Source organism: Derxia lacustris (genome assembly GCF_002105195.1).
GTDB lineage: Bacteria > Pseudomonadota > Gammaproteobacteria > Burkholderiales > Burkholderiaceae_E > Derxia > Derxia lacustris.
In genome coordinates this window covers 1-42,252 of the sequence record NZ_MUHU01000012.1, presented here as the reverse complement: position 1 = coordinate 42,252, position 42,252 = coordinate 1, and the positions used below count along the sequence as shown (strand labels likewise).

Here is a 42,252-nt window from a genome sequence, read left to right as displayed (position 1 = left end):
GCGGCGCTGGGGGTCAGTCGAGTTGCGGTTCGGCCGGTCGAGGTCACCGACGCGGATGGGTTCGAACAACGAGTGCATGGCTTCTCCTTGGAATGCCGCCGGGCGGGTGCGCGGGCGGGTGAATCGGGGTTTGATGCTGCGTGCTGCGTGCTGCGTGCTGCGTGCTGCGTGCTGCGTGCTGCGTGCTGCGTGCTGCGTCGTGGCGGAGGCGGAGGCGGTCTTGCGCTTCGAGCGCGCCGGCTCAGGCGTTGGCGGTGGCCGGCGCATGTGCCGGCAACTGCGGCGCCAGCCGCGATGCGCCGAGCGCGATCAGCGCCGCCACGGCCGCGACCACCGGCACCGCGTTCAGCCCGAGGCCAAGCGCAATCGTCTGCCCGCCGATCCAGGCGCCGATGGCGTTGCCGAGGTTGAACGCGCCGATGTTCAGCGTCGCCACCAGGTTGGGCGCGCGATGGCCGTGGTTCACCACATTGAGTTGCAGCGCCGGGCCGCTGGCAAAGCTGGCCGTCGCCCACAGGAACACCGTGATCTCGGCCAGCACGAAGGAATGCGCGGTCCAGGCGAATGCGGCCGCCACCAGCGCGGTCGCGCCGAAGGCCTGGGCCATCGCGCGCCGGATGCCGCGATCGGCCAGCCGGCCGCCGAGCAGATTGCCGACCGTGGCGCCGGCGCCGGCCACCAGCAGCGAGCCGGTCACGCCTTCCGGCGACAGCTGCGTGATGTCGAGCAGCAGCGGCGCGATGTAGGTGAACAGCGCAAACATCGACGTGCTCGCCAGCACCGACAGCCCGAGCGCGCAGGCGAGGCCCCGGTCGAGCAGCGCGCGCAGTTCATGGCCGATGCCGGCACTGCGCGGCGCGGGCTGACTCGGCAGCAGCGCGAGCAGCGAAACAAAGGCGATCACGCCCAGCCCGCTCACCGCCCAGAAGGTCATGCGCCAGCCCTGGGCCTGGCCGAGCGCCGTGCCGAGCGGCACGCCGACGATGTTGGAAATGGTCAGCCCGGCGAACACCAGCGCCACCGCCGACGCACGCCGCTCGGGCGCGGCCAGCGTGGCCGCCACCACCGAGCCGATGCCGAAGAAGGCGCCGTGGCACAGCGAGGTGACCACGCGCGCCGCCATCAGCAGCCAGTAGCTGTCGGCCAGCGCGCACATCACGTTGCCGGCGATGAAGATGGCCATCAGCAGCAGCAGCGTGGCCTTGCGCTGCAGGTTGAGCGTGGCGATGGCCATGAGCGGCGCGCCGAAGGCCACGCCGAGCGCATAGCCGCCCACCAGCCAGCCGGCCGTGGGGATGGACACGGCAAGGTCGCGCGCCACTTCGGGCAGCAGACCCATCACCACGAACTCGGTCGTGCCGATGGCGAAGGTGCTGATTGCAAGCGCTAGCAGGGCGAGAGGCATGGGCGGGGAGGAGAGTGATTGGCGCGGCCTCGTGCGGGCCGCTTCGCGCCGGAGTGAGGGTCAGAGATCGGACTTCATGGCTTGCAGAAAGGCGGCGATGGCCGCCTCGTCGCGCTTGTAGAGCACCCATTGGCCGGCGCGCTGCGAGGTGACGAGACCGGCGCGTTCGAGCACCGCCATGTGCGTCGACACGGTCGATTGCGACAGCCCGGCGCGCTCGTAGATGCGGCCGACGCAGACGCCTTCTTCCCAGGCGTGGTTCTGCTCGGTGAAGTGGGTTTGCGGGTCTTTCAGCCAGCCGAGGATTTCGCGGCGGATGGGGTTGGCGAGGGCCTTGAGGATTTCGTCGATGTCCATGGTGGGTGGGGCTTATCGGTTGATCGGGATATTGGCATATCGGGAAAAGACGATGCAAGTGGATTGCATCGGGATGTGTCGTGATGAGTCTTGCGGTGTCGCCGGCCGACGCTCATCCGTGAAAGTAAAAATGACGATTGAATTTGCTCACTACATGCGAATATCAGAAAAATTTTCAACGGAGACCGCCATGCTGCTCGAATTCCGGGTGCGCAATTTCGGCTCGATCCGCGATGAACAGTGCCTGAGCTTCGTCGCCTCGGCCGACCGCGAACTGGCCGCCAGCCATACCGGCGCCACCGGCCTCAAGTCGCCCGCGCAGGCGGTGCGCAGCGCCGTCATCTACGGCCCCAATGCCAGTGGCAAGACCACGCTGCTCAAGGCGCTCGACTACATGCGCGCCGTGGTGGCCGAATCGGCGACCGTCATCCAGCCGGGCCAGACCTACAACGTGCAGCCGTTCCGGCTCGATCCGGCCCGGGCCGCCGAGCCCACTGCCTTCGAGCTGAGCTTCGTTCACGCCGGCTTGCGGCACCAGTACGCCTTCGAGATGACCGCGCAGCGCATCGTCAGCGAGTCGCTGGTGGTTTGGCACAGCGCCAAGCCCACGCAATGGTTCAGCCGTCGTTTCGATGGCGAGCGCGATGTTTACGAGTTCAGCGCCTATCTCAAGGGCGCACGCAAGCTCTGGCAGGACAGCACGCGGGCCAATGCGCTTTTTCTGTCGATGGCCGCGCAGCTCAATGCCGACCAGATGGTTCCGGTGTATCGGGCCATCGTCGATTGCCTCGTCTACCTGCCGGCGCATGCGTCGCTCAATCACGAACTCACCACGCACCTGCTCGCCAGCGCAGCGGGGCGCCTGGCCGTGCGCGATTTCCTGTCGACTGCCGACATCAGCATTGCCGAGGTGAAAACCACCGCCATGCGAGGCGTCACCGACAACTTCGCTTTCGGCGCCGATGGCGTGGTGCACATGGGCAAGGAAGAGAGCGAAATCCTCGTCCCGCTGTTCGAGCACAGCACTTCCGCCGGCAAGGCCAGCTTCGAACTGCACGAGGAATCCGAAGGCACGCAGCGCCTCTACTGCCTTGTCGCGCCGGTGCTCGACGTGCTGCGCGATGGCCGCGCTCTCGTGGTGGACGAACTCGACAGCAGCCTGCACACGTTGCTGGTGCGCCGGCTGGTCGCCATGTTTCACGACCCGGCGCTCAATCCGCGCGGCGCCCAGCTGGTGTTCACCACGCACGACACCTCGCTGCTCGATCAGGGCCTGTTCCGGCGCGACCAGATCTGGTTTACCGAGAAGGACGCCGACCAGGCCACGCGGCTTTATCCGCTCAGCGACTTCAGTCCGCGCAAGCACGAGGCACTGGAACGCGGCTATCTGGCCGGGCGCTACGGCGCGGTGCCGGTGCTGCGCAGCCTGCCCGCCATCGCCCTGCCGCCCGGCCCGCGTGGCGCCACGCGCGGTGGTGCGCAGCGTTCGTCCACCGGCGCCTGAGCGCATGGGCCGCGACAACCAGCCGCGCCACCGTCAGGCAGCCAGAGCGTTGGGCCGCCAGAAGGCAACGCGGCAACCCGTCGAGCGTTTGCTGATCGTCTGCGAAGGCAAGAAGACCGAACCCAACTACATCGAAGAAATCCGGCAGGACTTGCGGTTGCCCACTGCCAACGTGCAGGTGCTGCACAGCGATTGGGGGACGTCGCCAATCCAGATCGTCGACTACGCCGAGCACCTGCTGCTGAATGGCGACGCGCGGCTTGGCCTGCGCCCGCGCGAATTCGACCGCGTGTGCTGCGTGTTCGACCGCGACGACCACGCCACCTACCATGCCGCCCTCGCCAAGGCGGCGGCGCTGGACGGCAGGCACCGCAACGACGAGAAGCGGCCCGTGCCCTTCGAGGCGATCGCCTCGGTGCCCTGCTTTGAACTCTGGCTGCTGCTGCACTTCGAGGATGTGAACGCGCCGCTGCACCGCGACGACGCGCTGCGCCGCCTGCAAGCTCACTTGCCCGGCTATGCGAAGGGGCAGGGCGGGCACTGGGCCGCCAGCAAGGCATTGCTCGATACCGCCACGCGCCGGGCTCAGGCGCGCGCCGCCGTCACCACCGCCCACGACGGGCAAGCCCCCTATACCGGCATGCACACGCTGGTACACCGGCTTGTGCATTTGAAGACTGAGCGTGTAGACGATTGACGATTGACGACTGAAGCCCCTCTGTTGGCAAACGGTGGGAGCGTTGTCGCGTTCGACTTGGCGTGATTCGTCATTGCGCCAAACAGGCGGGGCGTCGAGCCTTTGGCGTCAGGTTCAATTCGCGCCCGTCTCATGTCTTCCAAGCTTTCGGATTTGCTTGTCCCCTTTGCCCGTCGGCGCGAGGACGGGCGGGTCGTCGGTCCTCTCGATGTTCCCTCCGGCCGGGACGCAGACTGCATTTGCCTTGAGTGCCAAGGCTCCGTTCTGGCCAAGCACTCTCGTGGTGGCGGACGGCGCCCACATTTCGCGCATGACCAAGCTGTCGCCTGTGGGCGCGCAGGGGTTGAGTCAGCGCTGCATGCGGCGACCAAGGCTGCGCTGCTTGCGCTGGGCGAATTGCATGTGCCAGAACTCGCCGCAGAAATCTGGGACGGTGCGCTGCGACGCTGTCAGTCCGTCGTCCCCGCAGGTTTGACCCCGCTTGGAAATCCACGTCTGGAGCACGCCGTACTCGGTTATCGGGCGGACGTTCTCGCCACGGTGCAAGGAACAGAAACTGCGATTGAAGTGGTTGTCACTGCCGATGTGTCCGACGACAAGGCAATGGCCTTGCTCCAAGCGGGGTTTGCGTGCCTGGAAATCCGGGTAGACCGTGCCCGGGTCTGGCTGACGATGGCGGAATTGCAAGATGCCTTGCGAACAGGGGCTCTGCCAATGCGCTGGCTGGTCCATCCCGACCTTGCCCGGACTCAGTCGGAACTGCGGGCGGAGTGGAAGGCACAAAAACTTGCACGGCAGCAGGCGACCGCGAGGCAGCTCATGAGCCGACCTCAGGGGCGTCACATACCGGCATCGCATGGCCCGAGATATTTGGAAGTCGAGGTTGATCGTCGGCTGTATCGGGAGTGGCTGGCCAGCCGTTCGCCGAACCGGCTGGAATCCCAGGAAGAGCAGGACGAATTCGTGTGGCCCGATTCGTTTTCCCTGTCCGGTCCTTTGCTGAGCGAAGACTTCTGCCGGAGGGATATTCGCGAGCATTTGCGTGACTCACGATGGCATTGGTGTCTGCCGCTACCCGATCATCCCGAGATTTATGGCCGACTTGCATCGATTCCGGTGGTGGCGGCGCTGCCGTCAGGAACGCTTGCCCGGCTTGAGCGCTATCTCACTTCGGATGTCATGACGCGCTGGCCATGCCGGTGGTTTGCCGAAGGTTTCGAGACGCTGACCGGCATGGCCGAAAACACATGGCTGCGCAGTTTTTTCGAAGCTGGATTGGCGTATGCCGAAAGTTCGCCTTTGCGGCACCCGGACTGAGGCGGCCTCGGATCTGAGCCAAGCTGTCGACTTGTCGGCTCAGCCCTGAGCCGCCGCCAGCGTCTTGCGGAACCGCATCAGCGCGCCGGCAAAGAACACCGCGCCAATCGCGATCACCGCCGCAAAGCTCTTCCACACCACATCGAGCCCGCCGCCGCGAAACAGGATCGCCGCCGCGAAGTCGACGTAATGCCGCGTCGGCGACACCAGCATCGCGTTCTGGAGCCACGTCGGCATGCTGTCGAGCGGCGTCATCGCGCCCGACAGCAGGTTGAGCACGATGAAGGTCGGGAAGGCGAGCAGCCCGAACTGCGGCATCGAGCGCGCGACCGTGGCCAGGAAGATGCCGAGCGACGTCATGCTGAACATGTAGAGCGCCGTGCCCAGCATGAACAGCGGCACCGAGCCGGCGATGGGCACATCGAGCGCCCATTGCACCGCCAGCTTGAGCGACAGCGTGGACACCGCCACGATGACCAGCGCGCTCGACCAGACCTTGGCCAGCATGATTTCGCTCGGCCGCAGCGGCATGACCAGCAAGTGCTCCAGCGTGCCGTGCTCGCGCTCGCGCACCACCGCCGCGCCCGACAGGATGATCGCCAGCATCGTGATGTTGGAAATGATCTGCGAGATGCCCATGAACCACGCTTCCTCCAGATTGGGGTTGAAGCGCGAGCGCGTGACCAGCGCCACCGGCGTGCTGCTGGCGTGGCCGGTGAAGCTGGTCACCTCCTGGCTTGCAATGGTTTGCACATAGGCGCTGCCGCGTCCGGCCTGCGACATGGCGGTGGCGTCGATATGCAGTTGTAGCGTGGGCGCGCGGCCGGCTTCCACGTCGGCCTGGAAGCGCGGCGGGATGTCGAGCACGAAGGTGGTGCTGCTGGCGTCGAGCGCGCTGTCGATGTCGCGCGCACTGAGCGTGGTGGCGGGCAGAAAGTAGGGCGGCAGCAGCGCATCGGCAATGCGCGCCGAGAGCGGCGAGCGGTCTTCGTCGACCACCGCGATGGACGCGTCGCGCAACTCCATGCGCGCGCCCTTGGCCGGGCCGATCACGGCGTAGCTGAAGGCGTAGACGATGAGCCCGACCATCGCGGCGTCGCGCGCGAGGCTGATGATTTCCTTCCAGCCGAGCCAGAGGATGGCGCGCATGGTCACTTGTCCTGGGTGCGCAGCGCGAGCCGCGCGGCGGTGATGTAGGCCACGGCGGTCAGCGCCAGCATGGCCAGATCGAACATCAGCGCACCGGGCGGCAGCGCCTTGGTGAAGCTGCCCACGCTGATGTGCTGGAACCAGGTGCTGGGGAAGGCGCGGCCGATGAGCTTGCCGTCGAGCGACAGCGAGGCCACCGGCATCATGAAGCCGGAGAACTGCACGGTGGGCATGACGGCCAGGATGGCGGTGGCAAAGATGGCGGCGATCTGGCTGCCGACGAAGCAGCTGACGAACAGCCCGAAGGCGGTGCTCGCCGCCACATAGAGCAGGCCGCCGGCGGCAAAGGTGAGCGCATCGCCCTTGAACGGCACCTGAAACAGAAACAGCGCCAGCCCGGTCAGGCTCGCGAAATTGAGCAGCGCGAGCCCGATGTAGGGCAGCTGCTTGCCGAGCAGGAATTCGATGCCGGTGGTGGGCGTGACATAGAAGTTGATGATCGAGCCCAGCTCCTTTTCGCGCACCACGCCGAGCGCCGTCATCATCGGCGGGATGAGCATGAGCAGCAGCATGAGCACGCCCGGCACCATCGCGTAGACGCTGCGGAAGTCCTGGTTGTAGCGGTAGCGCTCCTCCACGGTGAAGGGCTGGGCGATGGACACGCCGTTGTCGGCGGCGATGCGCGCGATGAAGGCGTGATGCACGCCCTCGATGTAGCCGCGGCTGGTCTCGGCGCGAAAGGGCATCGAGCCGTCGATGCCGACCATCACCTCGGGCACGCGGCCCTGGCGCAGGTCGCGGCCAAAGCCGGGCGGAATCTCCACCGTGAACTTGACGTCGCCGCGCTTGAGCGCGGTGTCGAGCGCGGCCGGATCGGTGACCGCGCCCAGGTTGCGGAAGTAGCGCGAGCTGGCGAAGCCTTCGAGATAGAGCCGGCTTTCCGGCGAGCCGTCGCGGTCGAGCGCGAGATAGCTCAGCCCTTCCACGTCGAAGGTGATGCCGTAGCCGAACACGGTCATGAGCAGCAGCGGGCCGAGCAGCGCGAACACCAGGCGGATGGTGTCGCGGCGCAGCTCGGTGGCTTCGCGCCGGGCATAGGCCCAGAGCCGGCGCGGGCTGAAGGCGGCCGGGCGGGCGTGGACGGCGGGTGCGGGCGCGGCGGCGGGCGCCAGGTCGGGCGGCGCGGCCGAGTCGGCGAGTGCCGCCGCCACGGTCCTGCCGTCGGCCGGCATCGGCGGCGCCACCTCGGCGGCTTCAGCTGGCGCGGCCGGCGCCGGCGGGCTGCCCGCCGCCGCTTCCAGCGCGGCGATGAACGCGTCCTCCAGCGTGGCCTTGCCGCTCGCCTGCACGATCTCGGCCGGGCTGCCCTGCGTGAGCACGCGACCCGCATGCATCAGCGAGATGCGGTCGCAGCGCTCGGCCTCGTTCATGAAGTGGGTCGAGATGAAGATGGTCGTGCCCTTGTTGCGCGACAGGTCCACGAGCAGCGCCCAGAACTGGTCGCGCGCCACCGGGTCCACGCCCGACGTGGGCTCGTCCAGGATGAGCAGCTCGGGCTCGTGGATGACCGCGACCGCCAGCGACAGCCGCTGGCGCACGCCGAGCGGCAGGCTGTCGGCGACCTGATCCATCCAGGCATCCAGGCCAAAGGTCTCGGCCAGCTCGGCCAGACGCGGCGCGATGCGCGCGCGCGGCAGCTGGAACAGCCGCGCATGCAGCGCCAGGTTCTGCCGCACGCTCAGCTCGCTGTAGAGCGAGAAGGCCTGCGACATGAAACCCACGCGCTTGCGGGTCGCAAGGTCGTTGGCATCGACCTCCTTGCCGAAGAGTTTTGCGCTGCCTTCGGTCGCGGGCAGCAGGCCGGTGAGCATCTTCATCGTGGTGGTCTTGCCGCAGCCGTTGGAGCCGAGGAAGCCGAAGATCTCGCCGCGCGGAATGCGGAAGCTCACGCCGTCCACCGCCGTGAAATCGCCGAAGCGGCGCGTGAGGCCGGTGGCCTCGATGGCGATCTGCTCGGCGCCGTCGGCCACGCTGCGCGGCGGCACGGTGAACACGCCGCCCGTGCCGCGTCGCTCGGGCGGCAGCAGCTGGACGAAGGCCTGTTCGAGCGTGGTCGCGCCGGTACTCGCCTTGAGCGCGGCCGGCGTCTGCTGCGCCAGCACGCGGCCGCTGTCCATCGCGACCAGTTCGTCGAAGCGCTCGGCCTCGTCGAAATAGGCGGTGGCGACCAGCACGCTCATGCCCGGCCGGCGCGCGCGCATGCGCTCGATCAGCTCCCAGAACTGGCGCCGCGACAGCGGATCGACGCCGGTCGTGGGCTCGTCGAGGATGAGCAGATCGGGGTCGTGGATGAGCGCGCAGCACAGCGCCAGCTTCTGCTTCATGCCGCCCGAAAGCTTGCCGGCCGGCCGGTCGGGGAAGGGCGTGAGGCCGGTGGCGTCGAGCAGCTCGGCGATCTTGGCGTCGCGGCTCGCGGCATCGAGGCCGAACAGCCGGGCGAAGAAGTCGAGGTTCTCGCGCACCGACAGCGTCGGGTAGAGATTCTTGCCGAGTCCCTGCGGCATGTAGGCGATGCGCGGGCAGACGCTGGCGCGATGCTCGGCATCGGCAATGCTGCCGCCCAGCACCTCGACGCTGCCTTGCTGCAACTTGCGCGCGCCGGCCACCAGCGCCAGCAGCGTCGACTTGCCCACGCCGTCCGGCCCGATGAAGCCGACCGTGCGCCGCGCCGGAATCGCCAGATCGACGCCGGCAAGCGCCACGGTCTTGCCGTAGCGGTGTTCGGCGCCCGCGAGCCGCGCGACGCTGTCCTGCGGCGGAAGATTCATTCTGCGGGCAGCTTCACGGCGAGCTTGTCGGGCCAGGGCGTGGCTTCATCGACGCGCACATAGGCCAGCCCCGGCACGCCGGCCTTCACGCGGGTCTGGTACTTGCGCAGCAGCTCGGGCGCGATGGCCAGCTTGACGCGGAACACCAGCTTCTGGCGCTCCTGGCTGGTCTCGACCGTCTTGGGCGTGAACTGGGCCTCGGCCGCCACAAAGCTCACGCGCGCCGGCACCACGTACTCGGGCGCGGCATCAAAGATCAGCCGTGCCTCGGCGCCGATGGCCGCGCGTCCGGCCGAGCCCTCGGGCACGAACACCGTCATGTACACATCGGCCAGATCGAGCAGGCTCACCACCTTGCCGCCGGCCGCCAGCACCTCGCCCGGCTCGGCCAGCCGGTATTGCACGCGGCCGGCGCGCGGCGCCTTCAGCACCGTGTCGGCCAGATCGCTGCGCACCCGGTCGACCGCCGCCTGCGCCGCCTTGACGGCCGAGCCGGCGCCCACCGCCTGCGCCTTCGATGCCGCCACCGCCGCGCGCGCGGTGAGCATCGACGAGCGATCCACATCGAGCTTTTGCGGGCTGATGAAGCCGCGCGCCACCAAGTCTTCGGAGCGCGAGAAATTGTTCTGCGCCAGCGTCAGCTCGCCGTTGCGCTGATCGACCACCGCCTGCGCCGCCGCGACCGAGTCGCGCGCCTGCGCCACCTGGGCCTGGGCCTGCGCCAGCTGGGCATCGAGCGCGGCGGTGTCCATCTTCGCGATCACCTGCCCGGCCTCGACCAGATCGCCTTCGCGCACCAGCACCTCGGCCACGCGGCCGGCCAGCTTGGTCGCCACGTCGATCTGCACCGCCTCGACCCGACCGTTGGTCTGCACGATGCCGGCCGGCAGCGGCACCGGCCGCGAGCGCCACCAATACCAGCCGCCGCCCGCCGCCAGCGCCAGAAGAACGAGCAGTACCAGCGCGCGGCGCAGTACGGGATGGGAGGTTGTCATGGTGGTCGTCAGCGCCTTGTAGTCGGTGGAGAAATCATTGCGCGGCGCCGCGACTGTGGCCTTGCATCAGGTCAACGGCACGGTCGTGCACAGCTTGTTGCAGACTTCGGCGCAGTGCAGCAATCAGGCTGCAAGGTTTTGCTTTTGCCGTTGGAGCTTCGCGTGCTGGCCGCTTTTTTCGAACGTCTTGTCGATCCCTATCCCGCGCCCGAGCCGGTCACGCCGCCGCGCGGCCTGTTCCGCTTCCTCTGGGCCGGCACCGAGGGCATGCGGCCCTTCATCCTCGGCATGTCGGCGCTGACCGCCTTTGTGGGCGTGTTCGAGGCGGTGCTGTTCGCCATCATGGGCAAGCTCGTGGACTGGACCACCGACACCACGCCGGCCGCCTTTGTGGCCGCGCACGGCGCCACGCTGGCCTGGCTGGGCGCGCTGCTGCTGTTCAGCATCGGCGCGGTGGCGCTGCAATCGGCGTTCAAGCATCAGACGCTGGCCGGCAACTTTCCGATGCGGCTGCGCTGGAACTTTCACCGGCTGATGCTCGGCCAGAGCATGGGCTTCTATCAGGATGAATTTGCCGGCCGGGTCTCGGCCAAGGTGATGCAGACCGCGCTCGCGGTGCGCGAGGTGGTGTTCATCCTCACCGACATCCTGGTGTTCGCGGTCATCTACTTCGCCACCATTTCGGCGGTGGCGGCCGGCTTCGACTGGTGGCTGCTGCTGCCCTTTGCGCTGTGGGCGGCGGGCTATGTGGGCTCGATGTTCTTCTTCATCCCGCGACTCGCGCGCACGTCCGAGGCGCAGGCCGATGCACGCTCGCTCATGACCGGCCGCATCACCGACGCCTACACCAACATCGCCACGGTCAAGCTGTTCTCGCACGGCCGGCGCGAGGCGTCATATGCGCGCGGCGCGATGCGCGAATTCATGGCCACGGTGCATGGCCAGATGCGGCTCGTGACCGGCGTGGAGGTGGTGAACCATGCGCTCAGCGTGCTGCTGGTCGGTGGCACGGCGGGTCTGGCGCTGTGGCTGTGGAGCCGGGGCCAGATCGGCCCGGGCGCGCTGGCGGCGGCCACGGCGATGGCGCTGCGGCTCAACGGCATCTCGCACTGGGTGATGTGGGAAATGACCTCGCTGTTCGAGCAGATCGGCACGGTGCAGGACGGCATCGCCACGCTGGCGCGGCCGCATGCGGTCGTCGACCAGCCCGACGCAAAGCCGCTCAAGGTCACGCGCGGCGAGGTGCGCTTCGAGCGGGTGCGCTTTGGCTATGGCGGCGCGCGCCAGGTGATCGACGGGCTCGATCTGGCGATACGGCCGGGCGAGAAGATCGGGCTGGTCGGCCGCTCGGGCGCGGGCAAAAGCACCATCGTGAATCTGCTGCTGCGCTTCTACGACGCCGAGGGCGGCCGGGTGCTGATCGACGGCCAGGACGTGAGCGCGGTCACGCAGGAAAGCCTGCGCGCGCAGATCGGCATGGTCACGCAGGACACCTCGCTGCTGCACCGCTCGGTGCGCGACAACATCCTGTACGGCCGGCCCGACGCCGGCGACGCCGACATGCTGGCCGCCGCGCGCCGCGCCGAGGCCGACGAGTTCATCGCGCAACTGGCCGATGCCAAGGGCCGCAGCGGCTACGACGCGCATGTGGGCGAACGCGGCGTGAAGCTGTCGGGCGGCCAGCGCCAGCGCATCGCCATCGCCCGCGTGATGCTGAAGGACGCGCCGATATTGCTGCTCGACGAAGCCACCAGCGCGCTCGACAGCGAGGTGGAGGCGGCGATCCAGGCCAGTCTTTATTCGCTGATGGAGGGGAAGACGGTGGTGGCGATCGCGCACCGGCTATCGACGATTGCGGCGATGGATAGGCTGGTGGTGCTGGAGCACGGAAGGATTGTGGAGGAGGGGAGTCACTCGGAGCTGCTGGCCAAGGGTGGGTTGTATGCGCGGTTGTGGGCGCATCAGAGTGGGGGGTTTCTGGGGGAGGAGGTGGAGGCGGCTTGATTTCGCTCTGCGAATCAGTCGTCAGTTCTCAGTTCACTAACAACCTCAAGAAATGCCTTCACGTCGCTGTCGCTCCATTCCCATTCCGTTGAGTCAGGTTCGACCAGCGCGGTCCGAATTTCGAGTAGCCGCGTGGTCAGCAATAAGTAGTAGCCGTTGACTGGTTCCAACGGCCTCTTCTCCGCAAGCCCAGCGAGATAAAAGGAGTCGGCATGCGGGGCCGATAGGAAGCGTGCAACGTCGTCTCGCACTCGCACCTCCTTCGGCTTAATCAGGTAGAGCGCCGATAACCCGACAACGGAGGTTTCAGAAACACTCGGTGTCGCGCTGAGGTCCTCTAGGAGGGCGGGCATCAGTCGGCTGACAACGCTCTCCGCCAGCGTCTGCCGCCGATACACCGGCAGATTCAGCCGCACGCTCACATAACGGCTCAGGTTGAGAAAGCGCTTGAGTTCGCGCGGCGCGCGCAGCCGGTCTTCAACCATGAAGAGCGACTGCCAGACCTTCACCGCTTCGGCATAGCGGCGATCCGCCGCCGCGCGCGGTGACTCGTTCCAGATGCGCCAGCCGCGCCAGCCCGCAAGCGTGATCAGCACCGCGACCGGAAGCCACACCAGCGACGGACCGCTGTCGTCATCGACCGGCGCAGGCTCGCCCGACGCCGCCGGCACATCCCGCAGCGGGGCCGGCTCGCGCGGCTGGGTCGACACATTGGGCGCGCTGACCGACTTCCGGCCCGCTTCCAGGTGCAGCGCATAAGCCTCGTCCTTGCCGATCCAGTCGAGCGTTTCGCGCAGGAAGACGGTGGTCTGGGCTTCCCTCTCCGCAAACAGGCCGTGCTGGGATTGGTCGGCCGCAGCCGAGAGTCGGTCGAGCTGCTCGTCCACCTTCTTCAGTCGGCGCTCGGCCTCGCTGATGCGTGCGGCGTTGTTCTCCTTGGCCAAGGCGGCGAGTTCGCCGGCCAGCTTTGCGTCGCCTGGCTTGGGCGTGACTGGCGCCGGGCTGCGCTTGAGCCATTCGACATAGGCGATGAGCTTCGGCCGCTCGGTGCTTTCGTGTGCCATCAGCGTGTTGCGTGTTTCGGTCTGGCGGCTGGCTTCCTGCTTTTTCAGCTGGCCGAGCCAAGGGTCGGCGTTGATCCAGATCCAGCCGACAAGCCAGCCGACCACGGCGGCGCGAGCGACCCAGCGAAATCCGGCGAAACCAAGGTCAAGCCGATGCACCCATCGCTCGGCCCTTGCGCAGCGCTGCGCCTGCTGCCGCGCTCGAAGCCGCACATGCGCGTCGTGCAGGCCGTGGCTGGCTTCCTCCGCACCATCGTCCTCGTCGGAGCGCAGCAGCGCGGCGCCAGCCTCGGCCGACAGCGCCGGCACCGGAATCTCGATCTGCACCAGCTTGCGCAGATAGGCCTGGGCATAGGCGAGCTGGCGCGCGGCTGGCGTGCTGTCCGGCGCGGGCGGTGAGTCGGCGGCGGGCACTTCGCCGCGCCGCGCGCTTTCCAGCTCGGGCAGCAGCGTCGCGAGGTCGGTGAAGTGCTTGCCGAGCTGGGCCTCGACGATCTCGCGCGCGACGCCCAACACGACAAAGCAGTTGCCCGAAGTGACGAGGAAGTTCACCGCCTCCAGCACCTCGGCGCAGGTGTCGGGCGAGCAGCGGTCCAGGTCGTCGATGAAGACGGTGAGCGTGCCCGGGCGCAGCGCCTCGCACACGTCGGCAAAGTGCTCGCGGAAGCGGGCGCGGAAGGTGGTCTGCTCGTCGGCCACGCGGGTGCTGAAGTCCTTGCCGAGCGTGGCGAGCAGCACGCCCGGCCGGTCCGGAAAACTGCGCAGCAGGTAGAGCAGCAGATAGGCGACCGACACCACCACGACGAGGCAGGCGGCAAGCGGCCCCAGCACGCGCGACGGCTCGCTGCCGAGCAGGCCCAGGCTGGCCTTGAAGAAGCCGGCCCAGTTGCCGGCAAACAGCTGCTCGACCGCCGGATGGCTGGGCAGGGCTTGCGCCAGCGCGGTGACCTGGCCGGCCAGCCATTTGAAGCTGCCGGTGCGGTCGAGCACCGACCCGCCGATGACGGCCAGCGGCCCGAACAGCAGCACCAGGGCCATCAATGCGGGCAGGGCAGTGAGGAAGGGCGCGCGGCGCCAGCGCCGCACCACCAGCCAGAACCGGAAGCGCAGCCCGGCGAGGCTGAACCACGGCGGCGGCGCCTCGCGCTGTAGCACGCCGAGCAGGGCGGCGAGCGCGACCGCGTCCTTCTGGTGATGCCAGGCGTTGAACCAGACGGTGCGCCCGCCGAGCCGGTCGAGCCGCTGCCTGAGCATGGCCATCATCGAACTCTTGCCGCGACCCCAGGGCGCGGTGATTGCGATGGCGAGCGGCGGGCGGGTGGCGTCATGACGCAGAAAGCTCGCGAGCGCCTCGACGATGGGGGTGAAGCGCAGGCGGTCGTGGCGGCTGTCGTCGATGGGGCCGTCGGCGACGGGGTGGGCGAGGATGAGACCGGCGAGGTCGCGGCGCCAGCCGGCGGGCAGGGTGGCGCGGGCGAAGACCAGTAGCAGCGCGACGCTGGCGAGGTAGAACCAGGGGGCGGGGCTGCGGGAGTAGGTGGCGGCCTGGTGCCAGGTTTTGCCGCCGTTGGTGGTGGCGAGAATGGTGCTGTCGTCGCCGACGATCCAGCCGCGCAGGTTGTCGCTGGCGAAGGTCACGCTGGTGAGCCTGGCCGTTGTATCGCTGGTCTGGACGGCCCAGGAGCGTCCGCCGTTGTCGGTGGCGAGGACGGTTCCCGCATCGCTGACCGCCCACCCGCGCAAGCCGTCGCTGGCGAAGGTCACGCTGGTGAGCCAAGACTTTGAATTGTTGGTCTGTAGGGCCCAGGAGCGCCCGCCGTTGTCGGTGGCGAGGATGGTGCCGCCATCTCCCACGGACCAACCGCGCAGGCCGTCGCGGGCAAAGGTCACCCCGGTAAGCATGGACTTTGAATTGCTGGCCTGGCCAGTCCAGGCGAGTCCGCCGTTGTCAGTGGCGAGGATGTTCCCGTCGGAGCCGACGGCCCACCCGCGCAGGCCGTCGCTGGCGAAGGTCACGCTGGCGAGGACAGACTTTGAATTGTTTGTCTGGACAGCCCATGAGCGCCCGCCGTTGTCGGTGGCAAGGATGGCGCCGCTCATTCCGACGGCCCATCCGCGCAGGCCGTCGCTGGCGAAGGTCACGCTGTTGAGCCAAGACTTTGAATTGTTGGTCTGTAGGGCCCAGGAGCGTCCGCCGTTGTCGGTGGCGAGGACGGTGCCGTCGTTTCCGACGACCCATCCGCGCAAGCCGTCGCTGGCGAAAGTCACGCAGTTGAGCCAAGACCTTGAATCCCTGGCCTGGACAGCCCATGAGCGCCCGCCGTTGTCGGTGGCGAGGATGGTGCCGCCGTCTCCGACGGCCCATCCGCGCAAGCCGTCACTGGCGAAATGCACGCTTTTGAGATTGGGTACCTCCGACACTCCAGCAACATCCCGCAAGCTCGGCACCGGCCGCAAAAACCGATTCGTCTCGCGCGGCGCAAGCAGCCATTCAAGCGGCTGCTCCATCAACTCCGGCGCCGGCTCATACCGACTTCCCAGCGCCGCCTGCTTCTGCTGCGCAAACCAGTACAGCCCCACGATCAGCGCCAGCAGCAGCGCCGTCGCCGCCGCCAGCCAGCCCAGCCGTCGCGTCCGCTCGCGCCCGACACTTGCCGCCAAGTCCTGCGTCGCCATCCGTCATCCCGCGTTTGTCGTTGTGACCGGACGGTCGCCAAGCGCGGGCGCAAAGGCAAGCAGACAAATCCGGCCCGGCGCCGGATGTTGCGCGGCATCGTCAGCAGCCTGCTGGAGGAAGCGCCGATGTCGCTGCTGGCCGGCGTGGTCGAGCAGCTGCATGCCGAGACCGGGCTTGAGCGCGCGGCAGGCTGGCGCCGGCTGCGCGCGCTGGCGCATGAGCTGAAGACGACGCGCGAGGTATGGCAATGAGCGCGCCCTCATCAAACCCTTTGCTCAGCCCTTGAGCGCCGCCGCCACCGCCGCCTTCACCGTCACCGTCGCCTTCCCCGTCAGCGCCCCGATCCCCTTCCCGCCATCGAACAGCGCCCCCTTGGCCGCGCCCGCATCCGAATCCGCCAGCAGCGCGGCAAAGCCTTCCGGCAGCCCCACGCTCACCAGCACATCCTTGTAGGCCGCCTCGGGCAGGTTGTTGTAGACCACCGGCTTGCCCGCCTGCGCGGCAATCTCCGCCGCCAGTTCGGCCAGCGAGTAGGACTCGTCGCCAGCCAGCTCATGCACGCGCCCGGCCTGATCCTCGGCGCTGGTGAGCACGGCCGCAGCGGCCGCCGCGTAGTCCGCGCGGCTCGCGGCCGAGATGCGGCCTTCGCCCGCCGCGCCCAGCAGCGCGCCGTGTTCCAGCGCGGTCGGCAGCGCCAGCAGATAGTTCTCCACATACCAGCCATTGCGCAGCAGCACATGCGGCAGGCCCGAGGCCTTGAGCGCCTGCTCGGTCGCCACATGCTCGGCGGCGAGCGCGAGCGGCGAGGTGTCGGCATGCAGCAGGCTGGTGTAGGCCAGCAGCTTCACGCCGGCGGCCTTGGCGGCGTCGATCACGGCGGTGTGCTGGGCCGTGCGCTGGCCCACTTCGCTCGACGAGATGAGCAGCAGTTTGTCCACCCCGGCAAATGCGCCGGCGAGCGTCTCGGGCTTGGAGTAGTCGGCTTCGCGCACCGCGATGCCCTTGGCGGCCAGGTCGGCGGCCTTGGCCGGGTTGCGCACGGCGGCGACGATCTGGCTGGCGGGCACGCTGGCGAGCAGCGCGTCGATGACGAGGCGGCCGAGCTGGCCGGTGGCGCCGGTGATGGCAATCATGGGTGACTCCAGTGCTGTCGTTGAGGTGCCGCGCAGCTTAGACTTGGCACTAACGAAACGTAAGTACGCACAAAAAGGTAAGTGTCATGGCAACGGTCAAGAGCAGGCGCGCCAGGCCGGCGGCGGCAGTGAATCCGGCAGTGATGGCCGAGCCGCGCGTCGGCTTGTCCGAGGCGCTGCGGCGCGGCGAGCTGATGGCGGCGGCCTGTCCGTCGCGCGCGGTGCTCCAGCATGTGACGAGCCGCTGGGGCGTGCTGGTGCTGGTCGCGCTTGCACAGGGCGTGCATCGCTTCAGCGAGCTGCGGCGCAAGGTCGGCGGCGTGAGCGAAAAGATGCTGGCGCAGACGCTGCAAGGGCTGGAGGGCGACGGCTTCGTCGAGCGCACCGCCTATCCCGAGGTGCCGCCGCGCGTCGAATACCGGCTCACGCCGCTGGGCGAGGAGGTGGCGGCGCGGGTCGGCGCGCTGGCCGACTGGATCGAGCTGAATCTGGGCCGGGTGATGGCGGCGCGCGCCGGCCAGTGAGGCGCCGCCGGCCGTGCCTTACCGATGGATATGCACCCCGTTGGGCTGGGTGCTGCACAGCGTCACCAGATGGATGTCGGCATAGCGGTAGCCGGCCACCGCCGCCGGCAGCAGCGCGGCGAACAGCAGGCTGCTGAGCGCCGCCGTCGCCAGCACGCCATGCCGGCCGCGCACCTGCATCCGCTCGGCGATCGGGTTGCGGTTCCAGGTCAGCGCGAACAGCGCCGCCAGAAACAGCGCATGGCCGACGAAGTCCATCCAGCCGAACAGCAGGATCGCCGCCGACATCAGGCAGAACAGCAGCGCCGAGCCGGCCTTGCCCGACAGCCGGCCGAACAGCACCAGATAGGCGAGCGCGAATTCGACCATGCCGGCGCCGGCCATGTAGAACTCCAGATCGGTCATGCCAAAGCGCAGCACCGGGTAGTCGTGCAGCAGCTCGAAGCTCCAGTTCGGATAGCCGAACTTCTCGGCCGCGCCGACCATCAGCGTGAGCGCGGTGGCGATGCGCAGGATGGCCAGCGCGCGCACATGCAGCTCGGGCCGCAGCGACATCAGCAGCAGATAGGCGGCCGCGCCCAGGAAGGCCGGGTAGTCGAGCATGTGGAACAGGCCGAGGCATTCGATGCCCATGCCGTAGAGCAGCACGATGCCGGTGGCCGCGATCCAGCCGGTGGCCGGCAGCAGCGCGGTGGCCGCGATCAGGTATTGCAGATTGGCCACCCACCAGGCCGAGGTGGTCGATTCGGGCGTGAGCAGCACGCTGTGCTCGCTGCCCAGGATGGCGAAGAACACCGCCACCAGCACGCGCAGGAACAGATAGGTGCGGCCCTCGAAGCTGCGGTCGACGCGGGCCAGCCGCTGCGCGATGCCGGTGTTGCGGCCGACCAGATACGAGTCGAGCAGCGACGCGGCGAACAGCACCGCGATCGCGGCGGCAAAGATCCAGGCGAAGGGCGTGAGCGCCACGACCTCGTCGAGGCCGCGCGGCGGAATCATCAGGTTGATCTTGCTGTTGAACCACTTGATGTGGGCCGAGGCCGGGGCGGCGTACATCAGCAGCAGGCAGGGGAGGAGGGCGGCGCGGCGGAGGATTGGGCTGGGCATGGAGGCGGCGGTCGGTGGGAGGTGCCGAGCCGGGTTGAGGCCCGGGGCGCGTCATGCGCTCTGGGCTCGGCCGAGCAAATCTGCCGAGCGTAGCGGGCGCTTGCAAGGGACTGCCGCCGCACGGCGCCGCCAACCCTGGCGAGCGGAGGGATTTGCGCACAGGCGGCGGCGTTCAGCCGCCGGGCGCGTCTGCCGCAGCCAGCGCCACCGCATCGGCCACGCTGAAGGTCATGCGCGCCTGCCGGCCCACGCCGTCGGGGTCGCAGCGCGCCAGCAGTTCGCGCACGCGGTCCTTGGCGCGCGCCAGCAGCAGGGTCTGGCCGTTGCGCTCCAGCCGGCGCGACAGCTCCATCAGGCACTCCACCGCGGTGCTGTCGAGGTCGGAGCTTTCTTCCAGGCTGAGCACCACGGCGCGCAGGCCGCGGCGTTGGCCGGCGCGCTCGATCACCTCATGCACCACGCGCTCGGCGCTGGCAAAGAACAGCGGCTCCTCGGGCCGCAGCACGATCAGGCCGGGCAGCGCCAGCGCATCGGGATGGGCATCGGTCACCACGAAATTGCGCGTGCTGCCGAGCCGCCCCAGCTCATGCACCACCGGCTGGCTGAAGCGCCGCAGCGCCGCCACCAGCGACAGCCCGACCGCCGCGAGCATGCCGTGCAGCACGCCAAAGCCCAGCACCGCCGCGACCGCGCCGAGCAGCAGCACCCGGTCGCGCCGCATGCGCCACACCGCCAGCAGCGGCGCCGGCGACAGCGAGTGCCAGAGCGCCGCGATCACCGCCACCGCCAGCACCGGGCGCGGCAGCAGCGCCAGCGCCGGCAGGCCAAACGCCAGCACCGCGCCGATGGCCGCAAACGCCATCAGTCCGGCGCGCCGGCTTTGCGCGCCGGCCGCCGCATTGGCCTGACTGGCCGAAAACCCCGCGCCCACCGGCAGCCCCTGCAACAGCGCCGACGCCAGATTGCACAGGCCCAGCGCGCGCAGCTCGCGGTCGGCGTCGATGCTGTCGCCATGCGCCAGCGCCAGCCCGCGGATGCTGCCCCACGATTCGGCGAACACCAGCACCACCACGCCGAAGGCCAGCTCGGCCGCGCGCAGCCACTGGTCGAGCGGCAGCAGCGGCAAGGCGGGCGCAAACGCCGGCGCGGCGATGCGGCCGACCGTGGCCACGCCGCGCGCCTCCAGCCCGAGCGCCTGCGACGCCGCGACCGCCGCCAGCATCGCGATGAGAAAGCCCGGCAGCGCCGGCCAGCGCCGCAGCAGCGCAATCAGCGCGCCGGTGGCCAGCGCCACCAGCAGGCTGGCGCGATGCCAGTCGGCGGCATGGCGCGCGGTGTAGATCAGCACATGCAGCGGATCGGCGCCGGCGTCGTGCGGCAGTGGCAGGCCGAGCGCATCGGGCAGCTGGCGCAGCACGATCGACAGCGCCAGCGCAAAGCCGAAGCCGCGCAGCACCGGCCGCGACACCAGCCCCGACAGCTGGCCTTGCCGCGCCACGCCCAGCAGCGCCAGCGCCGCACCGGCCAGCAGCACCAGCGCTGCAAGGGCTTGCAGAAACGCGCCCGGATCGGCACCGGTGGCCGGCAGCGCCAGCACCGCCGCCGCCGCCAGCGTGGCGGTGGACGAGGTCGGCGACACCACGGCAAACCGGCTGCCGCCGAGCAGGCCGTAGACCAGCAGCCCGGCCAGCGCGGCCGCGAGCGCATGGCCGGCCGGCACGCGCGCCAGCCCGGCATAGGCGACGGCTTCCGGAATCAGCAGGCCGGCCACGCAGAGGCCGGCGGCGGCATCGCGCCAGCCGGGCACGGCGGTTTGCGCTGCGTCAGGCATGCAGGCTGCCGTCGGCACAGGCGGCGTCGAAGGCGGCCGAATCGGCGCGCGTCCGGGCCGCCAGCGCTTCGGTGGCGGCCAGCAGCTCGGGCGGCCAGTGCGGGTCGCCGGCCCAGGCGATCAGCGCATCGGCATTGGCCGAGCCCTGCCGGCCGCTGCTGCGCAATTGCGCCCAGGCCAGCAGCCGGCCCAGCGTCTCGATGGTGGCGCGCAGCTCGGCCAGCGACTGCGCCTTGCGCTCCAGCGTCACGCGGTCTTCCGACGGTTGCAGGCCGCGCAGCACGAAGGGCTGGCCGCCAAAGTCCACCGCGTGCAGGAAGGCCATCGACGCCGCCTGCATGCGCCGTTGCAGCAGCACGATGCGGTCGGCGTCGCTCACCCACGCGGGCTGCGCGAGCGCCACCTTGGGCGCCAGCGTGGACGGCAGCGCGCGCTTGAGGTCGAGCAGGTAATGGCCTTCGAGGCCGTCGCCCTTGCCGCGCACCAGCAGCACATAGCGCTCCACGCCCAGGCTGCCGGTGCCGGCGATGCGGCGCGCCACGTCGATGAGCTTGTAGAAGCGCGGCTCGGGCTGGCTGGCGGCGAAGCGGTCGAGGAAGGCGGCCACGGCGCCGCGCTGCTCCGGACTGGCCGGCAGCGCCTTGCCGTTGTCGGTGCGCAGGCGCAGATGCCCGTCGCGCGTCTCGGTGCGCTTGCCGATGTAGTCGGCGCGCTTGCGGTTGCGCAGGTCGGCGAGCAGGTCGCCGATCTGGCCGTCGGCGGTGTCGCGGTCGATCCAGCCGGCCTTGCCGTCGGCCAGCGCGGCGCGGTAGGCGGCGAGCTGGGCGCGGCAGAGCACATCGGTCTCGGCGGCGGAAATGCCGAGGCCAGAGGCACCGACGCGCAGGCTGGTCAGTAGCCGCGCCAGATCCCAGCTGGCGGGCGCGAGCGCGGCTTCGTCGAAGTCGTTGATGTCGAACTGCACCTGGCGGCTGTCGGCCTTGTAGCTGCCGAAGTTCTCCAGATGCAGGTCGCCGCAGGCCCAGGCGGCGGGGGCGCTGGCAAACACGCCGCCCTGCGGCATGCGGTCGTGGAACAGGTGGCAGCTGCCGCGCAGGAACACGAAGGGGTCGCCGCGCATCTTTGCGTACTTGAGCGCGAGGCGTTCGGGATCGCGGCCGGCGTTGTAGTCGGCGATGGCGCGGACGATGTCCATGGAGGCTTTCGGAGGCGTGGGCAGAAGTCCCCCGATTGTGCTGCGCCCGGCCCGCGCCGGCGCCGGTTACGGCAGCGCGAACACCACGATCGCCGACGTGCCCGTGCCGCCGAAGAAGCCCGACACCACGCCACTCGTGGTGGCCACGTACTGCTTGCCGCCGAGCGCATAGCTGATGACGCCGCCGCCCACCGAGCCGCCGGTGTTGAACGAGTAGAGCGTCTTGCCGCTGGCCGCGTCGAGCGCGAGGAAGTTGTTGTCGAGGTCGCCGGTGAACAGCACGCCGCCGCTGGTGGCGGTGATCGCGGCCACGAGCGGCGTGGACCATTGCCGTTTCCACTTCACCTTGCCGGTGGTCGCGTCGAGCGCCTGGATCCAGCCCTTCTTCCTGTCCTCGGGGTCGGGCGACACGGCGCCGCCGTAGTAGTGCGAGTTGTCCACGAAGGCCGGCGGCGTGGCGCTGCGCGTGAAGGTGCCGCACCAGTCGATGCTGGACACGTAGAGCGCGCGCGCCTGCGGGCTGTAGGCCGGACCGTTCCATTCCAGCCCGCCGAGCAGGCCGGGGCAGGAATGCACGCCCTCGGGCGTGGGCGAGGCGTCGAAGTCGGTGCGGCTGGTGATCTCGGCCTGCCAGAGCTGCTCGTGGCTGTTGCGGTCGAGCACGCGCAGCAGCCCGTCCTTGCCGCCGATGGCGATCAGGTCGCGCGGCTTGCCGCCGCCGCTGGCCACGCTGAACAGCGGGCTGGTCTGGCTCAGGTCGCGGTCGTGCTCGTCGGCCGGGCCGAACTGGCGATACCAGAGCAGCTTGCCGGTGTCGATGTCGAGCGCGACGGCCGAGTTGGTGTACAGGTTCGCGCCCACGCGGGCGTCGCGGTAGAAGTCGGGCGCCGGGTTGCCGACCGGCACCCAGAGCACGCCCTTGGCGGCGTCGAGCGTGAACGGCGTCCACAGGCTGCCGCCGCCGTGCTGGCGCGCCTGGGCGCTGGGCCAGCTGTCGGCGCCGGGCTCGTTGTCGTCGGGGATCACGTTGAAGCGCCAGCGCGGTTCGCCGGTTTTCAGGTCGAAGGCGCCGACCCAGTTCTTGGCGCCCCAGTCTGCGCCGGCGGGCCCGTAGACGATGCTGTCGCCGTAGATGAGCGGCGGCATGCTCAGGTACTGGCTGTTCTTCGCGTCGGCGATCTTGCGGCTCCAGATTTCGGAGCCGTCGGCCATGTTGAGTTCGAGCAGATAGCCGTCGGGCGTGCCGCGCACCAGCCGGCCGTCCTTGATGGCGACGCCGCGGTTGCTCTTCGACAGCGCGGCGTCCTTCATGGCCCAGCGATGGGTCCAGCGCGGCCGGCAGGTCGCGGCGTCGATGGCGACCGTGCTCTCGTCGATGGTGAAGTACATGACGCCGTCGAACACGAGCGGATTGGTCTGCGTGGAGCCGGCCGTGTTGGAGCGGTAGATGCAGGTCGCGCGCAGCTGGCCCGCGTTGGCCGGCGTGATCTGCCTGAGGTCGACGTAATGCTGGCCCGACCAGTCCTTGCTGGCGTAGAGCCAGTTGGCGCGGTCGGCGGCGGCGTTCATCAGCTGGGCCTGCGTGGGGCCGCCGGCGATGGGCGTGGGCGCCCTGGGCGGCGCGGCGCTGGCGGCATCGGGCGCGCCGAGCGTCTTGAGATAGGCGACCACGTCGGCGCGCGCCTTGGGATCGGCGACGGCCACGGCCATCGCGGTGCCGGGCAGCTTGGCGGTCGACGAGGCGATGAAGGATTCGATCTCCGCCTCGTTCCACGTCAGGCCCGAGTGCGCCATCGCGTCGGTGTACTTGTAGTCGCGCAGGCTGCCGGCGTGCCGGCCGACCACGCCCGCGAGCGACGGGCCAAAGCCGTTCTTGCCCGGCATGACGGTGTGGCAGGACGCGCACTGGTTCTGGAACACGGTCTTGCCGGCGTCGGCATTGCCGCCGGCCTTGTCGGCCGCGACGGCGTTGGGCGTGCCCGCTTCGGGCGTGCCGTCGGCATGGGCCGGGGCGAGGGCAAGCAGCAGCGGCGCCGCCAGTGCAACGAGGAGCAGCGGGCGCGTGCCGGGAGGAAGGCGGGTCATGGATCGGGCTCCGATGCCCGGCGCCATGCCGGAGAAGGAGCGGGCGCCGGAAACAAGGCTCGCCGGCGCGGCGCCGGACGGGGCGCGCGCAACCGGTGCGGCCCCTGTGGCCGCTGGCCAATGGAGCCGCAGTCTTCGCCGTGAAGGTCGCGGCCGCCGTCGGCGAATCGAAGCGTTACGCGGCGGGCAAGGGTGTTGCGACCGGCGGTCGCCGCAAACCGTCACGCGCCTGTCAGCCCCGCTTCACGCACACGTCACCCCGCGCGCCGACGATCCGGGCGATTCGGGCCATGGCGCCTGCGGAGGGGCGATGTCCAACGACAGCAACGCAATCGAAGTGACGGGCTTGAGCAAGCGCTTCGGCGGCCAGCCGGCGCTGCGCGGTGTGTCGCTGAGCGTGCGGCGCGGCGAGATGGTCGCGCTGCTCGGCGCCTCGGGCTCGGGCAAGAGCACGCTGCTGCGTCATCTCAACGGGCTGCATCGCGCCGATGCGGGCAGCCAGTCGGTGGTGCGGCTGTTTGGCCGCGAAGTGCAGTCCGGCGGCCGGCTCGCGCGCGATGTGCGGGCCCAGCGCGCCGACGTGGCCTGCGTGTTCCAGCAGTTCAATCTGGTCGAGCGGCTGCCGGTGCTGACCAATGTGCTGGTCGGCGCGCTGCACCGGCTGCCGTTGTGGCGCGGCCTACTCGGGCGGTTTCCGTTGGCGGAGCGCGAACGCGCGCTCGATGCGCTGCGCCGGGTCGGCATCGAAGGCTGCGCCTGGCAGCGCGCCTCGACGCTGTCGGGCGGCCAGCAGCAGCGCGCCGCCATCTCGCGCGCGCTGGTGCAGGGCGCGCGCCTGATCCTGGCCGATGAGCCGATCGCCTCGCTCGACCCCGAATCCTCGCGCCGCGTGATGGCGCTGCTGGCCGAACTCAACCGCGAGCTGGGCGTGACCGTGCTGGTGTCGCTGCATCAGGTCGATTACGCATTTGCCTTCTGCCCGCGCACGGTCGCGCTGCGCGCCGGCGCGGTGGTGTTCGACGGCCCGACGCAAGACCTCACGCCGGCGCGGCTGCGCGACCTGTACGGCACCCAGACCGACGAGCTGCTGGCCGCGCCGGCCGCCGCCCGGCCCGAGTCCGCTCCCGATTTCTTCGCGCTGCCGCAACCGGCCTGACGCGCCTCTCCTCCCGCCTCAAGGAAATCCGCCATGAACCGTCGCCAGGCCATCGCGCGTCTTGCGCTTGCCGCCGCCGCCACGCTGCCGCTCGCCAACGCCGCCCAAGCGCAGAGCAACGAGATCGCCTTCGGCTTCATCTCGACCGAGTCGTCGTCCAACCTCAAGAGCGCCTGGCAGCCGGTGCTCGACGATCTGGCCCGCGCCACCGGTCTGACGGTCAAGCCCTTCTTCGCGACCGACTACGCCGGCGTGATCGAGGCCATGCGCTTCAACAAGGTGCAGGTCGGCTGGTTTGGCAACAAGTCGGCCATCGAGGCGGTGGACCGGGCCCAGGGCGAGGTGTTTGCCAAGGTGGTCGGCAAGGACGGCAACGAGGGCTATTACTCGCTGCTCATCGTGCAGAAGGACAGCCCGCTCAAGTCGCTCGACGATGTGGTCAAGCAGCGCGCCGGCCTCACGCTCGGCTATGGCGATCCCAACTCCACGAGCGGCACGGTGATCCCGGGCTATTTCGCGTTCGGCATGGCCGGCGTCGATCCGCTCAAGGACTTCAAGCGCACGGTGCGCGCCAATCACGAGACCAATCTGCTGGCGGTGGTCAACAGGCAAGTGGACGTGGCCACCAACAACACCGAGAACTGGGACCGCTTCGCGCTCACGCATCCGGAGCAGATGAAGTCGGTGCGCGAGATCTGGCGCTCGCCGATGATCCCGAGCGATCCGCTGGTCTGGCGCCGCGACCTGGACGACGCCACCAAGAAGAAGCTGCGCGACTTCTTCCTGGCCTACGGCAAGCAGCCGCGCGAGGCCGAGAACCTGGCCGCCGTGGGCTATAGCGGCTTCCGCGCGTCGAGCGATCTGCAACTGGTCGCGATCCGCCAGATTGAGCTGGCGAAGAAGCGCAGCACGGTCGAGCAGGACGCGGCGCTTTCCGCCGACGAGCGCGCCAGGCAGCTGCGCGACATCGACGCCAAGCTGGCCGAGCTGAACAAGCAGATCGCGTCGAAGTAAGGCGGCGGCATGCATCCCTTGCCCGAAAGCGGCGCGGGCGTGGCGGCGCTGGCGGCGCGCCCGCCCGGCCCGCCGCGCGCCAGCGGCCTCGCGCTGTTCGGCTGGGGCCTGCTGCTGGCGCTGCTCGCGCTGTCGTGGAAGGGCGCCGACATGCGCCCGGCCGACCTGTTCCGCGACGCCGGCAACATGGCCGAGTACGCGCGCGGCTTCTTCCCGCCCGATTTCGGCGACTGGCGCGGCGACCTCGCCGAGCTGCTGGTCACCTTCCAGATCGCGCTCTGGGGCACGGCGCTGGCCATCGTCGGCGCAGTGCCGCTCGGGCTGCTGGCGGCCGAGAACATCGCGCCGTGGTGGCTGCATCAGCCGGTGCGCCGCGTGCTCGACGCCTGCCGCTCGATCAACGAGATGGTGTTCGCGCTGCTGTTCGTGGTGGCCGTGGGGCTGGGGCCGTTTGCCGGCGTGCTGGCGCTGTGGGTCCACACCACCGGCGTGCTGGCCAAGCTGTTCAGCGAGGCGGTCGAGGCCATCGATCCGCAGCCGGTCGAGGGCATTCGCGCCACCGGCGCGCATCCGCTGGCCGAGATCGTCTACGGCGTGATTCCGCAGGTGCTGCCGCTGTGGCTGTCGTATGCGCTCTACCGCTTCGAGTCGAATGTGCGTTCGGCGTCGGTGGTGGGCATGGTCGGCGCGGGCGGCATCGGCATGGTGCTGTGGGAGCTGATCCGCGGCTTTGAATACGCGCGCACGGCCGCCGTGCTGCTGCTGCTGGTGCTGAGCGTGTCGGTCATCGACCTGGGCTCGGCCTGGCTGCGCAAGCGCCTGGTCTGACGCACCTCCCCAACCAAAAAGAAGCCCGCCATGACCATCGACCTGAATCCCGCCCTGCTCGACGCGCGCCAGATGCAGACCGTCGGCCGCATCGCCGTGCTGTTTGCCGGCCACGGCCATCGCCCCTACGAAGGCGCGCGGCGCGAGAGCGTGACCGCGCTCGAACATGCGCTGCAATGCGCCGATCTGGCCGAGCGCGCCCGGGCCACGCCGGCGCTGATCGTGGCGGCGCTGCTGCACGACATCGGCCATTTTCATGCGACCGAGGACGACGCCACCGACGACGCGCACGAGCTGCGCGCGATGGCGCTGCTCGGCGATGCCTTCGGCTCCGACGTGCTGGCGCCGATCCGGCTGCATGTGGATGCCAAGCGCTATCTGGTGGCGGCGCATGCCGACTACGCGGCCATGCTGTCGCCGGCGTCGCTGCATTCGCTGGAGTTGCAGGGCGGGCCGATGACGCGCGCCGAGGTCGCCGCCTTCGATGCGCTGCCGTTCTCGGCCGATGCGCTGCGGCTGCGCTGCTGGGACGATCTGGCCAAGCTTCCGGGCCAGCCGACGCCGCCGCTCGATCACTTTCTGGCGATGATTCCGGGCGTGATGATGGGCTGAGGCTCAGGCCACGCGCCGCCCCGCGACCCAGGTCTCGACCGCGACCGGCAGCCCGCCCACCTCGCGCACGCGGACCAGATCGGCGCGCAGCCCCGGCGCCAGCGCGCCGCGATCCGGCAGCCGGCAGGCCAGCGCCGGCGCCCGCGTCACGCAGCGCACCGCCGCCGGCAGCGCCAGGCCGGCATCGCCGACCAGCCGCCACGCCGCCTGCAACAGGCTGCCCGGCACATAGTCCGACGACAGCGCATCGAGCACGCCGGCGCGCGCAAGCTCGGCCGCCGCGACATTGCCCGAGTGCGAGCCGCCGCGCACGACATTGGGCGCGCCGGCCACCGTCGCCATGCCCAGGCCGTGGGCGCGCTGCGCCGCCGCCAGCGTGGTCGGGAATTCGCTCATGCCGGCGCCGAGGGCATGCGCCTCGTCGACATGCGCCACGGTCGTGTCGTCGTGCGTGGCGAGCGCCACGTCGTGCTCGCGCGCGAAGTCGGCAAACCAGGTGCGGTTGGGCGCGGCATGCAGCCGCTGGCGCTCGGGCGCGATGGCCACTTCCTCGGCAAACCGGGCGTCGGTCCAGCCCTTCTTGCCGGTGTAGTAGACGCGGGCATGCTCGATCTCGGTCCACTGGCGCTGGCCCGGCGTGTGGTCCATCAGCGAGATGAGGCGCAGCCGGCGGTGATGCGCAAACGGCGCGAACAGCTCGCGCGCATTGCTGGCCGGCAGCTCGCAGCGCACATGGATGTGATGGTCGGCGCGCAGGGCGCCGGCGGCGTCGAGCGCATCGAGCACCGCGAGCAGCGCGCTCTGGTCATGGGCGCGAAAGCCGTCGCCATACGGATCGCCGACGCCGATCGCGTCGAGCACGGTGGTGATGCCGGCGGCGGCAATCTCGGCGTCGTGCGATTGCATCGCGCTCTGCATCGGGAACAGCACCTTGGGCCGCGGCATCACATGGCGTTCGAGATTGTCGGTATGCACCTCGACCAGGCCGGGCAGCAGCAGGTCGCCGCCCAGGTCGAGCGCGCCGGGCAGGCCGCTGCGGCCTTCGCAGACGGCGGCGATGCGGCCGTCGCGCAGCAGCAGATGGCCGTCGACGATTTCGTCGGCGAGAACGAGGCGGGCGTGGTCGAGGAGCAGCTCGGTCATGGCGGGTCCGGGGCGGGTCAGGGCAGGGCGTCGAAGTCGAGTTCGCGGCTGGCGACGGCGCGCCGCACTTCCTCGTCGTGAAAGATACCGAGCACGGCGGCGCCGGCGGCACAGGCTTCGCGGATCAGCTCGATGACGACGCGGCGGTTGGCGGCGTCGAGCGAGGCGGTCGGCTCGTCGAGCAGCAGCAGCCGCGCCGGCTGGACAAAGCCGCGCGCGATGTTCACCCGCTGCTGCTCGCCGCCCGAGAAGGTGGCCGGCGGCAGCTGCCACAGGCTGGCCGGCAGATTGAGCCGGGCGAGCAGGCTGGCAGCGCGCTCGCGGGCCTGGGCGAGGCGGGCGGCGTGCAGATCGGCGGCGCGGGCGCTGCCAGCGTCGGCTGCCGTGTCGGCATCGAGCGCTTCGAGCGCGCGCTCGGCCACCACGTCGAGCGCGGGCAGGCGCGGCAGCGCGCGCAGGAACTGGCTCACATAGCCGATCTCGCGCCGGCGCAGCGCAATCGTTTCGCGCGGCGTGGCACTCAGCAGCTCGGTGCTGCTGCCGTCGGCGTGATGCAGCACCGCGCTGCCGGCGTCGGCGCCATAGCTGCCGTGCAGGCATTTCATGAGCGTGGACTTGCCGCGCCCCGAGGCGCCGACCAGCGCCAGGCATTCGCCGGCATGCAGGTCGAAGGAGATGGCGTCGAGCACCGGCAGCGTGATGCCGCCGCGCAGATGCAGGGTGAAGGTCTTGGCCAGGCCGCGCACGCTCAGCACCGGCGCGGCCGGCTCGTTGGCGGCGGGCAGCGGCGCGCCCAGGTGGCGCGGCTGGCCGTCGGCGGGATGCAGCAGCGCATTCATGGCGTCACCACCGAGGCGACCAGCAATTGCGTGTAGGGATGGCGCGGATCGTCGAGCACGCGGTCGGTCAGCCCCTGCTCGACGATGCGGCCGGCCTGCATCACCACCGTGCGATGCGCGAGCAGCCGCGCCACGCCCAGATCGTGGGTCACGATCAGCGCCGACAGCCGCAGCCGCGCCACCAGCACGCGGATGAGATCGAGCAGCCGCGCCTGCACCGACACGTCGAGGCCGGAGGTCGGCTCGTCCATCAGCACCAGCCGCGGATGCGTGACCAGATTGCGCGCGATCTGCAAGCGCTGGCGCATGCCGCCCGAGAAGGCGCGCGGGCTGTCGTCGATGCGCGCCGGATCGAGTTCGACCCGCTGCATCCAGTCGGCGCCGGCGGCGCGCAGCGTGTCGTAGCGGCGCTCGCCAAGCGCCATCAGCCGCTCGCCGATGTTGGCGCCGGCGCTGGTGTTCATGCGCAGGCCGTCGGCCGGGTTCTGCTCGACAAAGCCCCATTCGGTGCGCGCCAGCCGGCGCCGTTCGGCCTCGGGCAGCGCATGCAGATCGGCGCCGCGATAGTCCACGCGCCCGGTGCGCGGCGCGAGCCGGCCGGCCAGCAGATTGAGCAGCGTGCTCTTGCCCGAGCCCGATTCGCCGACGATGGCGACCACCTCGCCGGCATGCAGGTCGAGGTCGATGTCGCGCAGCGCCCAGGCACCGGCAGCGCCCGGATGCGCAAAGCCGAGCGCGCGGGCGCTGAGCAGCGGCGTGTCGTGAAGATTCATTCGCCGTGCTCCTCTCGCCGTTCGCGGCAGAAGTCGGTATCGGAGCAGCTCCACAGGCTGCCGCCGTCGTCGAGCGGCACTTCATCGAGCCAGGTGTCGGTGCTGCCGCAGAACTCGCAGGCATGGCCCTGCGGCTCGACGCGGAACGGGTGATCGTCGAAGTCGAGACTGCGCACGTCGGTATAGGGCGGCACCGCGTAGAGCCGCTTCTCGCGCCCGGCGCCGAACAGTTGCAGCGCCGGCATGCGATGCAGCTTGGGATTGTCGAAGCTCGGGATCGGCGACGGCGCCATCACATGCCGGCCATTCACCAGCACCGGATGGTCGTAGCTCGCATCGATGCGGCCCCACTGCGCGATGTCCTCGTAGAGCTTGACGTTCATCAGCCCGTACTCGGCAAACGCATGCAGCCGCGTGGCCTCGGCGCGGCGCGGCTCCAGCTTGTAGAGCGGCTCGGGCTGCGGCACCTGATAGACCAGCACCTGGGCCTCGGTCAGCGGCGCCTCGGGGATGCGATGGCGGGTCTGGATCAGCGTGGCCTCGCGCGTGCGCTCGGTCGTCGCCACGCCGGTCACGCGCGCGAAAAAGCGGCGGATGTTGACCGCGTTGGTCGTGTCGTCCGAGCCCTGGTCGATGACCTTGAGCACATCGTCGCGGCCGATGACGGCGGCCGTGAGCTGGATGCCGCCGGTGCCCCAGCCGTAGGCCAGCGGCATTTCGCGCGAGCCGAACGGCACCTGATGGCCGGGCACGGCCACCGCCTTGAGCAGGGCGCGGCGGATCATCCGCTTGGTGTTTTCGTCGAGGTAGCCGAAGTTGTAGCCGGCCGCCGGCAGGGTGAAGTCGAGCTGCGGTGCGTTCATGCGGCGGCTCCCTGCGCGGCGCCGCGCAGCTCGCGCAGCAGCTTCAGCTCCGACTCGAAGGTGACGTAGTGCGGCAGCTTGAGGTGCTGGACGAAGCCGGACGCCTCGACGTTGTCGCTGTGGGCCAGCGCGAATTCCTGCTGCTGGGCCGGGCTGGTCAGTTCGTCGCCGAACTCGTCGGCGCGCAGCACGCGGTCGGCCAGCGCCATCGCCATCGCCTTGCGTTCGCCGGCGCCAAACACCAGCCCGTAGCCGCGCGTGAATTGCGGCGGCGTGGCGGCGCTGCCGACGAATTGCGTGAGCATCTGGCACTCGGTCACGTCGACCTCGCCGAGCTCGATGGCAAAGCCCAACTCGTCGGGCTGGAACTCGACCGTCACCGCGCCGGCGCGCAGCTCGCCGGCAAACGGATGGGTGAAGGCATAGCCGCGCTGCGATGAATAGCCGAGGCCGAGCACCCAGCCCTCGTCGGCGCGCGCGAGCATTTGCAGGCGCGCGGCGCGGTTCATGGGATAGGCCGGCGGGTCGCGCGTGATGTCGGGCGGCTCGGGATCGCCGGGCGAGGGCAGGCAGGGCTCGATCAGCTGCTCGGCGACCAGGCGGGCCAGCGCCGGCGGCGCGGTGTCGGCATCGACCTGGGCATCGTTGCAGGCGCCGGTAGCGGCCGGGCCAGCGACCGGCGTGCCGGCGGGCGGCGGCGCCAGCGGCGTGGCGAGCAATTCGCCTTCGGCCGCCTCGGCGCCGGCCAGCGCAAAGTCGAGCAGGCGCTGGGTGTAGTCGAAGCTGGCGCCGAGCAGCTGGCCGCCCGGCAAGTCCTTGAACACCGAGGACACGCGGCGCCGCAGCCGCATGCGCGCGGTGTCGAGCGGCTCGGCATGGCCAAAGCGCGGCAGCGTGGTGCGGAAGGCGCGCAGCAGGAACACCGCCTCGATCGCATCGCCGCGCGCCTGCTTGAGCGCGAGCGCAGCCAGCTCGGGATCGTGCAGCGCGGCTTCGGCCATGACGCGATCGACCAGCAGCCCGAGCTGCTCGCGGATCTGCGCCACCTCGATGGCGCGCAGCGCCGGATCGCCGCGCCGGGCCTCGGCCAGCAGCCGCTCGGCGGCAGCGATGGCGGCCGCGCCGCCCTTGACCGCGATGTACATGCTCAGTCCTCCAGCGCAATGCGGGTCGAGCGCGGAACGGCGGCGAGCCGCGTGCCGCACATCAGCAGCAGATCGGCGCCGCGCGGATAGCCGGCCTGGTCGGCGATGCGCGCCAGCCAGAACTCGCGCGGCAGGCCGGCGACGGCAAGCCGCTGCTCATCGGCAATGCCCGGGCCGGTCAGGCGCAGGCCGAGGGCGCCCGGCGCGGCGTCGAGCGCCGGCACTTCGACCACCAGCGTGGCGCTGTCCTGCGGCGCGGCGTCGCTGCCGGCGGAGAGCGTTTGCCAGAGCGCGGCATCGACCGCGTCGGCCGGCGCGAATGCGAAATCGGCGCCGCCGGCATCGGCCGCGATCCGCGCGCCGGTGTGAAAGCGGCACCAGTCGGCGGCGTCGGCCAGCGCGGGCGCAAGCCAGAGCCGGGTCTGGCCATCGAGCAGGGTGAGCGCGGTGGCGGCCAGCGCCGGGCCCGCGCCCGCCGGCCGGCCGAGCCGGCGCTCGACCGTTGCCGGCAGCGTCTGCACCCGGCCCGGCCGCGCCGTCGCATCGAGCAGGCGGCGGAACACGGCCTGCGCGTCATGCACCGGATCGGCAAAGCCGGGCGCGAGCCGGGCCAGATCGAGCGTGGCGGCGTTCATCGCGCGACCTCGGCCTGCAGTTCGTGGAAGCGCACCCGGCTTGGCGCCAGCCGGGCCTGCTCGGCGGCGCGCGCGGCGGCCAGATCGGCGCGCAGCGGCTCGACCGTGCTGGCCATCAGAGCACCGTGCAGCGCCGGCTGCTGGAGCAGGGCGTCGAGCGCGGCAATCCATTCGGCGCGCTGCTCGTCGCGGCCCAGCACATGGCCCAGGCCCACGGTGACGGCGCCGCCATGCTCGCAGCGCAGCGCGCAGCGGGTGACGCTGGCTTCGCCCAGGTTGAAGCGGTCGCCGCTGTTGCCGATGCGTCCGCGCAGCATCACCAGCCCGATCTCGGGCCGGCGCAGCCATGCAAACGCATGACCGGCGACGGCGGCCGGCGCCAGCCGCGCGAGGCTGGCGCGCGGCGCCTGCGCCAGCACGGCGAGCCAGTCGCGGCGGGCCTGCTGGGTGGCATTGGCGGGCGGCGGGCGGGTGGCGGCAGCGTCGCTGCGGGCTTGGTCGGGCGGTGGCATGGCGGCGCGGGCTCCGGGCAGGGCGGCGTCGGCGCGGGCCGCAGCGGGTCGCGCATCACGCCGATGTCATCTAGATGACTATACTTTGCACCAAGTATCGGCCGTCGGCCGTGACAACTTGTTGACCATGCCCAGAACCACGCTCGCGCCCGCTTCGTCCACCGTGCCGCCGGCCGCGCCGGTCGAGACGCCGGCCGCGCCGCGCCGCTGGGAGGCCATTGCCGCCGCGCTGCGCGACGACATCGCCGCCGGCCGCTTTGCCCCCGGCGCGCGCCTGCCCAACGAAAGCGCGCTGGCCGAGCGCTTCGGCGTCAACCGCCACACGCTGCGCCAGGCCATGCAGGCGCTCGCGCGCGAGGGCTTCGTCAAGGTGCTGCACGGCAGCGGCACCTATGTGCGCGAGCTGGTGCTCGACTACGCGCTGCGCCGCCGCACCCGGCTGACCGACAGCCTCGCCGGCATCGGCGAACGGGCCCGGCGCGAGCTGCTCGACTGCGCCATCGAGCCGGCCGGCGACTGGGCCCGGGCGCTCGGCGTGGGCGCGCGCACCACGGTGGAGATATTGCGCACCCGTGCCTCGGTGCGCGGCCGGCCGATCGGCATCAGTACCGCCGCGTTTCCCTGCCCGCGTCTGGCCGGCATGGCCGAGGCATTCGCCGCCGCCGGCAGCATCACCGGCGCGCTGGCCCGGCTTGGCGTGGCCGACTACACGCGCCAGCGCAGCAGCATCGCCTGCCGCCTGCCCACGCAGGCCGAGGCCGATGCGCTCGCGCGCCCGGCGGCCCAGCCGGTACTGGTGGTCAGCTACACCAATGTCGATGCGGCCGGCGTGGCGGTGGAGGCCGGCATCACGCTGTTCGCCGCCGATGCGGTCCAGCTCACCGTCGAGGCCGACGCGCCCGACGCCGACGCCGCATGAGCGCGCCGCCGCTGCGCCATGCGCTGTATTTCGCGCCGGCCGAGGCGCATCCGCTCTGGCGCGCCGGCTGCGACTGGCTCGGGCGCGACTGCGCCGCCGAGGCTGCCGCCGGCGCGCTTGCGGATGCCGCCACCGCGCCCGCCGCCCCGCCGCCGCATGCGCGCGATCCCTGGCGCTACGGCTTCCACGCCACGCTCAAGCCGCCGTTCGCGCTGCGCGCCGACCACAGCCCGGCCGAGCTGCTGCAAGCCGTGCGCGCACTCGCCGCGCGCCATGCGCCGTTCGCGCTGCCGCCGCTCGCGGTCGCCGAGCTGGATGGCTTTCTCGCGCTGCGCCCCCAGCCCGGCACCCGCTGCGCCGAGCTGCATGCGCTGGCCGACGACTGCGTGCGCGCGCTCGACGGATTTCGCGCCGCGCCCGGCGCCGGCGAGCTGGCACGCCGCCTGCGTCAGCCGCTCGATGATGAACAGCGCCAACTGCTCGACCGCTGGGGCTATCCGCATGTGCTCGGGCGCTGGCGTTTCCACCTCACGCTCACCGACCGCCTGCCGGCCGACGATCCCCACACGCGCCAGCGCCTGCTGGCCGCCGCGCAGGCGCATTTCGCGGCCGCGCTCGCCGTCCCGCTCGCCTGCGATGCGGTCTGCGTCTTTGTCGAGCCGGCGCCGGGCGCGCCGTTCCGGCTCGCGCAGCGCATCGCGCTCGGCTGAAGTCGCAGCCAATTCGCGCCACCGGGCACACATCCGGTCGCAACTTCGGGTAACACGTCGCGGCAAGCCTGTTACCCTGCACCATCGCATTGCGACATCGACCGCTTCACTCCCCCACTGTGGAGCCCGGCTTCCGCGTCGAAGCCGCGAGTCGAACCCGGCATTCGCAAGCCAGCCGCCCGCCGCAATGGCAGGCCCGGCCGGCAAGCAAACCCTCTTCCCTTCATGTCTCCCTCGCACCCAAACGGCGCGAACCGGCCCGCGCGCGGCATCACCGCGCCGGCCGCAGGGCATGGATGGCACCGGTGGCCAGCGGGTAGCCACCTTTTCGCTTGAGTCGCCAAAGCGGCGACAGAATTGTTCTCAGTGACTTCGCAACATCATCAGTTTTCCATCGGCCCGTTCTCGCTGCGCTCGCTGTCCCAGCGCATGGAAGACGGCCGCTATCGCGCCAGCGTCGCCATCCGCAGCGGCCAGGGCAGCGCCACCACCGGCCGTCTCATCCGCTTCGACGAACGCTTCGACTCCGACCATGCCGCGCACGACTATGCGCGCGACCAGGGCCTCGACTGGGCCCGCGCCGGCTGCCGTCCCGACGCCTTCAGCTGCTAAGGAAGCCGATGGTCAATCTGCGCTACACGGTCGATCTCGACTACGACGTGCTCGCCCCGGGCGCCGACTTCATCCTCGGCATCCATGCCGCGCGCACGCCGCGTCAGCGCCTGAGCGACGAATCGCTCGTCATCAGCCAGCCGGTCTCGCCGCGCGTGCATGAGCATCCGCTGACCCGCACCCGGGTGATGCAGCTGCATGCCGATGCCGGCCAGCTGTCGATCCGCTATGCCGCCACGGTGGCGATCGCGCATCACGTCGAGTCGCCCGAGCGGCTGTCCGAGGTGCCGATCGATGCGCTGCCGGCCAATGTGCTCACCTATCTGTACCCGAGCCGCTATTGCGAATCGGATGTGCTGCATCAGCTCGGCGTGCAGGAATTCGGCACGCTGCCGCGTGGCTATGGCCGTGTGGCCGCGATCCGCGACTGGGTCACCAAGCGCGTGACCTTCCGCTCGGCCAGCTCGCTCAGCACCACCACCGCCTGCGACACGGCACGCACCCGCGTGGGCGTGTGCCGCGATTTCGCGCATCTGATGATTGCGCTGTGCCGCGCGGTCAACATCCCGGCGCGGTTTGCGACCGGGCTCGACTACGGCGCCGATCCGGTGCTCGGCCCGCCCGACTTCCACGCCTATGTGGAGGTCTATCTGAGCCATCGCTGGTATCTGTTCGATCCGTCGGGCACGGCGATGCCGATGGGCTTTGTGCGCATCGCCACCGGCCGCGATGCCGCCGATGCGGCATTCGCCACCATCTTCGGCGCGATCCGCTCGGGCCCGCCGGTGGTGCGCATCCGCGCGGTGGCCGGCGACGACGGCGATGCCATCGTGCCGCTGCCGAGCGATCGGGCGCTGTCGACCGACGACGGCGGCGGTCTGGCGTTCGCGCAGGCCTGAGGCGGCGCCGGGTTCGGCCCGGCGAATCCCTGAATCCATTCGGTTGTCGCTGCATCTGAAGGGCCGGCTAGACTCGCCGCCCATGACAGATCACGTTCCGCCCGTTGTGCGCAGCGCCATCATGGCCGCTGTACATCCGCAGAATTCCGGGCCGGAACTTGCTGTGCGAAAACGCCTTCATGCACTTGGCTACCGTTATCGCCTGCACGCTGCCAAATTGCCCGGTCGACCCGACATCGTTTTTCCCGGTCGCAAGAAAGTCGTTTTTGTTCATGGGTGTTTCTGGCATCGACATGAAAATTGCCGATTCGCGACGATGCCCAAGACACGAACGCAATTCTGGCGCGACAAGTTCGCTCGCAATTTGGCGCGTGACGAGCGCGACATTGCAGACCTTGAAGCTGCCGGATGGAAGTGCCACATCGTGTGGCAATGTGAATTGAAAGATATCGAACGAGCGATCGGCGATGTCGTGAGGTTTTTGGAGGAGCAATGACGGCGACAGCAGTTCAACGACCGATCGCGATCGATCTTTTTGCCGGTGCAGGTGGACTCAGTCTCGGAATGGAGCAGGCGGGTTTCGATATCGCCGCAGCGGTCGAGATCGACCCGATTCATTGCGGGGTTCATCATTACAATTTCCCGCATGCAGCCACGATTTGCCAAAGCGTGGTCGAATTGACCGGCGAAAGTATTCGAGCGCTGGCGCAACTGGGCGAACGAGATATCGATCTTGTGTGCGGCGGTGCACCCTGTCAGGGGTTTTCGACGATCGGCAAGCGGGCATTGGACGATGAGCGCAACAAGCTCGTCTATCACTACTGCCGCATCGTTGGCGAGCTTCGTCCGAAATACGCAGTGTTCGAGAATGTGCGCGGGCTGACATTCGGTGCGCACAAGAAATTTCTTTCTGAAATCATCGAGGCGCTGGAAAGTCACGGTTATCGGGTCATTCAACCGTATCGGGTCTTGAACGCTGCGGACTACGGCACTCCGCAAGATCGCAAGCGGCTTTTTCTTGTGGCCGCTCGCGCAGATCAGGCATTGCCTGAGTATCCGGAGCCCTCCGGGCGGACGACGGTCGGCGAGGCGATTCTCGACTTGCCCAATGCCGACGATTTCGCTGAATTGAGCTATCGCGACTGGGTAAAGATAAAAAAGAAGTCAGGCTCGACCTATGCCGGAAAATTGCAGGGCACCGAAACGGACGACAGCGATTTTTCCTATCCGCGCCAATGGGATCGGACGCTCCTCACATCCAGCATGCGCACCGAGCACACCGAACTGTCGCGCCAGAGATTTTCGGCGACTCAGCCCGGCAAAGTCGAAGCGATCAGCCGGTTTCTGAAACTCGATCCGAATGGGCTGTGCAACACGCTGCGTGCGGGCACCGACTCCGCGAGAGGCGCATTCACGTCGCCGCGTCCGATTCATCCGATTTACGACCGAGTCATCACCGTGCGGGAAGCCGCTCGGCTGCATTCATATCCCGACTGGTTTCGTTTTCATTCCACAAAATGGCATGGCTTCAGGCAAATCGGTAATTCCGTCCCGCCACTTTTGGCGCGAGCGGTGGGGCGTGAAGTGATGAAAACCTTGGGAATTGTACCGATCAAGCCCGAGCGGATGCTTCCTTTGGGGGAAGAAACGCTGCTGAATCTCAGCATGGTCGAAGCCGTTGCAAAGTTCGGGCTTGAAAAAAGTCCGATCGCCAATCGCATTCGACGCGATGCGGTGCAGGACGAACGGAACTCCACGCAAATATCTATGGATTATGGTTACTAAAAGCAAACCCATCGGTGTTTACGGGAAAATCATCGAAATGATTTTCCATCGGCATTATCGAGATGGGCTTCAATCGTTCGAGTTCGATCGGTCGGAGTTTACAAGCGCAGCGATTGAGCTTGGATATCCACCGCCAGCCAATCTTGGCGATGTGCTTTATACATTCCGTTTCCGGAGGGCGTTTCCAAAATCCATTTTGGCGACGGCGACCGAAGGCAAGGAGTGGATCATCGAGCTGCACGGACAATCTACCTATCGGTTCAGGCTCGACAAAATCAGCAGGATCGTCCCGCAAATGGGGCTTGTGGCGATCGATATTCCCGACGCCACTCCTGAAATCGTATTGCGATATACGCAGTCGGATGAACAGGCGCTATTGGCCAAGCTCCGGTACAACCGCTTGATCGATATCTTTCTTTCGGTCGCGACCTACAGTTTGCAGAATCATCTCAGAACGACGATTCTTGCCGACGGCGGTCGGGCGCAAATCGAAATCGATGAGTTGTATGTGGGTGTGGATACGGAAGGGAGTCACTATGTGATTCCGGTGCAGGCCAAGGGCGGCAAGGATCAGATCGGTGTGGTGCAGACAATGCAGGATTTGGTCTTTTGCCAGCAGAAATTCCCCGATCTCAAGTGCCGCCTGATTTCAGCGCAGTTTCTCCCGAAAGAAGTGATCGCACTTTTTGAATTGGTCGTTCAAGAAGGCGAGCTTCGGATCAAAAGCGAAAAGCACTATCGCCTGGTGGCCTGTACCTCATACGAACCCGGCAGTGGGCGATTGCCGGCAAATTGACCCGCTGGCTCGCGGTGCCGACCGTTATCGGTCGCCTGCCAGCCGATGCTCCAGAAAAAACCGCAGCATCTCCTTCGACGCATCGGGTCCGGCGGCGCTGGCATAGCTGCCGCGCGCATCGCCGCCCAGCCACGCATGGCCTTCGCCATGCACCAGCCAGTGCTCGGTCACCACGCGGCCGGCGCCATCGCGCCACAGGCGCCGCGTGATGTCGCGATGGCCGGCGCTGCCCAGCACCCGCTCGGGCGCGAGGCCACCGGCGCTGGCCGCCGCCACCCGCTCACCGTTGATCGGGCTCACCGTCGAGTCCTGATCGCCGTGGAAGACGATGGTCGGCGGCGCGTGCTGCGGCCGTGCATGCACCGGCGCGCCGCCGCTCATCGCGGCAAAGGCCGAGCCGGCATCGCTGGCCGCGCCCACCGGCAGACCCGAATGCACGCCGACCGCCGCAAACAGCTCGGGATAGGCCGCGCCGCAGATCGCCGCCATCGCGCCGCCGGCCGACAGCCCGGCCACGTACACGCGCGCCGGATCGATGCCGTGCTCCTTCATCACCGCGCGCGTCATGCCGGCGATGACCGCCGGCTCGCCCGCGCCGCGCTGCTGATGCGCCGGCACAAACCAGTTCCAGCAGCGCGTGCCGTTGGCCTTGCGCGACTGGCGCGGATACAGCACGAACACATCGCCGGCCAGCGCCAGCTGATTCATGCGGGTGCCGGTCGCGAAGTCGTCGGCGTCCTGGGTGCAGCCGTGCAGCATCACTACCAGCGGCAGCGCGCGACCCTGGCCGGCGCCGGGCGGAATGAACAGCTTGTATTCGCGCGAGCCGTTGGCATCGCCATAGCCGCCGTCGATGAAGCGGCCGGCGGCGGCGGCCGGCTGGGCGTCGGCTGCGCCGGTCGCGCCGGCCGTGCCCACGCGGGCCGCGGCGCCGCCCACCTCGCGCGCCTGCACGTCGACGGTGCGGTCGTCATGGCCGGACATGCCGGGCAGATGCGCCGCGAGCGCCGACTTGATCGCTTCGGTGGCGGCCTGGAGATTGCCGGCCTGGGTCAGCCGCGTGGCTTCGGACATCAGCTTGTTGAGCAGCGAGTTCATGGAATGCCTTGGAGAGAGGTTCAGCGGATGCGCGCGGCGAGGGCGGCCTTGACCGCCGGACTCGCATGCAGCGCACCCAGGACCACCACCGAATCGATGGTGGCGAGCGCCAGTTCGGGCGTGACATCGGGCGCGATGGTCGCCAGCCCGAGCACGCGGATTTGCAGCGTCTGCCCGGCCGCCTGCACCGCCGCCAGATCGGCCGCGGAGAAGTGATGGATGCCGAGCACCAGCGTGCGCCGCGCCACCGACTGCCGGACCGCCTCGGCATGCGTGGCGAGCTGGTTGCGGATGGCGGTGCGGATGAGATCGGTGCGGTTGGCATAAAAGCCGTCCTGCACCAGCAGATCGATCTGGCCCAGATCGACGTAGCCGAGGTTGATGGTGATTTTTTCGTCCAGCGGCTTGCTGGCCGGGACGAGGGCGGATTTGGTCTTGGGTGGCATGGACGGACCTTAAACCATCCAAGTGGATGGTGCTTGGCTGGATTTGTAAGCGATGCTGTGGCGCAGCAAAAACCTGACCGATCGGTGGCTTGCGCCCTGGCGGGTACGCGACGGCAGTGCTGTCATGCCGGTCCGGCGCACTGCGCCCGACAACCATCAGATCCGGAGACCGCATGAAATTTCATCCCGCACACGCCCTGCGCGCACTCGGCCTGGCCGCCGCACTCGCACTGCCGGCGCTCGGCGCCGCACAGGCCGCCGAGCCGCCCGCCGCCGTCTACGCCTACTCGACCATCGACGCGCTGCTGGCCGGCGCCTACGACGGCGACCTGACCATCGCCGAGCTGCTGCGCCACGGCGATTTCGGCATCGGCACCTTCAACCGGCTCGACGGCGAACTGGTGCTGCTCGACGGCCGCGCCTATCACGTCCATGCCGACGACAGCGTGGAACTGGCGCCCGCCAGCGACCGCACGCCGCTGGCCTATGTGCTGCCGTTCCGGCCCGCGGCCAGCTTGGCGCTCGACAACATCGCCAGCCTGCGCGACCTGGAAGCGCTGCTCGACGCGCGGCTCGGCAATCTCAACCTGTTCCACGCGGTGCGCATCGACGGCGCCTTTGTCGACGTGAGCACCCGCGCCATCGCGCCGCAGACCCGGCCCTACAAGCCGCTCGCCGAGATCGTGCCGACGCAGTCGGTGTTCCGGTTTGCCGCCACCGACGGCGTGATGGTCGGCATCCGCAGCCCGGGCTTTACCAAGGGCGTGAGCGTGCCGGGCTGGCACTGGCATTACCTGACCGCCGACCGCAAGCGCGGCGGCCATGTGCTCACGCTCGGCGTGGCCAAGGCGGTGGCCCAGCTGGCGCCGGTCGACCGGCTGGAAGTGCAGCTGCCCGCGACCGAGGACTTTGCCCGCGCCGACCAGACGCGCGACCGCAAGGACGAGCTGAAGAAGGTCGAAGGCGCGCGCTGACCCCATGGACGCCATCGACCTGTACTGCGAGCGCACCGACGCCGGGCTTTGGGCCGAGCCGCTCAACGCGGCGTCGAACCTGGCGTTCTTCATCGCCGCGTTTGCCGTGTGGCGGCTGCTGCGGCGCGAGCGCGCGACCGGCCTGGGGCCGTGGCTGCTGCTGGCGCTGCTGGTGGCGATCGGCGCCGGCAGCACGGCTTTCCACCTGTTTGCCAACCGCATGACGCTGCTGGCCGACGTGATTCCGATCTCGCTGTTCCAGCTGGTGTTTGTGCTGGCCTATGCGCGCGAGGCGATGCGGCTGACGGCGGTGCGCACGGCGGGGTTGGTGGCGGTGTTTCTGGCGGCGTCGGTGGGCTGCGAGGCGCTGCCGGCGGGCTGGCTGAATGGCTCGCTTGGGTATGCGCCGACGCTGGCGTTTGTGCTGGGGCTGGGGGCGTGGCACTGGCGTGCGCAGCGGCGCGAGCGCGGTGTGCTGCTGGCGGCGGGGGCGGTGTTTGCGCTGTCGCTGGTGCTGCGCTCGGTGGATCTGGCGGTGTGCGCGGCGTTTCCGTGGGGCAGCCACTTTGCGTGGCATGGGTTGAATGGGGTGGTGCTGGGGTTGGCGATGCGGGGGTATGT

39 protein-coding genes are annotated in these 42,252 nt (G+C 69.4%); 19 read left to right on the top strand and 20 right to left on the bottom strand.

Annotation, left to right across the window (positions count from 1 at the left end; genetic code table 11):
• Window positions 1-241: 241 nt before the first annotated feature.
• Together B9P64_RS13050 and B9P64_RS13045 are read right to left on the bottom strand one after the other, a co-directional pair.
• A complete protein-coding gene (locus tag B9P64_RS13050) occupies window positions 242-1,405 on the bottom strand; it encodes an MFS transporter (RefSeq protein ID WP_085316689.1) in 1,164 nt (387 codons plus the stop codon).
• Window positions 1,406-1,465: 60 nt separating this feature from the next.
• The gene (locus B9P64_RS13045; RefSeq protein WP_085316688.1) at window positions 1,466-1,762 is read right to left on the bottom strand and encodes an ArsR/SmtB family transcription factor; all 297 of its coding nucleotides are present in this window, start codon (window positions 1,760-1,762) and stop codon (window positions 1,466-1,468) included.
• Window positions 1,763-1,952: 190 nt separating this feature from the next.
• Between B9P64_RS13045 and B9P64_RS13040 the strand changes: the two genes are divergently transcribed.
• The 3 genes from B9P64_RS13040 (at window position 1,953) to B9P64_RS24445 (ending at window position 5,280) form a co-directional block, all read left to right on the top strand.
• A complete protein-coding gene (locus B9P64_RS13040) occupies window positions 1,953-3,266 on the top strand; it encodes an AAA family ATPase (RefSeq protein ID WP_085316687.1) in 1,314 nt (437 codons plus the stop codon).
• A 4-nt stretch (window positions 3,267-3,270) separates the two neighbouring features.
• Window positions 3,271-3,963, top strand: a complete 693-nt coding sequence (locus B9P64_RS13035) for an RloB family protein (protein WP_085316686.1) — start codon at window positions 3,271-3,273, stop codon at window positions 3,961-3,963.
• A 132-nt stretch (window positions 3,964-4,095) separates the two neighbouring features.
• Window positions 4,096-5,280, top strand: coding sequence for a competence protein CoiA family protein (locus B9P64_RS24445; RefSeq protein ID WP_139826311.1), 1,185 nt, complete (start codon window positions 4,096-4,098; stop codon window positions 5,278-5,280).
• A 39-nt stretch (window positions 5,281-5,319) separates the two neighbouring features.
• Here B9P64_RS24445 and B9P64_RS13025 read toward each other — a convergent pair whose 3' ends face one another.
• Genes B9P64_RS13025 through B9P64_RS13015 form a run of 3 tightly spaced genes read right to left on the bottom strand, consistent with a single transcriptional unit; the run spans window position 5,320 to window position 10,252 of the window.
• Complete coding sequence (locus B9P64_RS13025) at window positions 5,320-6,429, bottom strand: ABC transporter permease (RefSeq protein WP_085316694.1); 1,110 nt, start codon at window positions 6,427-6,429, stop codon at window positions 5,320-5,322.
• Between the two features lie 2 nt (window positions 6,430-6,431).
• A complete protein-coding gene (gene rbbA / locus B9P64_RS13020) occupies window positions 6,432-9,257 on the bottom strand; it encodes a ribosome-associated ATPase/putative transporter RbbA (protein ID WP_085316684.1) in 2,826 nt (941 codons plus the stop codon).
• On the bottom strand, window positions 9,254-10,252 hold the full coding sequence (locus B9P64_RS13015; RefSeq protein WP_085316693.1) for an HlyD family secretion protein: 999 nt from the start codon (window positions 10,250-10,252) through the stop codon (window positions 9,254-9,256). The genes rbbA and B9P64_RS13015 overlap by 4 nt, the downstream gene beginning before the upstream one ends.
• A 165-nt stretch (window positions 10,253-10,417) precedes the next feature.
• Between B9P64_RS13015 and B9P64_RS13010 the strand changes: the two genes are divergently transcribed.
• Window positions 10,418-12,256, top strand: a complete 1,839-nt coding sequence (locus B9P64_RS13010; protein ID WP_235840001.1) for an ABC transporter ATP-binding protein — start codon at window positions 10,418-10,420, stop codon at window positions 12,254-12,256.
• Between the two features lie 14 nt (window positions 12,257-12,270).
• On the opposite strand, the gene B9P64_RS13005 is transcribed toward B9P64_RS13010, so the two are convergent.
• Window positions 12,271-15,996 carry a YCF48-related protein gene (locus B9P64_RS13005; protein ID WP_085316683.1) on the bottom strand — a complete coding sequence of 1,242 codons (3,726 nt, stop codon included), beginning with the start codon at window positions 15,994-15,996 and terminating at the stop codon, window positions 12,271-12,273.
• Window positions 15,997-16,083: 87 nt separating this feature from the next.
• On the opposite strand from B9P64_RS13005, the gene B9P64_RS26865 reads away from it, so the two are divergent.
• Complete coding sequence (locus tag B9P64_RS26865) at window positions 16,084-16,248, top strand: hypothetical protein (RefSeq protein WP_217808688.1); 165 nt, start codon at window positions 16,084-16,086, stop codon at window positions 16,246-16,248.
• Between the two features lie 24 nt (window positions 16,249-16,272).
• On the opposite strand, the gene B9P64_RS13000 is transcribed toward B9P64_RS26865, so the two are convergent.
• Entirely contained in the window at window positions 16,273-17,130 is an 858-nt protein-coding gene (locus tag B9P64_RS13000; RefSeq protein ID WP_085316682.1) for an SDR family oxidoreductase, read from the bottom strand.
• Between the two features lie 143 nt (window positions 17,131-17,273).
• Between B9P64_RS13000 and B9P64_RS12995 the strand changes: the two genes are divergently transcribed.
• Window positions 17,274-17,654 carry a winged helix-turn-helix transcriptional regulator gene (locus tag B9P64_RS12995; RefSeq protein WP_139826312.1) on the top strand — a complete coding sequence of 127 codons (381 nt, stop codon included), beginning with the start codon at window positions 17,274-17,276 and terminating at the stop codon, window positions 17,652-17,654.
• An 18-nt stretch (window positions 17,655-17,672) separates the two neighbouring features.
• Here the strand turns inward: B9P64_RS12995 and B9P64_RS12990 are convergent, their stop codons facing one another.
• The 4 genes from B9P64_RS12990 to B9P64_RS12975 form a co-directional block, all read right to left on the bottom strand.
• On the bottom strand, window positions 17,673-18,761 hold the full coding sequence (locus tag B9P64_RS12990; RefSeq protein WP_139826309.1) for a hypothetical protein: 1,089 nt from the start codon (window positions 18,759-18,761) through the stop codon (window positions 17,673-17,675).
• A gap of 172 nt (window positions 18,762-18,933) precedes the next feature.
• Complete coding sequence (locus B9P64_RS12985; RefSeq protein WP_085316679.1) at window positions 18,934-20,592, bottom strand: SulP family inorganic anion transporter; 1,659 nt, start codon at window positions 20,590-20,592, stop codon at window positions 18,934-18,936.
• The gene (locus tag B9P64_RS12980; RefSeq protein WP_085316678.1) at window positions 20,585-21,787 is read right to left on the bottom strand and encodes a DUF2252 domain-containing protein; all 1,203 of its coding nucleotides are present in this window, start codon (window positions 21,785-21,787) and stop codon (window positions 20,585-20,587) included. Before B9P64_RS12980 ends, B9P64_RS12985 begins: the two co-directional genes overlap by 8 nt.
• Before the next feature lie 66 nt (window positions 21,788-21,853).
• The gene (locus tag B9P64_RS12975; protein WP_176256828.1) at window positions 21,854-23,872 is read right to left on the bottom strand and encodes an outer membrane protein assembly factor BamB family protein; all 2,019 of its coding nucleotides are present in this window, start codon (window positions 23,870-23,872) and stop codon (window positions 21,854-21,856) included.
• A gap of 310 nt (window positions 23,873-24,182) precedes the next feature.
• Here B9P64_RS12975 and phnC point away from each other — a divergent pair, with 310 nt between their 5' ends.
• From phnC to B9P64_RS12955, 4 genes are read left to right on the top strand one after another with little or no spacing between them, the layout of a single operon-like run.
• On the top strand, window positions 24,183-25,028 hold the full coding sequence (gene phnC, locus B9P64_RS12970; protein WP_085316676.1) for a phosphonate ABC transporter ATP-binding protein: 846 nt from the start codon (window positions 24,183-24,185) through the stop codon (window positions 25,026-25,028).
• Between the two features lie 33 nt (window positions 25,029-25,061).
• The gene (gene phnD / locus B9P64_RS12965) at window positions 25,062-26,042 is read left to right on the top strand and encodes a phosphonate ABC transporter substrate-binding protein (RefSeq protein ID WP_085316675.1); all 981 of its coding nucleotides are present in this window, start codon (window positions 25,062-25,064) and stop codon (window positions 26,040-26,042) included.
• A gap of 9 nt (window positions 26,043-26,051) precedes the next feature.
• Window positions 26,052-26,870 carry a phosphonate ABC transporter, permease protein PhnE gene (phnE, locus tag B9P64_RS12960; RefSeq protein ID WP_085316674.1) on the top strand — a complete coding sequence of 273 codons (819 nt, stop codon included), beginning with the start codon at window positions 26,052-26,054 and terminating at the stop codon, window positions 26,868-26,870.
• Window positions 26,871-26,900: 30 nt separating this feature from the next.
• On the top strand, window positions 26,901-27,482 hold the full coding sequence (locus B9P64_RS12955; RefSeq protein WP_235840000.1) for an HD domain-containing protein: 582 nt from the start codon (window positions 26,901-26,903) through the stop codon (window positions 27,480-27,482).
• 3 nt (window positions 27,483-27,485) lie between these two features.
• On the opposite strand, the gene B9P64_RS12950 is transcribed toward B9P64_RS12955, so the two are convergent.
• Genes B9P64_RS12950 through phnG form a run of 7 tightly spaced genes read right to left on the bottom strand, consistent with a single transcriptional unit; the run spans window position 27,486 to window position 33,392 of the window.
• Window positions 27,486-28,625, bottom strand: a complete 1,140-nt coding sequence (locus B9P64_RS12950) for an alpha-D-ribose 1-methylphosphonate 5-triphosphate diphosphatase (protein ID WP_085316673.1) — start codon at window positions 28,623-28,625, stop codon at window positions 27,486-27,488.
• 17 nt (window positions 28,626-28,642) lie between these two features.
• Window positions 28,643-29,464 carry a phosphonate C-P lyase system protein PhnL gene (locus B9P64_RS12945; RefSeq protein WP_085316672.1) on the bottom strand — a complete coding sequence of 274 codons (822 nt, stop codon included), beginning with the start codon at window positions 29,462-29,464 and terminating at the stop codon, window positions 28,643-28,645.
• Window positions 29,461-30,237, bottom strand: a complete 777-nt coding sequence (gene phnK / locus B9P64_RS12940) for a phosphonate C-P lyase system protein PhnK (protein ID WP_085316671.1) — start codon at window positions 30,235-30,237, stop codon at window positions 29,461-29,463. Before phnK ends, B9P64_RS12945 begins: the two co-directional genes overlap by 4 nt.
• Window positions 30,234-31,100 (bottom strand): alpha-D-ribose 1-methylphosphonate 5-phosphate C-P-lyase PhnJ, encoded by an 867-nt coding sequence (locus B9P64_RS12935; RefSeq protein ID WP_085316670.1) that lies wholly within the window; start codon window positions 31,098-31,100, stop codon window positions 30,234-30,236. Before B9P64_RS12935 ends, phnK begins: the two co-directional genes overlap by 4 nt.
• Window positions 31,097-32,245: a carbon-phosphorus lyase complex subunit PhnI gene (locus tag B9P64_RS12930; RefSeq protein ID WP_085316669.1), complete on the bottom strand. Its 1,149-nt coding sequence runs from the start codon at window positions 32,243-32,245 to the stop codon at window positions 31,097-31,099. Before B9P64_RS12930 ends, B9P64_RS12935 begins: the two co-directional genes overlap by 4 nt.
• A 2-nt stretch (window positions 32,246-32,247) precedes the next feature.
• The gene (gene phnH, locus B9P64_RS12925; protein WP_085316668.1) at window positions 32,248-32,880 is read right to left on the bottom strand and encodes a phosphonate C-P lyase system protein PhnH; all 633 of its coding nucleotides are present in this window, start codon (window positions 32,878-32,880) and stop codon (window positions 32,248-32,250) included.
• On the bottom strand, window positions 32,877-33,392 hold the full coding sequence (gene phnG / locus B9P64_RS12920; protein WP_085316667.1) for a phosphonate C-P lyase system protein PhnG: 516 nt from the start codon (window positions 33,390-33,392) through the stop codon (window positions 32,877-32,879). Before phnG ends, phnH begins: the two co-directional genes overlap by 4 nt.
• A 127-nt stretch (window positions 33,393-33,519) precedes the next feature.
• On the opposite strand from phnG, the gene phnF reads away from it, so the two are divergent.
• From phnF to B9P64_RS12885, 7 genes are all read left to right on the top strand, one after another.
• Window positions 33,520-34,311 (top strand): phosphonate metabolism transcriptional regulator PhnF, encoded by a 792-nt coding sequence (phnF, locus tag B9P64_RS12915; RefSeq protein WP_176256827.1) that lies wholly within the window; start codon window positions 33,520-33,522, stop codon window positions 34,309-34,311.
• A complete protein-coding gene (locus B9P64_RS12910) occupies window positions 34,308-35,021 on the top strand; it encodes a DUF1045 domain-containing protein (RefSeq protein WP_085316665.1) in 714 nt (237 codons plus the stop codon). The genes phnF and B9P64_RS12910 overlap by 4 nt, the downstream gene beginning before the upstream one ends.
• Before the next feature lie 366 nt (window positions 35,022-35,387).
• Window positions 35,388-35,633, top strand: a complete 246-nt coding sequence (locus B9P64_RS12905) for a hypothetical protein (protein ID WP_085316664.1) — start codon at window positions 35,388-35,390, stop codon at window positions 35,631-35,633.
• Between the two features lie 8 nt (window positions 35,634-35,641).
• Window positions 35,642-36,532, top strand: a complete 891-nt coding sequence (locus B9P64_RS12900) for a transglutaminase-like domain-containing protein (RefSeq protein WP_085316663.1) — start codon at window positions 35,642-35,644, stop codon at window positions 36,530-36,532.
• 82 nt (window positions 36,533-36,614) lie between these two features.
• Complete coding sequence (locus B9P64_RS12895; RefSeq protein ID WP_085316690.1) at window positions 36,615-37,028, top strand: very short patch repair endonuclease; 414 nt, start codon at window positions 36,615-36,617, stop codon at window positions 37,026-37,028.
• Window positions 37,025-38,317: a DNA cytosine methyltransferase gene (locus tag B9P64_RS12890; RefSeq protein ID WP_085316662.1), complete on the top strand. Its 1,293-nt coding sequence runs from the start codon at window positions 37,025-37,027 to the stop codon at window positions 38,315-38,317. Before B9P64_RS12895 ends, B9P64_RS12890 begins: the two co-directional genes overlap by 4 nt.
• Window positions 38,307-39,113 (top strand): endonuclease, encoded by an 807-nt coding sequence (locus tag B9P64_RS12885; protein WP_085316661.1) that lies wholly within the window; start codon window positions 38,307-38,309, stop codon window positions 39,111-39,113. The genes B9P64_RS12890 and B9P64_RS12885 overlap by 11 nt, the downstream gene beginning before the upstream one ends.
• 24 nt (window positions 39,114-39,137) lie before the next feature.
• Here B9P64_RS12885 and B9P64_RS12880 read toward each other — a convergent pair whose 3' ends face one another.
• Window positions 39,138-40,211: an extracellular catalytic domain type 1 short-chain-length polyhydroxyalkanoate depolymerase gene (locus B9P64_RS12880; protein ID WP_085316660.1), complete on the bottom strand. Its 1,074-nt coding sequence runs from the start codon at window positions 40,209-40,211 to the stop codon at window positions 39,138-39,140.
• A 20-nt stretch (window positions 40,212-40,231) separates the two neighbouring features.
• On the bottom strand, window positions 40,232-40,657 hold the full coding sequence (locus B9P64_RS12875; RefSeq protein ID WP_085316659.1) for a CopG family transcriptional regulator: 426 nt from the start codon (window positions 40,655-40,657) through the stop codon (window positions 40,232-40,234).
• A 173-nt stretch (window positions 40,658-40,830) separates the two neighbouring features.
• Between B9P64_RS12875 and budA the strand changes: the two genes are divergently transcribed.
• The gene (budA, locus tag B9P64_RS12870; protein WP_085316658.1) at window positions 40,831-41,631 is read left to right on the top strand and encodes an acetolactate decarboxylase; all 801 of its coding nucleotides are present in this window, start codon (window positions 40,831-40,833) and stop codon (window positions 41,629-41,631) included.
• Window positions 41,632-41,635: 4 nt separating this feature from the next.
• Window positions 41,636-42,252: hypothetical protein (locus B9P64_RS12865; RefSeq protein WP_085316657.1), on the top strand; the 617-nt coding region annotated here is incomplete at its 3' end.

Bases quoted from the DNA above. Each gene is read 5' to 3' on its own strand.
- B9P64_RS12945 (WP_085316672.1), bottom strand. From the start codon at position 29,464: ATGAATGCGCTGCTGCATCCCGCCGACGGCCAGCCGCGCCACCTGGGC.
- B9P64_RS13040 (WP_085316687.1), top strand. From the start codon at position 1,953: ATGCTGCTCGAATTCCGGGTGCGCAATTTCGGCTCGATCCGCGATGAA.
- phnK (WP_085316671.1), bottom strand. From the start codon at position 30,237: ATGAATCTTCACGACACGCCGCTGCTCAGCGCCCGCGCGCTCGGCTTT.
- B9P64_RS12955 (WP_235840000.1), top strand. From the start codon at position 26,901: ATGACCATCGACCTGAATCCCGCCCTGCTCGACGCGCGCCAGATGCAG.
- B9P64_RS12910 (WP_085316665.1), top strand. From the start codon at position 34,308: ATGAGCGCGCCGCCGCTGCGCCATGCGCTGTATTTCGCGCCGGCCGAG.
- B9P64_RS13005 (WP_085316683.1), bottom strand. From the start codon at position 15,996: ATGGCGACGCAGGACTTGGCGGCAAGTGTCGGGCGCGAGCGGACGCGA.
- B9P64_RS24445 (WP_139826311.1), top strand. From the start codon at position 4,096: ATGTCTTCCAAGCTTTCGGATTTGCTTGTCCCCTTTGCCCGTCGGCGC.
- B9P64_RS13045 (WP_085316688.1), bottom strand. From the start codon at position 1,762: ATGGACATCGACGAAATCCTCAAGGCCCTCGCCAACCCCATCCGCCGC.
- B9P64_RS12890 (WP_085316662.1), top strand. From the start codon at position 37,025: ATGACGGCGACAGCAGTTCAACGACCGATCGCGATCGATCTTTTTGCC.
- rbbA (WP_085316684.1), bottom strand. From the start codon at position 9,257: ATGAATCTTCCGCCGCAGGACAGCGTCGCGCGGCTCGCGGGCGCCGAA.
- B9P64_RS12895 (WP_085316690.1), top strand. From the start codon at position 36,615: ATGACAGATCACGTTCCGCCCGTTGTGCGCAGCGCCATCATGGCCGCT.
- B9P64_RS12880 (WP_085316660.1), bottom strand. From the start codon at position 40,211: ATGAACTCGCTGCTCAACAAGCTGATGTCCGAAGCCACGCGGCTGACC.
- B9P64_RS12935 (WP_085316670.1), bottom strand. From the start codon at position 31,100: ATGAACGCACCGCAGCTCGACTTCACCCTGCCGGCGGCCGGCTACAAC.
- phnG (WP_085316667.1), bottom strand. From the start codon at position 33,392: ATGCCACCGCCCGACCAAGCCCGCAGCGACGCTGCCGCCACCCGCCCG.
- B9P64_RS12990 (WP_139826309.1), bottom strand. From the start codon at position 18,761: ATGCCCAGCCCAATCCTCCGCCGCGCCGCCCTCCTCCCCTGCCTGCTG.
- phnD (WP_085316675.1), top strand. From the start codon at position 25,062: ATGAACCGTCGCCAGGCCATCGCGCGTCTTGCGCTTGCCGCCGCCGCC.
- budA (WP_085316658.1), top strand. From the start codon at position 40,831: ATGAAATTTCATCCCGCACACGCCCTGCGCGCACTCGGCCTGGCCGCC.
- B9P64_RS13035 (WP_085316686.1), top strand. From the start codon at position 3,271: ATGGGCCGCGACAACCAGCCGCGCCACCGTCAGGCAGCCAGAGCGTTG.
- phnE (WP_085316674.1), top strand. From the start codon at position 26,052: ATGCATCCCTTGCCCGAAAGCGGCGCGGGCGTGGCGGCGCTGGCGGCG.
- B9P64_RS13000 (WP_085316682.1), bottom strand. From the start codon at position 17,130: ATGATTGCCATCACCGGCGCCACCGGCCAGCTCGGCCGCCTCGTCATC.
- B9P64_RS13050 (WP_085316689.1), bottom strand. From the start codon at position 1,405: ATGCCTCTCGCCCTGCTAGCGCTTGCAATCAGCACCTTCGCCATCGGC.
- phnF (WP_176256827.1), top strand. From the start codon at position 33,520: ATGCCCAGAACCACGCTCGCGCCCGCTTCGTCCACCGTGCCGCCGGCC.
- B9P64_RS12975 (WP_176256828.1), bottom strand. From the start codon at position 23,872: ATGACCCGCCTTCCTCCCGGCACGCGCCCGCTGCTCCTCGTTGCACTG.
- B9P64_RS13025 (WP_085316694.1), bottom strand. From the start codon at position 6,429: ATGCGCGCCATCCTCTGGCTCGGCTGGAAGGAAATCATCAGCCTCGCG.
- B9P64_RS12950 (WP_085316673.1), bottom strand. From the start codon at position 28,625: ATGACCGAGCTGCTCCTCGACCACGCCCGCCTCGTTCTCGCCGACGAA.
- B9P64_RS12900 (WP_085316663.1), top strand. From the start codon at position 35,642: ATGGTCAATCTGCGCTACACGGTCGATCTCGACTACGACGTGCTCGCC.
- B9P64_RS12980 (WP_085316678.1), bottom strand. From the start codon at position 21,787: ATGGACATCGTCCGCGCCATCGCCGACTACAACGCCGGCCGCGATCCC.
- B9P64_RS12875 (WP_085316659.1), bottom strand. From the start codon at position 40,657: ATGCCACCCAAGACCAAATCCGCCCTCGTCCCGGCCAGCAAGCCGCTG.
- B9P64_RS12930 (WP_085316669.1), bottom strand. From the start codon at position 32,245: ATGTACATCGCGGTCAAGGGCGGCGCGGCCGCCATCGCTGCCGCCGAG.
- phnH (WP_085316668.1), bottom strand. From the start codon at position 32,880: ATGAACGCCGCCACGCTCGATCTGGCCCGGCTCGCGCCCGGCTTTGCC.
- B9P64_RS12985 (WP_085316679.1), bottom strand. From the start codon at position 20,592: ATGCCTGACGCAGCGCAAACCGCCGTGCCCGGCTGGCGCGATGCCGCC.
- phnC (WP_085316676.1), top strand. From the start codon at position 24,183: ATGTCCAACGACAGCAACGCAATCGAAGTGACGGGCTTGAGCAAGCGC.
- B9P64_RS12885 (WP_085316661.1), top strand. From the start codon at position 38,307: ATGGTTACTAAAAGCAAACCCATCGGTGTTTACGGGAAAATCATCGAA.
- B9P64_RS13015 (WP_085316693.1), bottom strand. From the start codon at position 10,252: ATGACAACCTCCCATCCCGTACTGCGCCGCGCGCTGGTACTGCTCGTT.
- B9P64_RS12995 (WP_139826312.1), top strand. From the start codon at position 17,274: ATGGCCGAGCCGCGCGTCGGCTTGTCCGAGGCGCTGCGGCGCGGCGAG.